Origin of the sequence: Pseudomonas sp. CROZ-RG-20F-R04-15, assembly GCF_022662375.1 — a bacterium.
GTDB lineage: Bacteria > Pseudomonadota > Gammaproteobacteria > Pseudomonadales > Pseudomonadaceae > Aquipseudomonas.
The window spans coordinates 114,380-172,050 of the sequence record NZ_JAKNQL010000011.1; the positions used below are offsets into that span (position 1 = coordinate 114,380).

Sequence of the window (57,671 nt, forward strand, 5' to 3'; positions counted from 1 at the left end):
CGGCTCGACATCCGGCCACAGTGCGGCGAAGTGATGAGAGTTACGAATCGCCAGCACGGCGATCCCGGCCTGCCGCGCCTTTTCCACCAGCAGCGGCCGGGCGGCGGCCAATGCCGGTTGAGCGAAACCGTTGCCGGCATCGACACGAACAAAACCCGAGGCAACATCTTCGACTTGCGGCACGGCCTGCCCGTTGACCCATCCGCTGGCCAGGGTCGAGACATAGCCGGGAATGCGGAAGACGCCATGGCTGTGGGCACCATCGCGTTCGGCGCCGGCACAGTTGGCGGCCAAAACTTGCGCGACTTCGGCGGAAGTGCCGTGGCGCAGAAAAATCGTTTCAAGCAGTTGCGTCAGCGCTTCGAGAGACAACGAGGACGAGACAGCAGAAGACACATGATCGTGAGGCGCAGACATCTGAAGCTCCAGAATGATTATTGGAGGGAACAACAGCGTATGGACGACTTGCTCGCCGATTAACCATGGCCGGGCGGCCAGCTGTCAACCTTTCCATCGTTCGGCAATGTCAGTGGCTGCTGTCAGGCACATTTCGACTCGCTGTGTGCGGTAACTATTTACCGCCTGTGCGCTCGTTCGCGTACTTATTCTTGCGCTCCCCGGCCCTGGCGCCTCCGTTCCGAGTCCCGATAATGTCTACGCCCGTTGCCCCCCTACTGTTCCCGGAAATTCTCGATTCTCCCGGCCTGCACGCTGACCTGGCTCGCGCGCATGGCCTCAACAGCAAAGATTTCAGCTGGCTCGCGCATGTGCTGCTCGTGACTCAGACGTTGCGCAATGAACAAACCCCGCCCATGTTGGCCGAACGCATTCTGCTCAACGCCGACCGGCAATTGGCGGTGCCACTGGCCGGGAGTTTTATCCTCGGCGCCGGGCCGGATGATGGCGGTGTGTTTCTGTACACCCCCTATGACGGCCTGAAAAAATACAGCGATCAAGAGGCGCTACTCGAAGCGTTGCAGGCGCGCCTCGACGACGCTGACGAAGAAGATGATCTGTTGGCTTTCCTCAGCGTTTCGCTGCGCAAGGAACTGGTGGAAAAGCGCGGTATCAGCCTGACCCTCGAAACGATCGAAGGAGACGTGTTTGATGACCAACAAGCGGCGATCAACACGTCACAGGAATCGGCTACGCGCGACCTGCTGGATGAGCTCAAACGTCTGCCTTCGCTCACCACCCTGCTGGAAAAGATTCTCGACGAACTGCTCGAACCCCACTTCGCAGGTCTGCAACAGTCACGCACCCGCGTCAGTTTTTTCGCCGACACCGCGCCGGTCGCTGGGGATGTGCGGCAATGGGTCGATTCGCTGTCGCTGAGTGAAGCACTGTTGTTGCACTTTCGCCGCCAAGGCTGGCCGCGTGGGCAGAAAGCCGAATTCTCCAACCCGGCCCGGTCCAGCACAGAGGCTGACCAGACCGCATGGGCGGATGCGATCAAGACCGCCTCGGGGAAACTGACCATGCTGTTGTTTCGACAGCTTGAGGCTTACTGGAATGCTGCCGCTTTCGAGGGCTCCTCCAGACGCACATTCTTCAGCCGGACGTTGCTGGATCAGGTGCGTGCAGACTTACTGCTCAAGCGCGAAACCGGCATCCTCGACGCAAAGGAATTCGCCACCCTTCACAGCTTGATACGTGAGCCGGACAGCGCCGTGCGGCGTCCGACCTTCGAAACGGTTTGCCTGAGCGAAGGAACCGCCTATGTCGAGTTGGCGGGTTCGCTGATGATCAACCATGACAAGGCTTATCTCTACACCCCCACCCAAGGCGTGCAAGTACTCACCGACTACGCCGACCTCACACAAACGCTGATCGCCAAGCTCAATGCCGCCGGACATGAAGATGAGCTGTACGGGCTGATGAACCTGGAAGAGCGCAATCGCTATCTGGGATTCGCCAATGCTCAGGTGTCCGGCGCAAAAATAGCCGGCGACATCATGGCGACGCTGATGGAGGCGAACATCACCAAGCAACGCCAGAACGTTGAATTCGCCTTGCAGCTGTTTCGCCAAAGCGAGCGCCAGACTGACATTCATGCCTTTTTCGATAAGGCGCTGGATATCCGCTCGATGATTCATGAGCGCCTGCTCAAGCTGGACGTCGATGGCCGTTGGAGTACCCGTCCGTTGTTCTCCAGTGCGCCGCCCTCGTCACTGGTCCACGCTGACAAAGCCGCGCAACTGGCAGCCGTGCTGGAGCGGGCACGGGTCAGTCTCACTGACAACTTCAAGGATCAGCCGGCCACCAGCAGCGCGGAACAACGCGACTTTCTCGAAGGCATTCGATGGAAACTGGCGCAGGCGTTCGAGGATGGCGTGCGCGGTGAAGCGCACATGAGAAACCTCGGCGACTCCTGGCGAGCTGCCGAACGAAAAATAGTCGATACCGTGTTCGACGCCAAACACCCAACGCGCGTGGACCGCCAGTCACTCAACGGTTTCCGCCCGGATGCATGGAAGCTCACCCTCACGTGCGCCGGTCACAGTGACGTGGTTACGCTCGCTCATTGCCTGCTGCTGACCGAACGTGGAGGCATGGATGTAGCGCACTCGGGGCGCGCCATCCTGTGGACGCCAGCCATCGGCCTGGAATCGTTCGACGACATCGCCATCGCCCGAGAACAACTACAACGACGACTGAACGACAACAACCAGTGTCAGACACTGCTGGAAAACCTGCCGATCACCCAACAGCAACTGGATCAGCAGTACACGATGGGCACCTTTCAGTTGATTGAAGGCAATGTGTTGCACGACCGCATGCAATCGGCCATTGACCACTATCTGGCCCATTGCGAGGCGTTACGCGTTTGCATAAAGGATGAGGACATCCTCACCCGCTTTCTCGACAAGCTGAAAAACCAGGTCATCGACACCAATCTGGTTCGGGCCATCGAACTCGCCAAAACGCTCGCCAGTCATCTGGACTTCCCCGATTGGTTGCGCATGGCCCCAGTCGCGGAACAGCGCACCCAGCTTGCGCTGCTGGACGAACTGCGCCGCTGTTTTATCGATGGCAAGGATTTTCTCGACGGTGTGCCGGCATTGAGCAGTCATGTCGAGCAGACTCTGAAAACACTGCTCGACAGCAGATTTCCAAACAACGGCCTCAAGCCACAAGATATCCGCATCACGCCAAATCTGACGTTGGCTGGTCCTGCCAGCAACCTGCTCGAATTTGCTCTGCAGCACTACAATATTGTGCAGGACAGCGGTTTCAAGGTGGCCTCGAATACTGCCACGGCGTTGCCGGCACAACTCAATCAGTCCGCTGTCCGCCAACTGCTGCAATCCCTCGATATCACCACCACTTACACGCAGAAAGTGAGCGAAGCGCTGTCGGCCGACAGCGAATCTGCGCGCACCAGCAAAGAGCGGTTTTTACGTCAGTTGCCCTGGCAATTGATGCAGCATGCGCACGCGATGAAGTTGCAGCAACAGTTGTCAGAAACCGGCTACGACTACATTTGTCAGGTGCTGGACATGCCGGACGGAGTAGCGCGTGCCACCGTAGAGGGGGCTCACGCCATTGCCAGTCCACTGTCATTGATCAAGACCACGGGGGCTGACTCCGTCGATACCCTTGGGCTTTATGTCATCGGGCCAGGTGCGGGGCAGACAGGACCACAGGTGCTTTATGCCGCCTACTCCAAATACGTTTTTCGTGAATTCGAAAATGCAGCGCAGTTGATCGATGCACTGAATGCACCCGGACACTTTCAGGACTTGATCATCCGGCGCCTGCCCTCCGGCGAGCAGGCCGTGTTCAAGAATCTGCTGAAAACGACAATTGGCAAAACCAGTGAAATCAAGCTGCAAAGCACGCCCATCAGCGGCAATGTGCTGGAACATCTGCACAAGGACACGCTCAGCCTTTTTCCGCAGTTACTCGGTTGCCAACCACAGATAAACGCGCAAGCGGACTGGGAGGCGGCAAAGTTTCTATTCAGTCACGGTATCCGTCTGGTCCCGCACCTTCTGCCGGGGAAACTCGCTTCTCCGTTTTTTCTATGGAAAAGCTACGAAGATTTCAAAGCGTCCGCCGAGGACCTTCAGCAACATCATTGGGCAAATGGCTTGAAAAACTTCATCGCCGGGGCGATCTCGCTATTGAGTCTGGGTCGTCTTTCCTGGGAAGCAGAGGCAGAAACGCAAACGTCCGAATTTGCCGCCGAGGCGCAAACACCCGGCACGACGGCAGCCGAAACCGGCGCGAGCACGACAGCGAAAGCCGCTCCGCGCTGGTCGAAGGTCGACCCCGTCACGCCGTCTCGCGTTGATTTACAGCCTTTTGAAACCACCACAGCGCTGGAAAACCTAAAGCTTCAAAGCAATAAACTTGTCTATGGCAGTTCTTCGAGCACACAAAAATATGCAGCGATCGCCGGCAAGGTCTATCCCGTGATCGAGGATGAAAAAGTCTGGCACTTGCGCAATAAAGACGGCGGACAGGGACCAGCCCTGGAACAGAAAAACTCAAGGCTGGTACTGGCACGCCCCGGTCAGATCGTTCATCGCTGTCGATCGAAGCGCAACCGCCTGCAAGCTGACGTTGAACGCAGCCGTTCAGTACTGATGTATATCCAGGCCCAAGGGATGGCCCAAATCAATCGCCGCTATCCGGCCAGGGCTTTCGTGATCCGGCAGGCTGTGGCTCGGGCAAGAGAATATGCGCTGAACTGTCTGCATAACTTCGTCATACATCGCGACCACCTGGGTGGCAGTCGCCTGGAAACTGTACTCAAGGATTTTTTCGAGGTGTCCCAAGTCACGCCTGCACTGCTCGGAAAATTTGAAAAGGTGATCATCCCCATCTGCCGGGAGCTGACAGATCCAACGGATGACTTGCTCTACACAGAGCGATTTTTCGCCGGTTTGAACGTGCATTACGACAACGATACGGTGGCCTTTGTGTTCAAACAGGACCGGCGAAAGATAGTCCACCTGACCGAGTTGTTCTTTAATCCGCGCCTGGATCCCTACACTGCCTTCTTGCCCCCAAGGTTCAATGTCGACTCCCATGCTCGTGCTGTCACGCTGATCCACGAGCTGTCGCATCTGGTTTGCGACGCCGAAGATTTCGACTTCGTGGAGGCGATGAGTCCCTACCCCGACCTTATCGACATAACAACCGTTGACGGTGAAACGCTCAAAACGGGTCTGGAGCGTGAGCGTAAATCCTTGTCCCGCTCTGCTGCGCCGACACGCCTGTTTGCGGACAAGAGCAAGAATGGCGTGTGGGTCGACATGGACCACGTGCCGGAGCGGGCCAATGACTACAGAAAACTTCTCAAACTGACCAAAAGCAAAAACCTTGCAGATGCACGCAAAGCCTTTCGCAATCCAGTGTCTGCGGACGTACGCATAGAGGTGAAGTTGGCCAACGCCGACTCGATCGCGCTGCTCATCAGCGAAATGGGCAGGCGGCTGGATCCCCTTCCGGCACCGATACCTCTGCCGGCGCCAATCACTAGCCAGACAGGTGCCCTGCCAGCGTTGCCGTAACCACCGCAACAGACAAACGCCGGCATGCAGCCGGCGTTTGATTACAAGGTGCAGCCGCCTCGGTCAATCCTTCTGATCCCGCAACACGTTGCCCGAAGCGCCGTCGATGCGGAACTCGTAGACAACACCGTCAGCCTTGCGCCCTTCGCCTTTCCAGTAGCCATCGTTGTCGGCTTCGATCTCGTAGACCTCGACATAACCGGCCTTGGTCTTGACGATCTCGATGGCTTTTTCGATGGTGATCCAGCCAGCGCCCGGCCGGTCAGCCAGCGCTGCGCCTGCGCTCAGCAAGCCGGCAGTGGCAATTAGCGCTGCGATTGTCTTTTTGATCATTTTTTCACTCCATTTGTGGATAGTAGGCATTTGCATCCTGTTTTTTTGGGTGCCGGGGCGAAAAATAAGTTCCACTTTGATGGGTAAATGCCATGACGAATGTTCTCGGTAACTTCCCGACAAGGTTAGAATGTGCGAAATCAGGACGAGTCAATGACCCAAGACACCCTCTCGGAAGCCGAATACGATGCGATCACCGATGCCGCCGCGCATTGGTGCATGCGTGTGCACGCCGCCGATTGCACGGATGAAGAGCATCGCGCATTCAAGCAATGGCACGACGCCCATCCGCTACACGCTTTCGAATATGAAGCCATGCTGGAAATCTGGGACGTGGCCGAGCACTTGCCGCGCCCGGATTCGGCTACCGTCATCCCGACCCAGCTGCCAGTGCAGCAGCCTTCGCGTACGTGGCGTCAATTCGCTGTAGCCGCAGGTGTCTGTGCGCTCGCGCTACCGTTGGCGGCGTACACCGGCTGGAACCTGGGCTGGTTGCCCAACAGCTATGAACATTTTGCCGCCACCGATAATGTGCGGCAGGTGACATTGAGCGACGGCAGCCAACTCGAACTGAACCTCAATACCGATCTGACCTTCAGCAACTACAAGGACGAACGCCGCGTCACCCTGAAAAAAGGCGAGGCATTCTTTAGCGTCAGCCACGACCTGTCCCACCCGTTTGTCGTCCGCGCAGGCGAAGGCAGGATTCGCGTCACTGGCACGCGTTTCAATGTCTGGATGTATCAGGATCAAGTCCGCGTGAACCTGATCGAAGGTTCGGTGCTGGTCACCAGCGATCGCTCATTGCCCGGCGATGGCTTGCGCCTCGGCCCGTCGATGCAGGCGCGCTACAAACACGGCGACTACATGCCGCAGATCAGTCAGACCTACTCCGGTGACACGTCACTGGCCTGGCGCAACGGCAAACTGGTGCTGGATAACCTCGCGTTGAGCGAAGCCCTGCCACTGATCAATCGTTATCTGAACAATCCATTGCAGCTGGCTGACACCAGCACGGGTTCGATCCGCGTGGGTGGCATCTACAACGTCAAAGAGCTGAACAACCTGGCCAACAGCCTGCCCAAGGTATTGCCGGTTTACCTGAGCCGTAACAAGGAAGGTAACCCGGTGATCAACTCGATACCGCAACAACCGCCAAAAAGCTGAAGGCCGCGTCCTTTGCAGGAGGCGGCCTTCGGGCTCGATGCATTTATCGCTCGAATTATTGAGCGGCGACTTTCCCCGCCTTGTTCAGCGTTTCGCGAACAGTCTGCACCTGGTACTGCGGGTCAGCCTGAATCTGCTGCTCGGTAAACGGCAGCACACTCCACTGTTTCTTCGAGAACGCCTCGGTCTGGTCCCGCGAATACTTCGATGCCGGATCGCTCGACAGCGAGAACGCGAGCAGCCCTTGGGCGTGCGGGCCCTTCTCATCGAAGGTCACGACTTGCAGGTAGCTGGTGCCGCTGACCACTTCAAGTTTGCCGTCTTCACGCGGCACGCTCTGAATGGCGTTGTAGATCCCCAGAGTGCCCGGGCCGCCGTGAATCGGCGTCTGTTGCCCGCCACTGCTGACCACCTGGATATCACCCCAGCGGGTTTGCGGCTTCAGGCCCATTTTCGTGCTCAACTCGACCGACGCCAACATGGCGTCACGCAGCGCCTTGGCCACCGCTGGCTGCTCGACCGCCAATCCCCGCGGCGTGTGTTGCGCATCTTTGGGATCGAACGCCACGCGCCAGACATCCGGCGAAGCCTGCAGCGCCTGCATGATGTTCTGGAAATGCACCAGGCCCAGGCCTGAATCCAGATTGGCGCGGCCATCCCAGGCCTTGAGACTGACGCAAACCGGCTTGAGCGCCTGCGCGTCGGCACCGAGGTCAGAAGCACAGAACTTCAACAGATCGGGGACAACCTGGGTCGCCAGATAGACCTGATCGTCCATCACCATTTGCTGCAGATCCTTCACCGCCAGCGGACCTTTCTTGCTCAGCGAGCTCAAACGATCCAGCGCAAACCGTGAACGCAAGCCCAGCGGCTGGCCGTCCTGACTGATCAGCGGCGAGAAACCGGTGAGCGGTTGCGCCGGGTTGGCCAGCCACGCCGAATCGTTGGAGTGCTGGACGAAATCCTTGCGCAGCAGTTGCGGTAATTGGCTGGAGGCATAAATGCCTTTCTGCGCGGCTTGTGGATCAATGTCCCACGCGCAGGCACTGTTGGAACCGTCCAGCACGATCATTTTTGTGCCAATACGCGGATCACTGCACTTGGCCAGTTTCTCGGCGTTGACGTTCGGCACCACTGACAGGTTCATGTACAGCGTCTGGCCCTTGTCATCGACGGCCAGGGTATTGACCCAAGGAATGCCCTGAATCCTGTGCACCGAATCCTGCAGTTCCTGAAGCGTGGACGCCTGATTCATTGCATACCACTGATTCAGCACTCGATCATTGTCGAGGTTGGCATCACGCAGGCTGTAGGCGAACTGATTGTCCCAGTCGAGCTTGCCCGGCCATTGCACAATCGGCCCGAACTGCGAGCTGTAGACATCCCGCGACACCGCCACCACTTGCCCGTCAGCCTGCTTCACCTGCACGGTCACAGTCTGCTTGTTCATCGGCAGGGATTTGCCATCGAGCAGGTAGCGTGTGGCGTCTTTTGGATCGAGTAGCAAGCGATACAGGGTGAAATGCTTCGACGAATCGACCGTGTGCGTCCAGGCCAGATGCTGATTGAAGCCGATATTGATCATCGGCAGCCCCGGCAACGCGGCGCCCATGACGTCGAGCTTGCCGGGAATGGTCAGGTGCATCTGATAAAAGCGCATGCCGCCGACCCAAGGAAAATGCGGGTTCGCCAGCAACATCCCGCGCCCATTGAACGAGCGCTCACTGCCCACAGCGACAGCGTTACTGCCACGATCAAGAGCAAAACGCTGCTGACGCGTATCGGCCAGCCGATAAGCCTGCACGTCGTGTTCGATCCCGGCCGTCGCTTGCGGCGGAGTGGCGCCGGCCAAAGCCTCGGCAAACTGCCCGACGCCACCCTCGACCAGCAGACGACGGGTCAACTTCATCAGATCTTGCGGAGCAATCTCCCGCACCCATTCGCCCTGACACTGTTGCGGCAAGCCCTGCTGGCGGCGCTCGGCCAGATAACGGTTGTAACCGGCGGTATAGCCTTCGACCAGATCACGCACCTGCACAGGTTGCGCCTGCCAGAATGCCTTGACCGCTTCGGGGGTGTTGAGCCAGGTAAAAAACACATCGCTGACACGGTTCTCGCGCTGTTCGACGGTGAATTGATCCGGACCGAAGTAACGTGAACGCTGGCCGTTGACCGTGACGATCTCGTTGGCCAGCAGACACAAGTTGTCCTGCGCATAGGCATAACCGATACCGAAACCGAGCCCGCGCTCGTCTTGCGCGCGAATATGCGGCACGCCAAAAGCGGTGCGACGAATATCGGCACTGACATCAGTGGCCGGGCTGAACGCATGAGCAGAACAACTCAGGCCAAGAAACACGCCCGCCAAGGTCAGTCCGGTTAACTGTCTGAAAATAATCACACTCGCTCCTGATCGACATGCCAAACAGCGGACCTGGCGCTAACGCCGATCCGCCCTGGAAACACCCACGCGTCCACGCGCAATGAGCCTGTCGAAGAAACGAAGCCAGAGCAAAAAATTTAGGACCACCACGCAATCCCCCAAAAACGCAGAATCAAAAGCCCCTCACCCTAGCCCTCTCCCAGGGGAGAGGGGACTGACCAAGGTGTTTTGCAGAGATGCGTCGACGTGAAATACCAAGCTGAATTCAAGCCCAGCAACAATCCAGATCAAAAGCCAAACACACCTTGCTTCTCACCACTCAACAGGATGAGCGTTAGCTCGGCTGCAGCTCTTGATCTTGATTCACAGGCCGCGTCGGCAGGCTGAGTGGAGGGATTGACCCGGGGGTGGGAGCGTAGCGACCGTTTGGCGCAGCCAAACACAGCGAGAGGAGGTGCAGCGAAGCAAACCGTAGGCGCTGCGCCCGGATCGATCCCGGAGCGAAGGAACCCCGAGCCCCAGCGAGCGGGCCGAACGCTGCGGCAAGCCTTTTTGGGTACTTTTTCGGCGTCTGGAAAAAGTGCCTCGCCGTAAGGGCGAAACCGCCAGCAGCCCCCCCCCGAAGCACCGGATATACACCCAAAACCCCAAGAGCATGGCCGGCCCAAAGGCCGCCAAGCCCAACGCAACTTCAAGCCACAATCACAAGGAAAAGACAAATCCCCGACAAATTTTCTACATTTTTTCTTTCATGATTTGTCGTGCTGATACGTCTTGTCTTAGAGAGCGCAAAAAAACCACCCCGATCAGGCTCTGAAAAGGAGTAATCGCATGTACAACTCGCAACTACCAACGGACGGTAGCCAGGCACCCAAAGGAGTCTCCATGAGCCCCCACGCGAGCGATTTCGGGCAACGCGTCGAGCGTCACGGCAACGAACGCATCCGGCTGCTGCTGAAAAGTTTCGGCCTGCGCACCAGCCTGATTCGTCTGAAAGTCATCGACGCCCTGCTGGTCGCCGCACAAAGCGAGCGACGTCTGGGCGTGCGCGGTGTCCACAGCCAATTGCTCGATCTGGATATTCCGCTGTCCTTCCTCAGTGTGCGCGAAGTGCTCAAACGGCTGTGCGCCGAAGGTGTAATCACCTTCAATGACGACAAGAGCTACAGCCTGCACCCACAGGCTGCGGCAGTCCTCAACAACGATTGAAGCGTGCGGCAAACGCCGTCAAGGCTTGACCTTGCGGCGCATTACGCCATTGATCACCACCACGATCACTGCCACACCGATGGCGACGAACTGAAACGTCTTCTCCGAAATCATTCCGGCGTTTTGCAGCCAGGACAGGCCGAGCATGATCGCCAGCACCGACACGGCGATCAGAATCGAATAAATCAAACGTTGCTTGTGGGTCATTGCGGCTTCCTGAAACGTTGAAATGTATCTGCTTTGTATCCGATTGCATGCCATGCACTTACCGTTCTCCGGGGATGCCGCGTGGCAATCGGGGTCTCATGTTACAGCCGATGAAGAGTTTTGGCTTCATGACGGCGTAACCATGAGGAACTTTCAAAATGCTGCGTCGAATCACCTGGCTGATTCCCGTTCTGGCCCTGCTGACCCTGAGTGGCTGCATCATCTTCCCCCACGGCGGCTGGCATGACGATCACCACCGTTACTACCAGGGCGGCCCTGGCTACTACCAACATCGATAGAACAGGATTGTTCGCCCTGCCCGCTGGCCGATAAGCAGACTGCGGCAGGAAATCAACAAGTCCGATCAACTTCAAACAAAGCCCGCCCCGTCGCGGGCTTTTCTGTTTTCGTCGTCTGAGTTCACCACACCGCAATAACTCACACGGATACGGCCGGCAGTAACCAGCAAACAAGTTGCAAGCATTTGAAATCTAATGTCGCAGCAAAAAAATAGGTCACACAAGCCTCTGCAACTAGTCTCTGGCAACTTTCCTTCCACTCACTAACAGGGACGTTTATGCAGAGAACACTGATAAAAATCGGGCCGCGACAAGTGCTCGGATTCTGTTTAGCGCTAAGCGCTTTTGAACTTCTGACGTATATGGCCAGCGACTTGATCATGCCGGCCATGCTCAGCGTTACAACTGATCTTCAGGCCGATGTGCGACATGTTCCCAACGCCTTCAATCTTTATCTGCTTGGCGGTATCTGCCTGCAATGGCTGATCGGGCCATTGTCCGATCAATGGGGCCGACGGCGGGTATTGCTGAGCGGTTGCGCATTGTTTGCTATGGCCTGCGCTGCCGCGTTTGTCAGTCAGAGTATTGAGACTTTCAATCTACTGAGACTGCTGCAAGGCATGGGCTTGGGCTTTGTTGTCGCGGTCAGTTACCCGGCCCTTCAAGAGGTATTCTGCGAGGCCGATGCGGTGCGCTTGATGGCGCTGCTCGGCAACATCGCCCTGCTGTCACCGCTGGTGGGGCCGCTGCTGGGCATTCTGTTGTTGCAATGGTTGTCCTGGCGCGAACTGTTTTTGGGCCTGGGCCTGGTAGCGTCGCTGGTCTGGCTGGGACTGTTCGTCTACATGCCGGAAACGGTCGGGGTGACGCGCCGCGACGGGCATCTGCAACCCGCGGTACGTTTTTCCTGGCGCCAGACCTGCGAGCGCTACCGCGTCTTGTTCGGCAATGGCCGATTCCTCGCTGCCAGCCTCGCGCTCGGCCTGATGAGCTTGCCATTGATTGCCTGGATCGGCCTGTCACCGTTGCTGCTGATGCAGTTGCTCGGGCTGTCGCCTGTTGAATACGGCGTGTGGCAGATTCCGGTTTTTTCTGCCGTGATCGCCGGCAACCTGATCCTCGACCGGTTGCTCGTCACTCACTCTTTGCGCCAACTGATCCGCCTGGCGCTCTGGCCTTTTTGTCTGGGGTTGTTGGCGCTGATCGTCAGCGCGCTGTCCGGCGCAGGCCTGGGCCTGGTGGTCGCCAGCCTGGCGTTGTACGCGGTCGGTCTAGGCATGAGCAACGCCGCACTCTATCGGCTGGCGTTATTTACCAGCGATGACAGCAAAGGCCTGGTCTCGGCCATGGTCGGCATGATTTCGATTGCCGTGATGGGCCTTGGCGGCTTGCTGATTGCCACCTTCGGCGGTGGCGCACGCCTCGAACTCTTCGCGCTCTTCGCCGCCTTCAGCGGCCTGATGAGCCTGCCGTTGGTGCAGGGATTGTTACAAGGCACACACGCCGACTCCCCCGCCGCTCAATAAAGGAATATTGAATGAATCTGTTCCCCGCCAGCGATGCGCTCTGCGCGTTGCCACACCCCTATTGCCCGGATTCGGTGCCTGCGGGCCTGTTCGATCGGGCCATGACCGAGATCAGTCGATACCATTGCCAGCACACTCCCGGTTACGCCCATTGGCTGAATGCCAACGGTCTCGACGTGGCAGCGCTCGACAGCCTGGATGACTGGTCGCGGCTGCCACCGATTCTGGCCAATTTTTTCAAACAGCAACTGTTGCTCAGTCCGACCGGGGAAAACGCCCTGGAACTGACATCGTCCGGCACCAGCGGCCAGAAAAGTCGCATGCGTTACGACTCACGCAGCCTGTCGGGCGCGCAGTTCATGGTCGAACGGATCTTTAGCCATTACGGCTGGAACTGCGCCGATACGCCGTGCAACTACCTGCTGCTGAGCTATGAGCCGCAGGGCGCCATCACATTGGGGACGGCATATACCGACCAGTTCCTCTGCCGGTTTGCCCCGGTCAATCGCGTCGCCTACGCCTTGCGCTGTACCGGTGACAGCCACCAGTTCGATCTGTTCGGGGTCATCGCGGCCCTGCAATCGTTCGCCGAAGAAGGCTTGCCGGTACGCATTTTCGGCTTCCCGGCATTCCTTTGGCAGGCCTTGCAGCATATGCAGACTAACGGCGTGCCTGAGCTGCAACTGCCAGACGATTCACTGGTGTTTTTCGGCGGCGGCTGGAAAACCCGCAGCAGCGAGGAAATCCCCAGACTGCAACTGTATGAGCGCATCTCCCGGCAACTCGGTATCCCGACATCGCGCTGTCGCGACGGTTACGGTGCGGTCGAGCACGCGGTGCCTTACATCGAATGTGCCCACCATCATTTCCATGTTCCGGTTTACGCCAAAGCGTACGTGCGCAATCCGCAGGACTTCTCCGTGCAGCCCTACGGCCAGCAAGGCTTGCTGGGATTCGTCTCACCCTACATTTCATCCAGCCCGGCGCACGCGGTAGTGATGAGTGATCTGGCAACGCTGCACCCCGGCTCGAGTTGTGGCTGTGGCCTTGCCTGTGACTGGTTCGAACTGCATGGACGCGCGGGAACCACTGCCGGCAGAAGCTGCGCGATGGCCGCATCGGAATTACTGGGGAGCAACTGACATGTACCTGATCAACGGAGAACTGCACGCGGACGTCGACCTCGACAACGCACTGGCACTGCTTCATCAGGCCTTGCCGCAACACCTGAACACGCCGCTGGACAGCGCCACCGTGCTGACCGCAACCGCCAACTTTGCCCGACATCTGCGCAGCGCCGAGCTGCCGCTGGATGACACGCAACGCCAGGCGCTGATCGACTTCTGCCAGCCTCACGCGCTGCAAACCAAACTCAAACGAGAATTGGGCGATCAAGCCGAAACCCTGCGGCGTCTCGATTATCGCCAATCGCAGTTTGAACGCTGGAGCCCGCTGGGTCTGGTGGTCCATGTCACACCGGCAAACGCGCCGCTGCTGGCGTGCTGCGCGATGATCGAAAGCCTCTTGGCCGGCAACATCAACTGGCTGCGCCCCAGCCGCAGCGACCACGGTTTGACCGCCCGCGTGTTGCACGCACTGGTGCAATGCGACCCCAGCGGGCAGTTGCGCTACCACGTGGCCGTGCTGCCGCTGGCGACGGAGCAGATCGGCCGCTTGTGCAAAATGGCCAATGGCGTATCGGCGTGGGGTGGCGAAGCGGCGCTGCAAGCGATCCGTCAACAGCTGCCACCCGGTTGTCGCTGGATCGACTGGGGGCACCGCATCAGTTTTGCCTATCTGACGCCAGACGCAGCTTCGCCGCAGGCACTGGAAGCGATCGTCGATGAGGTTTGTCGACTGGATCAACAGGCCTGCTCCAGCCCGCAGTGGTTATTGGTCGACAGCGATGACCCGATCGTTCTTGAGGACATCGGTTGCGCATTGGCCAAAGCATTCGAGCGACGTGCCGGGCACTGGCCGGCGCTGGTCCCGACGGTTCAGGAAGCCAGCGAAATCAGCAGCCACAGCATGATGACGCGTTTGAGCGGGAGTTTTTCCGGGGTCACCGCGCAGGTCTGGAGTGCGCCGGGCTGGCGCGTTGTCTGGACCCACAATGCGTTGCTCGCGCCCTCGCCGCTGTTTCGCACGCTGCTGCTCAAACCGCTGCCGCGCGAGCGTCTGGCGCAAACCCTGCAGCCCTGGCGCAACGTGTTGCAGAGCTGTGCGCTGGTGTGCAGCGAAGCACAGATCGCCGCACTGTCGCTCACACTGATTGCGGCGGGCGTCAGCCGAATCACCCCGATCGAGGCGATCCATGACGGCTATGACGGCGAACCCCACGACGGCGTTTACGCGCTGCAACGCCTGAGCCGACGGGTGTCGGTCAGCGTCGCGCCGACGCAACTGCCCCGCCACATGAACCTTGATCGGACACCTTGTGCGCTGCCCCCGAGCAACTTGCCGATCACCGACAAACAAGCGTTTATCGCTCGGCCGACGACAGCGGCGGCGCAGCTGTTTTTCCGCTCCGGCGGCAGCAGCGGCACCCCGGCGTTGTCGGGATTCAGTTACCACGATTTTCAACGACAAATGCAGGCGACGGCCGACGGGTTGTTCGCGGCGGGCCTCGATCCGGGCCGCGACAAGGTGATGAACCTGTTCTTCAGTGGCGGTTTGTACGGTGGCTTTTTCAGTTTTGCCAAAGTCCTCGAACTGCTGGGCGCCACCCATCTGCCCATGGGCGCCCCCGCCGATGATGACTACAGCGATATTGCGCAAGTGATCATCGAGCAACGTGTGACTGTATTGATCGGCATGCCCAGCACCCTGCATCGGTTGTTCCTCAACGAACAACAGCGTCTGAGCCGCTATGGTGCGATTGAAAAAGTGTTTCTCGGCGGTGAGCACATCAGCGATCAGTGTCGCGAGCTATTGCAACGCTGCGGCGTCTCCAGCATTCGCTCGGCGGTGTACGGCAGTGTCGATGCGGGGCCATTCGGGCATGCCTGCGCCGCCACCGGCGATGGTGTGTTTCATCTTATGGACGCCATCCAGCATCTGGAAATCGTTGCACTGGAGGAGGACGTCGCGGTCGTCGGCAATGAAATCGGCCGCTTACTGTTCACCTCGAAAGCACGCGAAGGTCAGCAGGTGCAACGTTATGAAGTCGGCGACACCGGTCGATGGCTGCCCGGCGCCTGCGCGTGCGGGCTGAGTTCGCCGCGCTTCGAGCTGCTGCAACGGCACGGCCGACTGCTGCGCATCGGCACTGATTTCATTTGCCTGAACGAACTCGCCGCGCACCTGCAAGCACCATTTCAGTTGCACCTCGATCACGCCCCTGATGGCCTGGAGCGCTTGCTGATTCGCAGCCCCGGCGAGCCTGCCGACATCCTCGAGCAACTGCAGAACTACTCGACGCTGGCCGTTCTGCAGCGCACCGGGCTGCTCACGGTTGAAGCGCAAACCTGCGAGCCGCAGCAGTTCTGCAAAAACAGACACAGCGGAAAAATCCCGTCAGTCATCGACGCGCGCCGTTAAGAGCACTATCGCCCACGGCGGCCATTATCCAGGACAACATCATGAACACGACACTTGAGTTAAACGCGCTGGTCGCTTTTGCCCGCGAACATTCAAAGTATTACGCCAGCCATTTGCATCACGTTACCGCGCAGGTCAGCACACTGGATCAACTTCCGGTCATCGATCCGCAACACTACTGGGCGACCAGCCAGAACTTCGATCAATGGCCGGTACTGACATCAACGGTTGAGCGCGCACTGGTGTTCAAGACCGGCGGAACATCCAGCGCCGGTAAACTTTCGGTATTTACCCGCGAAGAATGGCAGACACTTGTAAAAGACTTTGGCAGTCATCTGGGCCAACAACTGAATCCGGGAGACCGGGTGGCAAATCTGTTCTATGTTGGCGATCTGTATGCCAGTTTCATTTTTATCCACGACGCACTGGCGCAGGAAACAGCGGGTGTCACCGAATACCCGTTTACCGGTGATGTCGACCCTTTTGTGCTGGCTGATTCCATCCATCAGCACCGGATCAACGTGCTGGCCGGTGTGCCCGCGCAATTGCTGGCATTCGCCGGCGTGCTGGAGCGCCAGGCGCAAACACTGGTTGAAGTCGAGACCGTGCTGTATGGCGGCGAAAGTCTGTTCGCCGGGCAATTGCAGTTATTGCAGCGGGTGTTTCCCAACGCTCGGATCGCCTCCATCGGCTACGCCAGTGTCGACGCTGGCTTCATCGGCGCCACGAGCCGCGATTGCGCCTTGGGTGAACACCGGATGCTGGCCAGCCACAGCCTGCTGGAAATCGTCGACGAACATACCGGTGAAGTGATCGAAGAATGCGACCGCAGCGGGCGACTGCTGATCACCAACCTCACCCGTCGGCTGATGCCGTTGATTCGCTACCCCGTGGGCGATCTCGCCTGCTGGCGAGAACCAGCCACGGCAGCCATGCGCAAGTTTGCCCTGCTGGGCCGCAGCGCCAGCAGTCAGCGCGTGCGGGTGAGCAGCCTGACCCTGCTGGTTGAAGACATCGCCCGGATCGTCCAGCGCACCACCGCCAGCGACGACTGGCAACTGGTCATCAGCCAATCGGCCAACGTCGATATCTTGCGTGTGAAGTGGGTGCCCGACGGGCTCACGGCCGAAAACGCTGATGCCGGCACAACGCTGCACCGAGAATTGATCGAGCATTACCCGCTGATGACGCAACTGTGCGTTGAAGGCCAACTTGAATTACAGGTTGGCCGTTGCACAACCGATGAACTCGCTCGACATCCGCGCTCCGGCAAGCGACAACGAATCGTCGACCTGCGCATCTACAACACCCAACGCCCGGAGCAACGCCCATGGACGACGTGACGCTGCGCAGCTATCGACGCACCGACGCCGGGGCTGTCAGCCGTCTGTTCCGGGAAATCTATGGTGATCACTACGTGCAGCCACACGTGTATTTGCCGTTGATGATCAACCAGAACCATGGCGATGGCAGCTGGCATTCACTGGTGGCGGAGTCCGGCAAAAAAATCCTCGGTCACGCCACGTTATGCAGAAACCCCGGATCGCCCACCGCGGAACTGGCATTGAGCGTGGTCCATCCGTCGACCCGCGGGCAGAACATCGCCACGCAGTTGGGCACTCGGCTACTGATCCATGCGCAAGCGCTCGGCTGCCAAGGCGTGACCATCAAACAAGTGACGCAACACCCCTACACACAACGCATGGCTGACCGGCTCGGCTTCTGCAGCAGCGGCTTGCTGCTCGACTATGTTCCCTCGCCGTTTGGCGAACTGCTGCCGGAGTCCATCGTCATCGGCTATACGCCGATTGATGGCTACCGCCGCCCGCTCCCGACACTGCCATGGCCGCAAAGCTGTGGCAATTTCATGGAGCATTTGTGCGAGGTATACGGGACACAGGACAAGGAGACTCCCTGGGTAGGGCCGCCGATCCATGTCGAACCCTCTACCGGGCGCTATGACGTGATGCTGAAAAAACTCGACAGCAGCCTGCTCAAGCAGCTTCGACAACTGCCAGCACACTGGATGATTTCAATAAGGCTAAGACTTGCAGCGGGGTTTGCCAGCGCCGTGGAAGACCTGTCGGCAATGGGGTTCATCTTTACCGGGATTGCCCCGAATGATCGCTGCGCGGGTTGGCTGGCGTTGTTTCATCGGGGCTATCGCCCGCGTTCGCTGGAGTTACATTGCCCGCACATGCAGCGTCTGCATGATCAGGCGCAACAGCACAGCGCCGCGCGCGCCAGCCCGACATCACCACACTCTTGAGTAAAAACCGGCCTGTCGACCTGGCCCGTTCAAATCTTGAGCGGGCTACGGTGCAAGGCTTTATGCCTTGGCCTTGACGCCCTGATCCAGCGGCTTCGGCGCGTTGCCATCACCATAGGTCTTCAGGTTCTGCAGGACATAGATGGCTTTCTTGAACTCGGGAATCAGACTTTTGCCGTAGGCGTTACCATTAAGACCGTTAGTCTGGATGGCATCGAGTTGGGTGGCAAAATACTCCAGTGCGTTGAATTTGGCATCGATATCTTTCGTCACTCCAAAACGGTCGAACTTGTCCCCGGCGTTCTTCAACGTAAAGGAAGTGATTTCGGAGATAAGCCCGCGGCTACGGAGAAGTTCGCTCAGATTGCCCAATTGCTTGACCGAGACGTTCGCCGGATCGAAACCCTTGATTGCCTTGCGCAGGCCCTGCTTATCCATTTCGGCGGTATTCAGCGCGGTGGGATTGTTACCGACCAGGGTGAGCATCTGTTGCACTTTGACGCTCTGGGACACTTGTTTCTTTGCACCGGTGTCGCGTACCAGAATTCCTGCCTTGGCTTCCCAGCCGCCGACAATACCGATCGTCATGAAAAGACTCCCTGCGAAATGACCTGAAAATATCCGTGATGAACGGCATTAATGGGCGCGAGTATCGGCGGGCGAACTGATGGCACCAAGCTGTTTCTGCACTTTTTTACAATTCTTGTACATTCTCGATACAAAGGCCCAATGCCCTATAAAGCCTGTCCGAGAGCTGTCATGACAATGAAATGAAAATCGCGTTTTCACACGTGCGCATACGCTGATCCGTTTCTTTGTATCGGACTTGATACCGACCAGTCATCGGCACCTGCACTTTTTAGGACGTGAGTACCTAAAGCTTCCCGGCACAGCGACGATACGCTGTGGATACCCGCATTGTTTTACCCCTGCCCCCTAATAAGAAACGCTGCTCAAGGACCGGTCTCCATGCCCGCATTCCGTACTATTTCGGCTCGCTACACGCTGTTTCTGGTTCTGTTCATCCTGTTGTTGTCGGTGTTGACCGTGGTCGGCATCAGCCAATTGGTCGCCCCCAAACTGCGTCAAACCGAAGAACAGGTGGTCCTCAACCGAATCGCCGAAGTCGCCGAGCAGATTCAGGGCGAGTTGAACAAAGTGCAGGCGCAACAGCGCAGCATCACCCAGACCATCCCGCTGCTCGACAGCGCCGCCATCGACACGGTGCTGCCAGGCCTGGTCGATCAGTACGGCGAGTTGAAGGTCTTCGGCGGCGGGATCTGGCCACTGCCGGGGCAGCGAGAGGCCGGGCGCAACAAATTCAGTACGTTCTGGCACCGCGATGCTTCGGGCAAACTGGCGGTGAACACCTTTTGGAACAGCGACGCGGCGCCCAACTATTACGACCAGAGCTGGTACAAGGGCGGCATGGCCACACCGCGTGGCCAATGTGCCTGGGCGGCGGCATACAAAGATGACGCGAGTGCCGAGCCGCGCACCAACTGCGCCATGGCCATCCAGAAAAACGGCAGCGCCTGGGGCGTGTCGACCATCGACGTCACCCTCGGCTTTTTCAACGATCTGGTGGCACGCAAGGAAAAAGACCTCAACGCCGAAATGCTCATTGTCGAAGCTGACGGCAAGATCATCAGTAACAGTTCGCGCATCAGTGGCCCGATCGTGCTGAAGAACATCAGCGAACTGGCCGGCACCTCAACCTTTGCCAGCCAGGTCAAAGCCGGCCTGCAAAACCGCGATCAGGCGCAGCGCGTCGAATTCGATAACAACGGTGAGGCCAGCACCTTTTTCATGCGTCCGATTGAAGGCACGCCGTGGTTCCTCGCCACTGCCCTGCCGACGAAAATGCTCACGGCGCAACGTGATGACGTCCTCAGCACCTTGAGCCTGTTGCAGATTCCACTGGTGATCCTGCTGGTGCTGTTGCAGGTCTATGCGATTCGCCAGTTGGTGCAGCGCATGAAAGCGTTGAAAGCCAACATCGACCTGCTGTCCAGCGGCGATGCCGACCTGACCCGGCGCATCACCATTCGCGCCGAAGACGAGCTCGGTGCCATTGGCCATTCGGTGAACACCTTCATCGCCTATCTGCAAAATATGATCGGCGAAGTCACCCAGGCCACCGGGGCCATGGCGTCCAGCCTCGACAATCTGCAACGTACCTCGGCACACACCAGCCAGATCCTGCTGCGTCACGCTTCGGAAACCGACCAGACCGTTACCGCCATCACCGAAATGAGTTCGACGGCAGAAAGCGTGGCGCAGAACGCCGCTGAAACCGCCGCTTTCACCCAGCGCGCCAATGAAAACGCCGACCGTTCCCGGGTGGTGGTGGGCGAAGCGACCAACAGTGTCGTGGCGCTGATCGATGAAGTCGCCAGCGCTACACATAAAGTCGAAAACATGCAGCAGGACGCCCAGCGCATCACCGAGATTCTCGGGGTGATCGGCGCGATTGCCGGGCAGACCAACCTGCTGGCGCTCAACGCCGCCATTGAAGCAGCACGCGCCGGTGAACAGGGCCGGGGTTTTGCCGTGGTCGCCGATGAAGTCCGCGCCCTCGCCGCCCGCACCCAGGCCAGCACTTCGGAAATCAACGAAATGTTGACGCGTCTGACGCAGGGTGTGAGCTCGTCGGTCAGTGCCATGGAAAACACCCAGGCCAGCTGTCAGTCTGCCGCCGACGCCACCGCGCGGGTCAACTCCGGTCTGGATGAAATGGCCGGTTCCGTCAGTCACATCAACAGCCTTAGCACCCAGATCGCCACCGCTGCCGAGCAGCAAAGCGCGGTGACCGAAGAGATCAACCGCAGCATGGTGCAGATCCGCCACATGGTCGATGAGCTGGTGCAGAGCGGCAAAGCCAGCGAGCTCAACACCCACCAGTTGCTCGAGGCCAACAGCCGGGTGAGCGCGATCATGGGACGTTTCAAAGTCCGCTGATTCATGCAGGGATTTCTGCCAATCAGATAACCCCTGTGGGAGCGAGCCTGCTCGCGAAAGCGTCCTTTCAGTCACTGCATCCAGTGCCTGACACACTGCCTTCGCGAGCAGGCTCGCTCCCACAGGGTTCGATGGCGTTCACACCATTGCCACCTGACAACTTTGTCATCTCGCGCTCAGCAACCTGTCAGCGTTGATCTACGATCATCCTGCCAATCCCTCTTGCAACAACTGGAAACATTGCGTTGATGCCCGGCGGAAAAAACCGGTCAAAATGCCTGCTTTCCGATCGCCACCCGAGCCGAGAATCCGTTATGCGAACCCACCTGCGTCTGGCCGCCCTGAGCGTCCTGTTCATTTCCTCCCTGGCCCAGGCCGCCGATCTGATCCCGATCGAAGTCCATCGTGACGCCAATTGCGGCTGCTGCAAAAAATGGATCAGCCACCTCGAAGCCAACGGCTTCAAAGTCGAAGACCACGTTGAAAGCGACATGAGCAGCTTCAAGCAACAACATGGCGTACCGCCGCGTCTGGCCTCGTGCCACACCGCAATCATCAATGGCAAATTCGTTGAAGGCCACGTGCCCGCTGAACAAGTGCTGGCCCTGAGCAAGCGCGATGACCTGCTCGGCGTCGCCGCACCGGGTATGCCGATGGGTTCGCCGGGCATGGAGATGGACGGCATGAGCGATGCTTATCAAGTGATCGGCCTGAAAAAGGACGGCGCTGATGTGGTGGTGGCGGACTACCCGGCCCATTGATCGGCGCGGCTTACTTCGGGCTGTTCTTTGCCGCGTTCGGTGCAGCGACATTGTTGCCGCTGCAGTCCGAGGCATTATTGGTCGGTTTGATCGTCAGCGAACGCTACTGGCTGTGGGGATTGCTGGCCGCCGCAACGCTGGGCAATGTACTGGGCTCACTGACCAACTGGTGGCTGGGTTGCCGGCTCGAGCGATTTCAGGATCGACGCTGGTTTCCGATCAGCGCCGGACACATGGCCACCTCGCGCAAGCATTACGAGCGCTATGGCCACTGGTCGTTGCTGCTCAGTTGGGTGCCGATCATCGGCGATCCCCTGACGCTGATTGCCGGCGTCATGCGCGAACCGCTCGGGCGCTTTCTGTTGATTGTCACCCTGGCCAAAGGTGCACGCTATGGCGTGCTGGCCGTGCTCACGCTGGGCTGGTTCGGTTGAACGATCAGGCGCGGGGATTGCCTGTGTTTAACGTCGGCATAATCCAGCCGTTCCAGCATCGGCCGATTTCAAACGGAGTTTGACCTTATGTCTGTCACGTTTTCCCGTTGGCTCCCCTCCCTGCTCCTCTGCGCCGCCCTGCCCTTGTCTGCGCAGGCTGCCGCGCCAGCCGCAGCAACGCCCGAGGGCCCGGCTTACGGCCCGGAACTGCAAGGTTTCGAATACCCTTACACGCTTAAACACTTTACCTTCCAGTCTCAGGGCAAATCCCTGCAGATGGGTTACATGGACGTCGCCGCTCATGGCAAAGCCAATGGCCGCACCGTGGTGCTGATGCATGGCAAGAATTTTTGCGCAGCGACCTGGGACAGTTCGATCAAGGCCTTGAGCGAGGCCGGTTACCGGGTGGTCGCACCGGATCAGATCGGCTTCTGCACATCGAGCAAACCGGACAACTATCAATACAGCTTCCAGCAACTGGCGACCAACACCCAGCAGTTACTCAAGGCGCTGGGCATTCAAAAAGCCACACTGCTCGGCCATTCCACCGGCGGCATGCTCGCCACCCGTTATGCCTTGCTGTTCCCCGAGCAGGTCGAGCAACTGGCGCTGGTCAATCCGATCGGCCTGGAAGACTGGAAAGCCCTCGGCGTGCCTTACCGCACGGTAGATCAGTGGTATCAGCGCGAACTGAAAGTCAGCGCCCAAGGCATTCGTGATTACGAACGCAGCACCTACTACGATGGCCGCTGGAAACCGGAGTTCGACCGCTGGGTGGATATGCTCGCCGGCCTGAGCAAAGGCCCGGGCAAAACCCAGGTGGCCTGGAACTCGGCGCTGATCTACGACATGATTTTCACCCAGCCGGTGTACTACGAGTTCAAGGACCTGAAGATGCCGACCCTGCTGCTGATCGGCACCTCCGACACCACCGCCATCGGCAAGGACCTCGCGCCACCTGAGGTAAAAGCCAAAATCGGCCATTACGAGGTGCTTGGCAAACAAGTGGCCAAGCTGATCCCGCAGTCGACGCTGGTGGAATTTCCCGGCATGGGCCACGCGCCACAAATGGAAGAGCCGGCGCAATTCCACAAAGCCCTGCTCGGCTGGCTGAATACATCCAATCCCGTTCGTTGATGAGGTAAGGCTGATGGCGGTGCAGATTGCAATGATCGATGACTGGCAGGACGTGGCCCGCGACGTGGTCGACTGGTCAGTGCTCGATAGCCTTGGGCAAGTGACGTTCGAGCACGATTACCCGGCCGACAACGCGACACTGGCCGAGCGTCTCGGCCGCTATCAGGTGATCTGTGTGATGCGCGAGCGCACGCGGTTCGATGAAGACCTGCTCAAGCGCTTGCCCAATCTCGAATTGCTGGTCACTGGCGGCATGCGCAACGCGGCGCTGGACATGCAGGCCGCAGCAAAGCTGGGCATCAAGGTTTGCGGCACCGACAGCTACAAGCATGCTGCGCCAGAGTTGACCTGGGCGTTGATCATGGCAGCGACGCGCAATCTGGTGAATGAAGCCAACTCCCTGCGCGCAGGCCATTGGCAGCAAGGTCTGGGCGGCGATCTACATGGCAAGACCCTCGGCATTCTCGGCCTGGGCAGCATTGGCCAGCGCGTCGCGCAATTCGGCCAGGTGTTCGGCATGCGAGTGATCGCCTGGAGCGAAAATCTTACGGCCGAACGGGCGGAACAGGTCGGTGTGACTTATGTCAGCAAACAAGAGCTGTTCGAGCAGGCCGATGTGCTGTCGGTGCATCTGGTGCTCAGCGAGCGCAGTCGCGGCCTGGTCGATGCGCAGGCGCTGGGCTGGATGAAACCGACGGCCGTGCTGGTCAACACAGCCCGCGGGCCGATTGTCGATGAAGCCGCGCTGATCAAGGCGTTGCAGAAACAGCAGATCGCCGGGGCCGCGCTGGACGTGTACGAGCAGGAACCGCTGCCGGCCATGCACCCGTTTCGCACATTGGACAACGTATTGGCGACGCCGCATGTGGGGTATGTCAGTCGGCAGAACTATGAACAGTTCTTTTCGCAGATGATCGAGGATATTCAGGCTTGGTCTGCCGGGGAGCCGGTTCGCCTGTTGAACTGAGACCTTCATGAATACGGTGGTGTAGCGACCATTGCTTTCGCGAGCAGGCTCGCTCCCACAGGGGATCTTCAGTGGGCAGAAAATCTGTTCCCGGCACAGATCCAATGTGGGAGCGAGCCTGCTCGCGAGGGGGCACTCACTGTCCGCTCACCAACAAACTGCCCGCACCACAACAGTGCAAGCGCCCTCCCAGCTAGCACAATATTGTGACTACCCAGTCACCGTTTTAGCCCTTCCTCGTAAAAAAACCTGCACTTCGTCGGTGCGTTTACCCCGCCAAAGCACGGTTGCCGTTAACGGCAAACCGATTGTCGAACAATTTACCCATTTGCTCTGGCCCGCTCTAGGATCTGGCCTAGACTGGTTTTTTCGGGGTACGACCTGTCGGTCACATTGCGGAAAAAAACTCGAAACTTTTGCCCAAAGCGGCGGGTCATCTGAAAGGCAGGGCCAAAGCGACTGGTGCAATCCTTGCAACGGCTTCTACACCCATTCTGCTTGCGCGTGTTGGGTAGCGTTTGCTCACCGATGCGTGGCGCGTTTGCGCCCGGCCACAGGATGTGGCCATGGACATCACTTGTTTCAGACAAGAATCAGATCAACAAAACGGGAGTTACATATGATCAGTGCGGCATTGGATATTCAGGGAGAGCGTGCTCAGCAGTCAGTAGGCGAATCGAGCACCGTCAGTGTTCCCGGCAGCCGACAGATCAACGTCCCCGGCACCAAAACGCTGACTCCGGTAGCGAGCCAGAACCCGAACAAAAAGAAAGTGCTGTTCGTCACCTCGGAAATCGCCGATCTGGTGAAAACCGGTGGTCTGGGTGACGTCTCCGCTGCCCTGCCCCGCGCCATGGCCCATCTGCACGATGTGCGCGTGCTGATCCCCGGTTATCCGCAAGTGATGCACAGCGAGAACCCGATCCACATCATCGGCGAACTCGGTGGCCACGCAGCGCTGCCGCCGTGCAAGATCGGCCGCATGGACATGCCTGACGGTCTGGTCATCTACGTGTTGATCTGCCCGGAACTCTACGAGCGCGAAGGCTCGCCCTACGGCGCCAACAACGGTCGCGACTGGCCGGACAACCACATTCGTTTCGCCCGCCTCGGTCTGGCAGCTGCCGACATCGCCGCCAACCTCGCGCAAATTCACTGGTGCCCGGATCTGGTGCACGCCCATGACTGGCCGGCCGGTCTGGCCCCGGCTTATATGCACTGGCGCGGGCAGCGCACGCCGACCCTGTTCACCATTCACAACCTCGCTTATCAAGGCGTCACCAGCCTCGGTTCCTGCCCTGAGCTGGGAATTCCCAACCATGCCCTGCAACAGGAAGGCATGGAGTTCTACGGCAAGATGTCGTTCCTCAAGGCCGGCATGGCCTATTCGAGCCACATCACCACGGTCAGCGCGACTTATGCGCAGGAAATCACTACCCCGGATTTCGGCTGCGGCCTCGATGGTTTTCTCGCCGCCAAGACCCAGCAAGGCTTGCTCAGCGGTATCCCCAACGGCATCGACGAGAGTTGGGACGCCGCCACCGATCCGCACCTGTTCGCACCGTTTGCCATTGGTGACTGGGAAGGCAAAGCGGTCAACGCCGCCCATGTCCGCGACCTGTTCGAACTGAATGACTCCGAAGGTCCGTTGTTCGCCGTGGTCTCCCGCCTGGTCTATCAAAAAGGACTCGACCTGACGATCGCGGTATCCGAGTACATCGTTGAAAGCGGCGGCCAGATTGCGATCATCGGTCGCGGCGAACCGGAAGAAGAGCAAGCCATGCGTGAACTGGCGCTGCGCTTCCCCGGCCAGATCGGCGTGCGCATCGGTTTCAATGAAACCGATGCCCGCCGCATGTTCGCCGGCAGCGACTTCCTGCTGATGCCTTCGCGTTACGAGCCTTGCGGTTTGAGCCAGATGTACGCCCAGCGCTTCGGCTCGCTGCCGGTGGCGCGCAACACTGGCGGGCTGGCCGACACCATTGAAAACGGCGTCACCGGTTTTCTCTTCGATGAATCCACCGCCGAAAGCTATCAGGAAGCCCTGAGCCGCGCGTTCAAGGTTTTCGCTTTTCCCGAACTGCTCAATGCCATGCGTTGCCGGGCGATGGCGGCGCCGTTCAACTGGTGCAAAGCGGTTGAACCGTACGCCGAACTCTACGAACGACTGGTGGCCAAGGCACTGGGTAAAACGCACCACAAGTAACCAGGGAGGTTGGCTACGATGCCGTTACGGTCTACTGAAAACTGGCCCCACGGCGCGATAATGCTGGACGCCGAACACACACAGTTCGCGCTGTGGGCGCCGGATGCTTTTTACGTCAGTGTCGAACTGGAAAACGGCCAGTCGCTGCCAATGCTGTCTCAGGCGGACGGCTGGTTTGTGATCAAGGCCCGTTGCCCGGCGGGCACCCGCTACCGCTACAACATCGACGGCGAACTGGAGGTGCCCGACCCGGCCTCCAGAGCACAGGATGGTGATCTCGACCGCCACAGCGTGGTGGTCGATCCGCTGAGCTATCAATGGCGACACAGTGCCTGGCACGGTCGGCCGTGGAGCGAAGCGGTGATCTACGAGTTGCACGTCGGTGCGCTCGGCGGTTTCGCTGAAGTCGAACAACATCTGGCGCGCCTCGCGGGCCTGGGCATCACCGCCATCGAACTGATGCCGCTGGCGCAGTTCCCCGGCGAACGCAATTGGGGCTACGACGGTGTTTTGCCCTACGCACCGCAAGCCTCCTACGGCACGCCGGAACAACTAAAGCACTTGATCGACAGTGCCCACGGCCACGGTCTGGCGGTCATTCTTGATGTGGTCTACAACCACTTCGGTCCCGACGGCAATTACCTGCACCGTTACGCCAAAGGCTTTTTCCGCGAGGACAAACACACACCGTGGGGCGCGGCGATCGATTTTCGCCGCAGCGAAGTTCGCGAATTCTTTATCGAAAATGCGCTCATGTGGTTGCTCGAATACCGCTTCGACGGTTTGCGCCTGGATGCGGTGCATGCCATCGAAGACCCGGATTTCCTCACCGAGATGGCCCAGCGAATCCGCCAGCAGATCGACCCGACACGGCATGTCTGGCTGACCGTGGAGAACGAGCTGAACCAGTCGAGCCTGCTCGAATACGATTACGACGCGCAATGGAACGATGACGGCCATAACGCCCTGCACGTGCTGCTCACCGGCGAAACCGACGCCTATTACGCCGACTACGCCGCACAACCCACCGAACAATTGGTGCGCTGTTTGAGTCAGGGATTTGTCTTCCAGGGGCACATTACCCGCCATGGCGAGCCACGTGGCGAACCGAGCGAGCATCTGCCATCGACGGCATTCGTGCTGTTTCTGCAGAACCACGACCAGATCGGCAACCGTGCGTTCGGCGAGCGCCTGCATCATCTGGCCGATCCGCGTGCCGTGCAGGCAGCGACCGTGCTGTTGCTGCTGTCACCGATGATTCCGCTGATGTTCATGGGCGACGAGTTCGCCGCCGAGCAGCCGTTCCTGTTTTTCACCAGTCACCACGGCGAACTGGCGGAATTGGTGCGAGAAGGTCGACGCAATGAATTCGCCGCGTTTAGCGCCTTCACCGATCCGCACAAGCGCGAGCAGATTCCCGACCCGAATGCGGAAAAAACCTTCCATGCCTCACAGCCAAGGTTGATCGGTCATGGCAGCGCAAAACAGCAGGAAACCCTCGCGCTGTACCAAAAGCTCCTGCAGTTTCGCCATCAATACATCATTCCCCATCTGTCCGGCACGCAAGCGCTCGGCGCCCATATGCTCGGTCACGGCGCGGTCAGTGCGCGCTGGCGTCTGGGCAATGGCAGCGAGCTGCGAATTGACCTGAACCTCAGCGACACGCCAGTGGTCAACCCTGCACAGACCGACGCTGTGTGGCTGTTTCAACAGCCGCCCGCCGTCGTCTCGGATTCGGGCCAACTGCCCGCGTATTGCGCGCTTGTCAGCCTCACGGCCGCAACCCCTTTGCAACCTCTGGATGGAGAGCGCCTATGAGCGATGCGCAACTGGAAATTCTTGCAAGCCGCGCCGGCATCGCCGTCGACTGGATCGACGCCAATGGTCGCCAGCAAAAAGTCGCCCCGGCGGTGCTGCGCAATGTTCTGATCGGCCTCGGCCACCCTGCCAGCACGGCGCAGGAAATCGACGCCAGCCTGCTGGAACTGCAAGCGGTACAACAAGATCGCCATCTGCCGCCGCTGCTGACCAGCGACGTCGGCGTCGGCCTCGATCTGGCGCGCTATTTCGCGCCTGAGACTCCCTGCGAAATCCACCTTGAAGACGGCTCGCGCTTGAACCTCAAACTGGATAGCGAAGCGGTGTTGCCGGGGCTGATTCCGGTCGGCTATCAACAAGTGCACATTGCCGATCAGTACTTCACCCTGGCCGTGGCGCCCGAGCGCTGCTTCAGCGTCGGCGATGCGGTCGATAATCCGATCCCGCGCGCCTGGGGCCTGAGTGTGCAGCTGTATTCCCTGCGCCGCCCAGGCGATGGCGGTTTTGGCGACACCCAAGCGCTGGAAGAACTGGTTCGTGTAGCGGGTGAACGCGGTGCCGACGCACTGGCAATCAGCCCGCTGCACGCCATGTTCAGCGCCGATACCGGGCGCTACAGCCCTTATTCGCCGTCCAGTCGGCTATTCCTCAACTCTCTGTACGCCGCACCGGGCGCGATTCTCGGTGAGCGTGCTTTGCGCGATGCCATCGACGCGGCAGGTCTGGCCGAACAGTTCGCGCAACTCGAAGACTTGAAACTGATCGACTGGCCGAGCGCCGCCGACACCAAGCAAAAGCTCCTGCAAGCGTTGTATGAAGGGTTCGTTGCCGGTGACCACCCGCTGCACCCGGACTTCGCCAGTTTCCGCCATGCCGGTGGCGAAGCACTGGAAAACCATTGCCGGTTCGAAGCGATTCAGGAAATGCGCGCCGCCCGTGGCGAAAACCTCGACTGGCGCCAGTGGCCGGAACACTGGCACGACCCGCGTGGTGCTGCGCTGGAAGCGTTTGCCGAGGAATACGCCGAACGCATCGGCTATTTCGCTTTTTGCCAGTGGCTAATCCACCGTTGTCTGGAACGCGCGCAAACCGCTGCACGCAGTGCCGGCATGGGCATTGGCCTGATCGCCGATCTGGCAGTGGGTGCCGACGGCGCCGGCAGTCAGGCCTGGAGTTTTCAGGACGAATTGCTCGCCTCGCTCACCGTCGGTGCGCCGCCGGACATTCTCAATCGCTCGGGCCAGGGCTGGGGCATTTCCGCGTTTTCCCCGGAAGGCCTGATCCGCAATGGCTTCCGTGCCTTCATCGACATGCTGCGCGCCAACTTCGCCCACGCCGGCGGTTTGCGCATCGACCATGTCATGGGCCTGCAACGTTTGTGGGTGATCCCCAACGGCGCCATCCCGGCCGATGGCGCGTATCTGTATTACCCGGTCGATGACATGCTGCGCTTGCTGACCCTTGAATCCCATCGCCATCAGGCCATTGTCCTCGGCGAAGACCTCGGCACCGTGCCCGATGGCCTGCGCGAGAAACTCATCGCCCGTTCGATGCTGGGCATGCGCGTGTTGCTCTTCGAACAGGACAACACCTTTTTCAAACCGATTCTGGATTGGCCGGACAACGCACTGGCAACCACCAGCACTCACGATCTGCCGACGCTCAACGGCTGGTGGCATGGCCGTGACATCGACTGGAACGCGCGGCTGGGTTTTGTCGATGCCAACGGCGAAATCGAATGGCGCCAGCACCGCCAGCGTGAGCGCGAAGGTTTGCGCAGCGCGCTCAGCCAGGATCCGCAGAATTTTCGCGAGGAGTCCCACGAGGCCGATCAAGTGGTCGACGCCGCCGTACGCTTCCTCGGCCACACCCGCGCGCCGCTGGTGCTGTTACCGCTGGAAGATGCGCTGGGCATCAATGAACAGGCGAATCTGCCGGGCACCATCGACACCCATCCAAACTGGTCGCGGCGCTTGCCCGGCACCAGTGAGGCGCTACTCGACGGCGCCGATGCGGCGCGACGTCTGGAGTTACTGGCCTGCGCGCGTCTTCAGGCAGCCGAGCGTGACCAATGAATCAATCGCTCATCCAGCCCTTGCGCGCGACCTTGCGTCTGCAATTTCATAAAGGTTTCACCCTCGAACACGCGGTGCCCTTGGTGCCGTACTTTGCCCGGCTCGGCATCAGCCACATTTACGCCTCGCCGCTGCTCGCGGCGCGGGCCGGTTCCATGCATGGTTACGATGTGGTCGACCCGACCCAGGTCAACCCCGAGCTCGGCGGCGAAGCGGCATTACGGCGCCTGGTCGGCACCCTGCGCGAACACAACATGGGGCTGATCCTCGACATTGTCTCCAACCACATGGCCGTCGGCGGCAACGACAATCCGTGGTGGCTCGACCTGCTGGAATGGGGACGGCTGAGCCCTTACGGCGAGTTCTTCGACATTCAATGGCACTCGCCCGACCCGTTAATGGAGGGCCAGTTGTTGCTGCCATTTCTTGGCAGCGATTACGGCGTCGCGCTGCAGGAAGGCACGCTGAAACTGCGTTTCAACCCCGACACCGGCAGCTTTTACGTCGAGCACTACGATCATCACTTCCCGATCTGCCCGAACGATTACGGTGAATTGCTCAAATCCGCGGAAGCGCTGAAGCCTTTAGCCGATCGCTTCAGCACCCTCAGCTATCAAACCGATGCCCACTCGCTGGCGATTCCGTTGCAAGAAGAATTGCGGCAACTGGCGGCGGATCCGTCAATCGCTGAAGCCATTGAACACAACCTCAAGCACTTCGACTCAACCAGCGAAGAAGGCTTCCACACACTGCATGCGTTGTTGGAGCGCCAGAGCTATCGCCTTGCCAGTTGGCGCACCGCCGCAGATGACATCAACTGGCGGCGCTTTTTCGACATCAACGAGCTCGGTGGGCTGCGCGTTGAACGCCCAGCGGTGTTCGAGGCCACCCACGGCAAGATCTTCCAGTTGATCGCCGAAGGTCTGGTCGACGGTTTGCGCATCGACCACATCGACGGCCTCGCCGACCCGCGCGGCTACTGCCGCAAACTGCGCCGCCGCGTTGATCTGCTGGCACCCGGCAGGCACTTGCCGATCTACGTCGAGAAGATCCTCGGCGCCGGCGAAACCCTGCACCGCGACTGGGCGGTGGACGGCACCACCGGTTATGAATTCATGAATCAGCTATCGCTGCTGCAACACGATCCCGATGGAGAATACGTACTCGGTGATCTCTGGCAACGGCGCACCGAACGCCCGGCCGCCTTCATCGAAGAGGCACAACTGGCGCGCCAGCAGATCCTCAACGGCTCTCTCGCCAGTGACTGCGAAAGTGTCGCTCAGGCGCTGCTGCAAGTTGCCCGCGACGACCTGATGACCCGTGACCTGACGCTCGGCGCGATCCGCCGGGTGTTGCAGGCGTTGATCGTGCACTTCCCGGTGTATCGCACTTACATCAGCGCCATGGGTCGCTCGACGCAGGACGAGGTGTTTTTCCAGCAGGCCATGGACGGTGCCCGACCAACACTGAGCGAAGCCGACTGGCCGGTGCTTGATTGCGTCGCTGCCTGGCTCGGCGGCACACCCTGGCGGCACAAACCGCGCGGGCGCTCACGGAAGATTCTCAAACATGCCTGCGTGCGTTTTCAGCAACTGACTTCACCGGCGGCGGCCAAAGCCGTGGAGGACACCGCGCTGTATCGCTCGGCGGTGCTGCTGTCGCGCAATGACGTCGGCTACAACACCGAACAGTTCAGCGCGCCGGTCAGCGACTTTCATGCGGTCAATCAGCAACGGTTGAATGAATTTCCCGACAACTTGCTGGCCACCGCGACCCACGATCACAAACGCGGCGAAGACACCCGCGCACGGCTGGCCGTGCTCAGTGAACGCAGCCATTGGTACGCCGAGCAGATCGAATTGTGGCGCGCCCTCGCCCGACCGGTGCGGGTTGACGATCAACTGCCGTCAAGCGGTGATGAGCTGATTCTCTACCAAGCGTTGCTCGGCAGTTGGCCGCTGCATCTGCGCGAAGACGATCAGTCCGGGTTCGCCGATTACGCCAAGCGCATCTGGCAATGGCAGCAGAAAGCCCTGCGCGAAGCCAAGCTGCAAAGCAGTTGGAGTGCGCCCAACGAAGCCTATGAAAACGCCGCGCAGGCATTCACCGAAAAACTCCTTACCGGTGAGGAAGGCGAACTGCTGCGCGCCGCACTGAGCAAGACGGTCAACAGCATCGCCGCTGCCGGCGCCCTCAATGGTTTGGCGCAAACCTTGCTGCGCATGACCGTGCCGGGGGTGCCGGATCTGTATCAAGGCAACGAGTTCTGGGACTTCAGCCTGGTTGATCCGGACAACCGCCGGCCGGTGGATTACGCCGCTCGCGAACGAGCTTTGCAGGAGCCATTGCCACCTGTGGAGTTGCTGGCGAACTGGCGTGACGGGCGCATCAAGCAAGCCTTGATCGCCCAGGTGCTGAACCTGCGCGCCGAGCACGCCGAGCTGTTTCGGCGTGGCACCTACCAGCCCTTGGAGGTACTGGGCAATCAGGCGCACAACGTGCTCGCGTTTGCCCGCGAACATGAGGGCAAGCAGGCCATCGTGATCGTGCCGATCCGTTGCGCCACGCTGCTGGAAAACAGTGCTGTACCTCAGGTCGATGCGCTGCGCTGGGGCGATACGCGGGTGATTTTACCGTTCGCCGCCTCTGAGACAAACCTGAAGGGACTTTTTTCAAGCAGCGCAGTCACAAAAAACAGGGAGCTGAATATCAGCGACGCGCTGGGGGATGTCCCGGTCAATCTCTTTATCCAACACTTAACGTAAGCACGAGTTCAGTTCAGGAGCATTGCGATGAGTACCGACGATAAACGCATTCGCGAATTCGCCTATCAAATCTGGGAATCGGAAGGTCAGCCTGACGGTCAGGAAGCGCGCCACTGGGAGATGGCGCGCAAACTGGCTGAAGCCGAGGCGCTGGCCCCGAAGAAGCCACCGAAAGCGGCAGGCAGCAAAACCGCTGGCAAGACTGCCGAAACCAAGGCGCCGGCCGCCAAACCGAAACCTGCGGCGAAAGCCAAGCCCGCCAGCGCCGCCAAAGTGATTCCCCCGGGCGAAAAAGCCACCGAGAAAAAGCCTCGAGCGCCAAAGAAGCCTTCGGCGATCTGACGCTTACCGGAAATATGAATTGAATGACCGTGTGGCGGGTTCGCTCGCCACCGAGGGTTCACTCGCCCTGAATAAATACACAAAACCCTGTGGGAGCGAGCCTGCTCGCGAAGACGTCGGCACATCCGACATCTCTGTCAGCTGACCCACCGCTTTCGCGAGCAGGCTCGCTCCCACAGGGGAAACAGTGTTAACCGAACCATCCCGATTTTTGCAGGAGCAATCATGACCCGTCCAAAGAAAGCCGAGCCCACCGCGCACGCCGAGCCGTCGAGAATCCGTGAAGGCCTGCCCTTCCCGCTGGGTGCGACCTGGGATGGGCTGGGGGTCAACTTCGCGCTGTTTTCCGCCAACGCCACCAAAGTCGAACTGTGCATCTTCGACGATGCCGGCGAGGTCGAACTTGAACGCATCGAACTGCCGGAATACACCGACGAGATCTACCACGGCTACCTGCCCGACGCGCACCCGGGGCTGATCTACGGCTACCGCGTCTACGGCCCGTATGATCCGGCCAACGGTCACCGTTTCAACCACAACAAATTGCTCATCGACCCCTACGCCAAACAACTGGTCGGCCAACTGAAATGGTCGGAAGCGCTGTTCGGCTACACCATCGGCCACCCCGACGCCGATCTCAGTTTCGATGAACGTGACAGCGCGCCGTTCGTGCCCAAATGCAAGGTCATCGACCCGGCGCACACCTGGGGCAATGACCACCGCGTCAGCGTGCCGTGGGACAAGACCATCATTTACGAAACCCACGTGCGCGGCATCAGCATGCGTCACCCGTCGGTGCCGGAAAACGTGCGCGGCACCTTTGCCGGTTTGATGAATGACGATGTGCTCAAACACATTCGCAATGTCGGCGTGTCGTCGGTCGAGCTGTTGCCGATCCATGCCTTCGTCAACGATCAGCATCTGCTGCAAAAGGGCATGACCAATTACTGGGGTTACAACAGCATCGCGTTCTTCGCCCCGGACCCGCGTTATCTGGCCAGCGGCAAGATCGCCGAGTTCAAGGAAATGGTCGCGCATCTGCACGAAGCCAATCTCGAAGTGATCCTCGACGTGGTCTACAACCACACCGCCGAGGGCAACGAGCAAGGCCCGACCCTGTCGATGCGCGGCATCGACAACGCGTCCTACTACCGGCTGATGCCCGACGACAAGCGCTTCTATATCAACGATTCCGGCACCGGCAACACGCTGGATCTGAGCCACCCGTGCGTGCTGCAAATGGTCACCGACTCGCTGCGTTACTGGGCCAGCGAAATGCACGTCGACGGCTTCCGTTTCGATCTGGCGACCATTCTCGGCCGCTACCACGACGGTTTCGACGAGCGTCACAGCTTCCTTGTCGCCTGCCGCCAGGACCCGGTGTTGCGTCAGGTAAAAATGATTGCCGAGCCGTGGGACTGTGGTCCCGGTGGCTATCAGGTGGGGAATTTCCCGCCGGGCTGGGTCGAGTGGAACGACAAGTTCCGCGACACCGTGCGTGCCTTCTGGAAAGGCGACGATGGCCAGGTCGCCGATTTCGCCAGTCGCATGACCGCCTCGGGCGAGATGTTCAACCAGCGTGGGCGGCGTCCGTATTCCTCGGTGAACTTCATCACCGCCCACGACGGCTTCACCCTCAACGATCTGGTCTCGTACAACGACAAGCACAACGAAGCCAACGACGAGAACAATCAGGACGGCAGCAACAACAACCTGTCGTGGAACCACGGCGTCGAAGGCCCGACTGACGATCCCGAGATCAACGCCCTGCGCCACCGGCAGATGCGCAATTTCTTCGCCACGCTGCTGCTTTCCCAGGGCACGCCGATGATCGTTGCCGGTGACGAATTTGCCCGCACTCAGGACGGCAACAACAACGCCTATTGCCAGGACAGCGAGATCGGCTGGGTCAACTGGGACCTGAGCGAAGACGGCAAGGCACTGCTGAAATTCGTCAAACGTCTGATCAAGTTGCGCCTGGCCTATCCGATCCTGCGTCGCGGACGCTTTCTGGTCGGCGAGTACAACGAGGACATCGGCGTCAAGGACGTCACCTGGCTGGCTCCGGACGCCACCGAGATGACCACCGAGCATTGGCACGATGCGCACAACCGTTGCCTGGGCATGCTGCTCGATGGTCGCGCGCAGGAAACCGGGATTCGCCGTAAAGGCGCGGATGCGACGCTGCTGCTGGTGGTCAATGCGCACCATGACATCGTCAATTTCACCTTGCCGGAAGTGCCTGACGGCGGTTTCTGGACCTGTATGATCGACACCAATCAGCCGTCGATTCGCGGTCAGGAACGCTTCGAGTTCGGTCACCAATACTCGGTCACCGGGCGCTCGTTGCTGCTGTTCGAACTGCAACGTGATGAAGAAGACTGATATGGATCTGCATCGTTATCTCGGCCGCTGCCCAGCGGATTATCCGCACACCGTAGCGCTCGGCAATTGCCTGCGGGCGCTGGTCGAAGCCGGGCTGGATCGTTTGCCGTTACCGGGCAGTGGCCGCACGCTGGAACGTTTTCAGTGTCTGGCGGAGGTCGCTGGGCATGACCTCGGTTTGTGCAAACTGTTTGAAGGTCATACCGACGCACTGGCGATCATCGAACAACTGGGCGGCACGCCGACGCCGGGCAGCACCTGGGGCATGTGGGCCGCTGAACCGCCGCAGGCACGGGTCAAGGTCAGTCCGGCCGGGCACATGGTCGCGCTGCACGGGCGCAAGGCGTGGTGCTCCGGTGCTGCGGTGCTCAGCCATGCCTTGCTGACTGCGTGGGACGCCGATGATCAGCAACAACTGGTGGCGGTCGCCCTCGACCAACCGGGTGTGACCATCACCGAACAGGGCTGGCAAGCCGTGGGCATGAGCGCGACTGGCAGCGTTGAAGTGCTGTTCGACGGTGCTGAAGCGCAAGCCATCGGCAACCCCGGCGACTATCTGCAACGCCCCGGTTTCTGGCAGGGCGGTATCGGCATTGCGGCATGCTGGTACGGCGCCGCGCGGCAAATAGCCGAAGCATTGCGCACGCAGTGTGGGCAACGTCCGGAACCGCATGCGTTGGCGCATCTCGGCGCGGTCGACAGCGCTTTGCAGGCCGCCGCCGATGTATTGCGCTTCAGCGCCTTGCACATCGATGCGCATCCCGAGGACAACGCCGAACTGTTGGCCCGGCGTGCTCGCGCGGTGGTCGAACAGTCGGCCGAACAGGTGATGCGTGAAGTCGGTCGCGCCCTCGGCGCCGGGCCGTTTTGCAAGGATCGGCACTTTGCCCGGCTCAGCGCCGATCTGCCGGTGTTCTTGCGCCAGAGTCATGCCGAACGGGATCTGGCCGCGCTAGGGCAATTGGTGGCCGGGCACTCTATGGAGGCATGGGCACTATGAAAACCAATCCGATTGTCGGTCAGGGCACGAGCCTGCATCAGTGGCAGGCCTCGCGGCATCTGGCGGAGCTGGACAGCATCGACATCCTCAGTCTGGTGCCACCGGGCGCACGGGCAGTCATTATCGCGCCGCACCCGGACGACGAAGTGCTCGGTTGTGGCGGCTTGCTGCAATTGCTCGCCGCCGCTGGCAGGTCTCTGCAATTGATTTCGGTGACCGACGGCAGCGCCAGCCACCCCGGTTCCAGTCGTTGGCCAGTAGCACGGTTGAGCGTGGTTCGCCCACAGGAATCCGCCGAAGCGCTGCGCCGTCTCGGTCTGCCGATGCATCGCGTGAAGTGGCTGCGCGGCGGCTTCACTGACACTCAGGTCGCAGCGCAGGAAGCGCAGTTGGTCGAGTTCATCGAGCGTCATCTGCGACCCGACGACGTGCTCTTCACCACGTGGAGCGAGGACGGTCATTGCGACCACGAAGCCGTTGGCCACGCCAGTGCTGAAGCGGCGCGTCGGGTTGGCGCGACCTGTCATGAACTGCCGGTGTGGACGTGGCACTGGGCAACGCCGGAAGACGCCTTTGTACCGTGGCAACGGGCGCGCAAGATTCTCCTGACGCCAGCGCAAGTGGCGCGCAAACGCCACGCGGTGCACGCCTTTGCCAGTCAACTGGAAGGCGATCCCGACGCAGGACTCGGCCCGGTGCTGGCGCCTTATGTGCTCGATCGCCTGCTGCAACCCTTTGAAGTGGTGTTTCTATGAGTGTCGAGGATCGGTATTTCGACGGCCTGTTTGCCGGCAGCGACGACCCGTGGGCGTTCCGCGAGCGCTGGTACGAGCAGCGCAAACGCGCGATCACCCTCGCCGCCCTGCCGCGTCCGCATTATCGGGCGATCTTCGAACCCGGCTGCGCCAACGGCGAGTTGAGCGCCGAACTGGCCGCCCGTTGCGATCGTTTGCTGTGCTGCGACACCGCCAGTGCGGCGGTGACCCTGGCGCGCACGCGTTTGAGCCTGTTCGAACACGCCGAAGTGCGGCAAAACCGTCTTCCCGGCGACTGGCCGGAGGAAAAATTCGACCTGATTGTATTTAGCGAGATCGGCTACTACCTTGATGGCGAAGATCTGACAGAGGTGATCCGTCGGGCCAGTGATTGCCTGACTGCCGACGGTCAGTTCCTCGCCTGTCACTGGCGTCCACCGATCGACGATTGCCCGCTGAATGCGCGGCAGGTTCACGACCTGATCCACGAAAAACTGCATCTGCCACGCCTGGTTTTGCATCAGGAAGCGGACTTTATCCTTGAGATATGGAGCCGCGAACCGCGCTCGGTAGCGGCGCTGGAGGGGTTGCGATGATCGGCATTCTGATCCCGGCACACAACGAAGAAGACCTGCTCGACGAATGCCTGAACGCGGCCCTGCGCGCCAGCCGGCATGGCTTGCTGGCCGGCGAGCGCGTTGAAGTGCTGGTGGTGCTCGACAGTTGCACCGACCGCTCGGCGCAGATTGTCAGCAACTATCCGGTGCTGAGCCTGCACATCGACGCCCGCAATGTCGGCCAGGCCCGCGCGGCTGGCGCACAGCTGTTGCTCGAGCGTGGCGCGCGCTGGATCTCCTGTTCGGACGCCGACAGCCGCGTCGCCGATGACTGGCTGGTGGCACAGCTGGGCTTGGGTGCCGACGCGGTATGCGGTACCGTCACGGTCGAGCACTGGCACGAGTCGTTCGATGCAGCGGCGCAAATCCGCTACCACCGGCATTACCGGGCCTGTGATGGCCATCGGCATATCCACGGTGCGAATCTGGGCATCAGCGCCGACGCCTACCGCTGGGCCGGAGGCTTTAAACCGCTGGCCTGCGACGAAGATGTGCAGTTGGTGCGAGAACTGGAACTGGACGGTGCCAACATCGCCTGGAGCCATCGTCCGCAAGTGCTGACCAGCGCTCGCTTCGACAGCCGAGCGCGCGGTGGCTTTGGTGACTATCTGCGAAATCTGGCACAGATAGAGCAAAAAAGAGCGGATCAGATTGATCTGTGACGCGACGAACTTCACTTCATGAGCAATACTCTGCTGCGCGGCAATCCAGGGTTCGGAGCGTCGCGGGGCAATCAACCAGCCTTCACGGGTCGGTAGCGTCGGGCAATCACTGTCACGCGCACGACTGAGGGCGAGTCAACACAAGGACGTCATATCATGAAACCGTTAACCCTCAGCGACAGCAGTTCGTCGACGCAAATCTGGAACAGCGCCGCGCAACTGGACAACATCCCCGTCATCAATACCCGCAGTCTGGTACCCGACGGTGCCCGCGCCGTGGTCATCGCACCGCATCCGGGCGATGAAGTGGTGACCTGCGGCGGTCTGCTGCAATTGCTTTCAAGTCTGGGTCATCCGCTGCAATTGCTCTCCATCACCGATGGCAGTGCCAGCCATCCGGGTTCGCGGCAGTGGTCGGAAAAACGTCTGAGCGTGTTCCGTCCGCAAGAGAGCGTCGAAGCCCTGCGCCGTCTCGGTCTGCCGATGCACAGCCTGAAATGGGTGCGCGGCGGCTTCACCGACAACGCCCTGTGCGATCAGCAGGACCAGGTCAGCGAATTCATCAGCCGCTACCTGCGCCCCGGCGACGTGGTGTTCAGCACCTGGCGCGGCGATGGCAACGACGACCATGAAGCGGTGGGCCGGGCCAGCGCGCAAGCGGCGGAACAGGCCGGCGCGACCTTCCATGATGTACCGGTCTGGGCCTGGCACTGGCCCGAGCGCGACCAGCAACTGATCCCTTGGGAACGCGCGCGCAAACTGCGCCTCGACACCTGGACCGTAGCGCGCAAGAGCCACGCTACCCACGCCTATGCCAGCCAGCTCAACGGCGAACCGGCGATCGGCATAGCGCCGATGCTGCCACCGGTGCTTCTCGAAAGAATGCGTTTGCCCTACGAAATCGTGTTTGTCTGACGCCGTTTCGGGTGGGAGCGAGCCTGCTCGCGAAAGCGGTGGTTCTACCAACTCATGTATTGGATTTGCCGACGCCTTCGCGAGCAGGCTCGCTCCCACAGGTATTGTGATCAAACATGATTTGCAAGGAACTGCCGCCCCTCCCCATCAGTCGCATGAATAAGCGGCCCGCAATCCAAAGGAGTGAACGTGTCCAGCGATCCCGAGCGTCATGTCGTCGACGCGCCCGTCATCCATCGTCTCAGGGTGCTGACGGTCAACACCCACAAGGGCTTCACCGCGCTCAACCGGCGCTTTATCCTGCCGGAACTGCGTGAAGCGGTGCGCAGCACTTCGGCTGACCTGGTGTTTCTGCAGGAGGTGGTGGGTGAACACGAGCGACATTCGAGTCGTTACAACGAATGGCCGCAAACCTCGCAATACGAATTTCTCGCCGACAGCATGTGGAGCGATTTCGCCTATGGGCGCAACGCCGTCTACCCCGACGGCCACCACGGCAATGCGCTGCTGTCGAAATACCCGATCCGTGAGTACCGTAACCTTGATGTCTCGATCACCGGCCCTGAACGTCGCGGCCTGCTGCACTGCGTGCTCGACGTGCCGGGGCACGCCGAGGTCCACGCGATCTGTGTGCACCTGAGCCTGCTGGAAAGTCATCGGCAATTGCAGTTGCAGCTGCTGTGTCAGTTGCTCGAATCCCTACCCGACGACGCCCCGGTAATCATCGCCGGCGACTTCAACGACTGGCAGCTTCAGGGCAATGTCGCCCTCGCCCGTCGCGACTATCTGCACGAAGCCTTCGAGCGTCATCACGGGCGCCCGGCCAAGACTTACCCGGCGCGTTTTCCGCTGCTGCGGCTGGACCGGATCTACCTGCGCAATGCCAGCAGCCATGACCCACAGATCCTCGGCAACAAGCCGTGGACTCATCTGTCGGATCATTTGCCGCTGGCGGTGGAAGTGCATCTGTAAGCGCGATTCTGACAAGACCGTCCGTCAGTCCTGCTTGAACCGTGAGCAAATTCATCTACACCTAAAAAAGCTCAAGGAGTAGCGCATTCAATCCGTTAGGCCATGGATTTGATGTAGGGCATCAACTGTAGATGATGCCCAATTCATGGCACACCCAAGGATGAATTCCCCGAATTTGCCGTAGGGAATGACCATGCCGCGCTACTCCACACCTCTGCGGTCACTACCGCACGTCTTGCTCCTGCCTGCTTCTCTGCTGATGTTAACCAGCCACCCCGCTTCTGCGGCCTGCAACCTGGTGCCCGGACCAGGCAATGACAACTTCACCTGTGACAGCGGCACAAGTGGTCCACTGACGGATCTCGCCGGCAACAACAGCCTGACCTTCCCCGCCAACGGCACAGGCCAGATCAATGGCAGCGTGACCTTTGGCGCGGGTGCCGACCGGGTCGAGATCAATTCCGGCGTCATCACCGGCGCGGTCAGTCAGGGCAACGGCGTCGATGATTTCGTCATGAATGGCGGTTCAATCGGTTCGCTGGCCCAAGGCGACAGCCGCGATACGTTCCTGATGACCGGTGGCACCATCGTCGGCGCCTTCGAGGACGGCGATGTCGCGCGCATGACCGGTGGCACGATCGGCCGGGTCGACATGAAACTCGACAACAACATTTTCGACATGTCCGGCGGGCAGATCCTCGGCAATCTGGTAACCGGGTTCGGCACCGATACGATCATCGTTTCCGGCGGCCGCATCGGCGGCAACATCAGTGTCAGCGGCGGTAACGACAGCATCACCGTCAGTGGTGGGGAAATCGTCGGCGAGATTCGCGCCAGCGTCGGTGATGACCGTTTCCTGTGGGACGGCGGCGGCATTATCCGCTCGGCGATCCTGATGGACGTCGGCAATGACACGGCTACCCTGCGCAATCTTGGCGACAGCATTCTCACGCTGACGCCCAGCGTGGACGGCGGCGTCGGCACCGATACGTTGACACTGGACAACACGCGCACCGCCCTGCCTGCGCGCTTGATCAATTGGGAAACGGTCAACCTGAGCAATGCCTCGCAGCTTGATCTGGGTTCGTCCAGCCTGGTGCTGGGTGACGCGGGAACCGGCACGGGCGCGTTGAACATCGACGCCAGCAGCACCCTGTTTTCCACTCAGGGCAGCGTTGTGCCAGCGCTGACGGGACAAAGCGTGACGCTCAACAACGCCGGGATCATCGACCTGACACAAGGCAACAGCCGCACCAACGACACACTGACCGTGCAAGGCAACTACGTCGGTAATCGTGGTCAGTTACTGCTGCAAAGCACCGTGGCTGGTGACGATTCAGCAAGCGACAGACTGATCGTCAACAACGGCGGCCTGGAGGGTTCGACGGTCATCAGTGTCAGCAACGTCGGCGGTCTGGGCGCACTGACTCAGGTAAATGGCATTGAACTGGTGCAGGCACAAGGCAGCGCTGTCAGCAGCAACACGGCATTTACTCTCAGCGGCCCGGTGTCGACCGGCGCTTACGATTACTACCTGTTCAAGGGTGGCGTCACCGCCGGCACCGAGAACAACTGGTATCTGCGCTCAGCCGTTGTCGCACCGCAATTGATGAGCGTGCCCAATCCCGATCCGGCATTACCGCCGCTGCTGGTTCCGGTCGTGGCCACGCCCGTTGCAGCGGCCATCACCCCGCTCGACGGCGAGTCCGGTGAAGCGCTGTCCATTGCCTCGCTGCCGGTGTTACCTGCCGCCGTGGCCGGCGCCGCGCCAATTCCTCTGTATCGCCCGGAAGTACCGACCTGGTCGGTGTTGCCGCCCGCTGCCGCGCAACTGACGCTGAATGCACTGGGCACGTTTCATGATCGTCAGGGCGATCAGCGCCTGCTCAGCGAAACCGGCGCATTTGGCGCCGGTTGGGGCCGGGTCTACGGCAAGAATCTCGAGCAGACCTGGGCCGGTACGGTGACTCCGCGTCTGGACGGCTCGCTTAATGGCTTTCAGGTCGGCAATGATCTGTACAGCTCGCAGACTTCCGGCGGTCAGAACCAGCGCGTGGGGTTCTTCGTCGGCCACAGCCGTTTGCAGGGTGATGTCGACGGTTTCAACGAGGGCTTCCAGCACAACAGCGCCGGCAAGATCAAACTCGAAGGCGACAGCTATGGCCTGTACTGGACGCTGACCGACCCTTACGGCTGGTACGTCGACACCGTGGTGATGGGCACCCGTTTTGACGGCGACAACCATTCCGATCGTGGCGTCAAACTGGACAATCGCGGGCACGCGCTGACCTTGTCGGCCGAAGCCGGTTATCCATTGCCGATCAGTGACACGTGGGTGATCGAGCCGCAGGCGCAGGTCATCCACCAGAAAATCTCCCTCGACAGCCAGGACGATGGCATTTCACGCGTCTCGTTCGATTCCGACGGTGCCTGGACCGGTCGCCTCGGTGCCCGCCTCAAGGGCCGTTATCAAGTCAGCGGGCTGCCGGTGGAACCGTACTTGCGCGCCAATCTATGGCATACGTTTTCCGCTACTGACTCGGTGACATTCGGCGCCAGCGATGTCATCAGCACCGAACAGAAATCCTCGACAGCAGACATTGGCTTGGGCGTCGTGTTGACCCTCGACCGCGCCGTCAGTGTGTACGCCAGTACCGATTACAGCAGCAATATTGACAGCACTGACGTGCGCGGCGTGGTCGGCAACCTGGGTGTGCGCATTAGCTGGTAGACCTTCCGTCGGCAATCAAACCTCTCTACCTCTGAGCTTTTCCTGCGTTTTTCCATGCAAACAACCACTTAGTTATGTGCAGAAAAACAAACGCTTGCAAAGCCCGTTTTGCCACTACCGCTCATCGTTCAATTTCTTGACGGGCACGCTCGACTCTTCTTATCTCAACCTTAACTACCCCCGGAATCACAACCCGGGACGAACCTTCGGACACTCGCGAAAACGAGCGACCAGGGTTTGTCCCGCTCCATTCGGTCGCCCCTCGTTCGGGGTAGGAGAGACGCCACACAGAGAGAATGCATGCGCCTGCAAGGTAGACCTCCATGAAAACGCCCATCACCCCACACGAGATCAAAATCACTTTTTGCACAGTGTCGAGTTCTATCTTGCTGTGCTCATCCATGGAGGCGCAGGCCGGTCCTGCGGCGGATGAAACCACCCCGTGGTATCGCGCGGACGTGCCGGTCATGACACTGCCCGTCACCGTCATTACCCCCGGCCCGCAACGCTTGAGCCCACGCCCGGACTTGCAGGGGGCGAACCTGATCACCGAAGACCTCGCCCCGTCAGCCTGGAATGAGTTGTACGGCAGAAGTGCGCGTCAGGCACAAACCGATGTGCTGTCGTCGGGTTACGCAACACCCGGCAGCGGCGACTTCAAAGGACCAGCCGTGCTGACTCTGCAAAGTGGCAGCCATACCCAGACCATCGGCCTGATCGGCGGCCTCAACCAGATTCAAGCCAATGCCAATGGCCTGCTCACCAGCCGCGCCTTGGCAGACCCGAACAGCGACACCCTTAATCTGCAAGGCCAAAGCCTTGGCGCCTACTACAGCCTGAGCGGAGCTCAGGGCTGGCACGTGGATTTATCCGCCAGTGGCGGCCGGGTCAGCGGTTTCAGTCGCAACGAACAGGGCGCACGACAAGCCACCGAGGGCAGCGCACTGACGCTGTCAGTAGAAGGCGGTTATCCGATTGGCCTGAGCGAAAACTGGGTGGTCGAACCGCAGGCGCAACTGATCAATCAACGCATCACCCTCGACACACCCTACGCCGGTTCGGGCAATGCCTCCTCCACCGATCTGACAGCCTGGAGCGGCCGCGTCGGTGCACGTTTGAAAGGCAGTTACGATTTGAATGGCCTGCCGGTCGAACCCTATGTGCGCACCAACCTCTGGCACACGGTGTACACCGGCAATACCGTGACACTGGATCAGGTCGACAAGATCAGCAGCAGCCGCAAGTCATCCACTGTTGAGTTGGGCTTGGGCCTGGTGGCGCGGGTGACGCCGGCGGTGAGTCTGTATGTCAGTGCCGATTACAGCAGTGATGTCGATGACAATGATTTGAACGGGATCATTGGCAGCCTTGGGGTGCGGATGCGTTGGTGAGCGGTGAGCGGTGAGCCGGATTTTGAAGGTGTCTGAACCGGCGCCTTCGCGAGCAGGCTCGCTCCCACATTTGGAATGTATTCCCCCTGTGGGAGCGAGCCTGCTCGCGAATGCAGCGACGCGGTCTCGGATCAGCCCTCCGGTTTGAGGATCAACACCGCCAACGGCGGCAGGTTCAGCTCCAGCGACAACGACTGGCCATGGCTCGGCACCTCTTCGGTCTCCGCCCCGCCACCATTGCCATAGTTGGACCCGGCATAAATCCCCGCGTCACTGTTGAGCAACTCAGTCCAGCGCCCGGCAAACGGCACACCGACGCGATACGCCTGACGCGGCACCGGCGTGAAGTTGGCCACCACCAGCACCGGTTTGCCGTCCTTGCTCCAGCGTAGCCAGGCATAAACGCTGTTGATCGCATCGTCGCCGATCAACCATTGAAAGCCCTGCGGCGCGTCGTCCTGATCGTGCAGCGCCGGCTCGTCGCGATACAGCCGATTGAGGTCGCCCACCAGCTTCTGTACGCCTTTGTGCTCGGAGTACTGCAGCAGATACCAATCGAGCTGTTGATCGTGATTCCACTCGCGCCATTGACCAAATTCGCAGCCCATGAACAACAGTTTCTTGCCCGGATGGGTCCACATGAAACTCAGATAGGCGCGCAGGTTGGCGAATTTCTGCCAGCGGTCGCCGGGCATCTTGTCGATCAGCGAATGCTTGCCGTGCACCACTTCGTCGTGGGAGATCGGCAGGATGAACCGCTCGGACCAGGCGTAGACCAGGCCAAAACTCAGTTCGTTGTGGTGATGCGCGCGATACACCGGATCCTGCTGGATGTAATGCAGCGAATCGTGCATCCAGCCCATGTTCCATTTGTAGGCGAAACCCAATCCGCCCTGCTGCGTACTTTGGCTGACGCCGGGCCATGCCGTGGATTCCTCGGCGATGACCAGCGCACCCGGCGCTTCCAGTTCAACCACATCGTTCAAGTGCCGCAGGAAGTCGATGGCTTCCAGATTTTCCCGACCACCATGACGGTTCGGCACCCATTCACCGGCCTTGCGCGAATAGTCGCGATAAAGCATCGAGGCCACCGCATCAACGCGCAAACCGTCGACATGGAAATGTTTCAACCAGTGCAGCCCCGACGCCAGCATGTAACCGTGCACTTCGGTACGACCCAGGTTGTAGATCAGCGTGTCCCAATCCTGATGGAAGCCTTCCAGCGGATTGCCATACTCGTACAGCGCGGTGCCGTCGAACTGCGCCAGACCATGGGTATCGGTGGGGAAATGCGCTGGTACCCAGTCGAGGATCACACCGATCTCCGCCCGGTGGCAGGCGTCGACGAATTCGGCGAACTGCGCCGGGGAACCATAGCGCGCGCTCGGCGCGAACTGCGAAAGCAATTGATAACCCCAAGAGCCACCAAACGGGTGCTCCATGATCGGCATCAGTTCGATATGGGTGAACCCCAGTTCCTTGACGTACGGGATCAACCTTTCAGCAAGTTCCGGCCAGGTGTACTGGCGCGCCACTTCGCCCAGATCGTCCAGCTCGCATTGCCAGGAACCGGCATGCAGTTCGTAGATCGACAGCGGCGCCGAGTGTTTCTGCCGGTCGCGTCGGCTGCTCATCCAGTCCTGATCCTGCCAGTCGATTTGCAGCGGTTCGGCGACTTTCGACGCGGTGTCCGGCGGCAGGCTGGTGGCCAGTGCCATCGGGTCGGCCTTGAGCGGCAGAATGCCGTGGGCACCAAGAATCTCGTATTTGTACAACTCGCCCGCTTGCAGGCGCGGAATGAACAACTCCCAGACCCCGGACGGATGACGCAAGCGCATGGGATGACGGCGGCCGTCCCAGACGTTGAAATCACCGACCACCGACACGCGCCGGGCATTCGGCGCCCACACGGCGAAACGCACGCCGTCGACACCATCCACGGTTTTCAGTTGGGCGCCGAGGCAGGCACTGAGGTCGCGATGATTGCCCTCGGCGAACAGATACAGATCCATTTCGCCGAGCAACTGGCCGAAGCTATACGGGTCTTCGGCGACTTGCTCGCCGCCGGCCCAGCGCGTGCGCAACTGATACGGTCGCGCCTGATCGAAATGGCCGACAAACAGCCCCGGCGTTTCAGTCTGCGCCAACGGACCGCGCTCTTCACCGCTGTCCTTGTCCAGCACCACGACGCTCAATGCACCGGGCAGATAAGCGCGAATGAACTGCCCGCCAGCGCCATCGCCGTGCGGGCCAAGAATGGAAAAAGGGTCCTGATGTTCAGCGCGGACCAAGGCATCGATATCTTTCGCCGAGGGCAGCAGTGCTTCTTTGACCTGACCCTGTTCCTTGTTCGAGAAACTCATGACTACTCTCCACCAAGATCGGAAAAGGGTTTAAGCCCCGTCAATAACCCATACAAGCCGTGCAATGGCACGGGCAGCCACGTGGGGCGATTTTCGGCTTCATAGGCCACTTCATAGGCCGCCTTCTCCAGGCCGAACAACGCCAAAGCGGCGTCGGCACCTTCAGGATCTTGCCAGGCATGCTCAAGACTAGCTGCCGCCCGGCGATATGCCTGCACAAATGCCTCACGGGCCTCACGCAGATAGCGCTCGGCGACCAGACGCCGCGCGGTTTCAGACTCGGCACTGTGGTCAACGTTGTGCACGTTGATGGTCATCGCCGCCGCATAATCGAAGGAGCGCAGCACGCCGCTGACATCCTTGTACGGGCTGTGTTTGCCACGGCGCTCGCTCAATGGACGCGCCGGTTCGCCCTCGAAGTCGATCAGATAGGCATCGCCCTTGATCACCAGCACCTGGCCCAGATGCAGGTCGCCGTGGACGCGGATACGCAAGCCACCCGTGGCTTTTTTCGCCAGTTCCTGCAGATGCGCAAGAATGGTTTTCTTCTCGTCGATCAGGCGTTTGACCAGCTTCTGATCCGCCGCATCGAGTTCACCTTGATGCTGGTTGAGCAACTTCAAGGCATGCTCGACTTGCGCGACAACATCCTTGCCCGTGGCCTGCATGTCTTTGGCCGTCGACACCTGCGGCGCGAAGTCGGCATTGTCGGTTGGCGCGGCGAGCACCTGATGCATTTCGCCCAGACGCTGGCCGAGCATGCCGGCAAAATCCTTCAGCTCACCGAGGGCGTTGTAATGCTGTTCCTGTTCGGACATGGCATCGGCGAGTTCATCACGCAGCGCCCGTTCGAGGTTGTTCTGCGTCCATTCCCAGGCGTCGCCCTGATTGCTCAAATAACCCTGGGCGATCATCAGCAGGTTGTCTTCGCCCTTGGCGTCTCGGCGAATCACTGAACCGAGCAGCGGAGAGATATTGGCAAATCCGGCCTCGGTCAGGTAAGCGCTCATCTCCAGTTCCGGGTGTACGCCAGAAGCGACTTTACGTATCAGCTTGAGCACCAGGCTGTTGCCGATCACCACTGAGCTGTTCGATTGCTCGGCGGACAGATAGCGCACGTCCGACTCGGCACCGAGGCCGAGTTTTTCCAGCTGCGACGTCGGCGCAAATCGGATTTCGCCCTCGGCCGACTCCAGCACCGTGTTGTTCTGCATGCCTTGCAGCACCGCACGAATAAACGCCTCAAGGCTGAACGCGTCGGTGATCAAACCGACCTGTCGCACCCGTCTTACACGGGACAAGGCCAATTGCTGCGGCAACGCCGGGCCGACCTGATCTTCGGCAATGAAGCCAAATGGCAGTTGATAGCGACTGGTCTGCCCAGCGCTGGTGACTTCGATTTCGCTGAGCAACACCGGGTGCTGTGCATCGCCAAAGCGCACGCCATAAGCGAGATGGACTTTTTCGATGGCCGCGTCCTTGCCGGCGAACCAGCGGCGGTTCTGCAGCCAGCTCGGCAGAATGCTCTGCTCCAGCGTCGTGCGGGACGGCGCTTCGAGCAGTTCTTCCATGCGTTTTTTCAGCACCAGCGTGGTGAAGTCCGGCAGGCTTTGCGCCGGTTCGACATGCCAGCTCGGCATCTGGTTTTCTGCGGCCAGACCGAACCAGTAGAAACCATACGGCGCCAGGGTCAGGAGGAAATTCAACTGACCGATCGGCGGGAAGGCGTTTCCGCCAAGCATCTCCACCGGCACCATGCCGACGTAGGCCGACAGGTCCAGCTCCACCGCTTGCGCACTGCGCGAGACGTTGGCCACGCAGAGGATGATTTCGTGTTTGCCGTCGGCATCGGTGAATTCGCGGGTGTAGGCCAGCACGCGGCGGTTGTTCGGGGACAGCATCTTCAAGGTGCCACGGCCGAAGGCCTTGGACTGCTTGCGCACCGCCAGCAGACGTCGGGTCCAGTTCAGCAACGAATGCGGGTCGCCGGACTGGGTTTCGACGTTGACCGACAAGTAGCCATATTGCGGATCCATGATCGGCGGCAGCACCAGGCTAGCCGGGTCGGCGCGGGAGAAGCCGCCGTTGCGGTCGATCGACCACTGCATCGGCGTACGCACGCCATCGCGGTCGCCGAGGTAGATGTTGTCGCCCATGCCGATTTCATCGCCGTAATACAAGGTCGGCGTGCCGGGCATCGACAGCAACAGGCTGTTGAGCAATTCGATGCGTCGACGGTCGCGTTCCATCAATGGCGCCAAACGTCGACGAATGCCGAGATTGATCCGCGCACGGCGGTCAGCGGCGTAGTAATTCCATAGATAGTCACGTTCTTTATCGGTGACCATCTCCAGAGTCAGTTCATCGTGGTTGCGCAGGAAAATCGCCCATTGACAGTTGGCGGGGATTTCCGGGGTCTGACGCAAAATGTCAGTGATCGGGAAACGATCTTCCTGAGCCAGCGCCATGTACATGCGCGGCATCAACGGGAAGTGGAACGCCATGTGACATTCGTCGCCGTTGAGGCCAGCCGCATCGGTATCGCCGAAATACAGCTGAGTGTCTTCCGGCCATTGGTTGGCCTCGGCGAGCAACATGCGGTCGGGGTAATTGGCGTCGATCTCGGCGCGGATTTGCTTGAGGACGTCGTGGGTCTCGGGCAGGTTTTCGTTGTTGGTGCCGTCGCGCTCGATCAGGTATGGAATGGCGTCGAGACGCAAACCGTCGATGCCCATGTCCAGCCAGTAGCGCATCACCGAGAGCACGGCTTTCATCACTTGCGGGTTGTCGAAGTTCAGATCGGGCTGGTGCGAATAGAACCGGTGCCAGAAGTACTGGCCGGCGACCGGGTCCCAGGTCCAGTTGGATTTTTCCGTGTCGAGGAAAATGATCCGCGTGCCGTCGTATTTCTGATCGTCATCCGACCACACGTAGAAGTCCCGCGCCGCCGAGCCGGGTTTGGCCTTGCGCGCACGCTGGAACCACGGGTGCTGGTCGGAGGTGTGGTTGATGACCAGCTCGGTGATCACCCGCAAGCCGCGTTTGTGCGCCTCGGCGATAAAGCGCTTGGCGTCGGCCATGGTCCCGTAATCGCTGTGCACGCCACGGTATTCGGCGATGTCATAGCCGTCGTCGCGACGTGGCGAGGGGTAGAACGGCAACAGCCAGATGGTATTGACGCCGAGGTCGGCGATGTAATCGAGTTTGGCGATCAGGCCGGGAAAGTCGCCGATCCCGTCGTTGTTGGAGTCGAAAAACGATTTGACGTGAACTTGATAGATCACCGCGTCCTTGTACCAGAGCGGGTCTTTGATGAAGGTGGCTGCCTTGGGTTTCTTCGCCATGTGAAACTCCTGCTGAATGCTTTAAAAGCGCCCCACGATGATCGTTCCCTCGCTCTGCGTGGGAATGCCGCCATGGACGCTCTGCGTCAGTTTCTGGGACGCGGAGCGTCCCGGGATGCATTCCCACGCAGAGCGTGGGAACGATCATTACGTAGCGGTGATTCGCCAAATGCCAAACGGCTGATACGCCGGGTCGATGCGCATGAACTGATATTTGCGATGCCAGTCCCAGCGATGGCCGTTCATCAAGTCTTCGCCGTGGGTCGTCGCATCGTCGGGCAGACCCATTTCCCACAACGGCAGCTCAAAATTCGCCTCCTGCACGTTATGCGGATCGAGGCTGACCGCGACCAGAATGAAGTTGCTGCCGTCGAAACTGCGCTTGCCGAAATACAGAATGTTGTCGTTCCAAGCGTTGTAGACCTTCAGGCCCAGGTGCGTATGCAGCGCCGGGTTCTGCCGGCGGATACGGTTGAGCTGGGCGATCTCGGCAATGATGTTGCCGGGCGCGGTGAAGTCGCGGACGCGAATCTCGTATTTCTCTGAGTCGAGATATTCCTCTTTGCCCGGCACTGGGGCCGACTCGCACAGCTCGAACCCCGAGTACATGCCCCACAGGCCCGAGCCCATGGTCGCCAGCGCCGCACGAATCAGAAAACCCGGACGCCCGGATTCATGCAGGAATGCCGGGTTGATGTCTGGCGTGTTGACGAAGAAGTTCGGCCGGTAGCATTCGCGCCACGGCGATTCGTTCAATTCGGTGAAATACGTCGCCAGCTCAGCCTTGGTGTTGCGCCAGGTGAAATAGGTGTAGCTCTGCGTGTAACCGACCTTGCCCAGCCGCGCCATCATCGCTGGCGTAGTGAAGGCCTCGGCGAGGAAAATCACTTCGGGGTACAGCGCCCGCACATCGGCGATCAGCCATTGCCAGAACGGCAGTGGTTTGGTGTGCGGATTGTCGACGCGGAAAATCTTCACGCCCTCCTCGACCCAGCCGATGACGATGTCGCGCAACTCGATCCACAGGCTCGGAATCGCATCCGGCGCATAGAAGTCGACGTTGACGATGTCCTGATATTTCTTCGGCGGATTTTCCGCGTATTTGATCGTGCCGTCCGGGCGCCAGTTGAACCAGCCCGGATGCTGCTTGAGCCACGGGTGATCCTGGGAACACTGGATGGCGAAATCGAGGGCGATTTCCAGACCGTGATCGGCAGCAGCGGCGACCAGTCGGCGGAAGTCTTCGCGGGTGCCGAGTTGCGAGTGAATCGCCTCGTGTCCGCCCTCCTCGCTGCCAATCGCGTAAGGGCTGCCGGGATCATCCGGGCCGGCGGTCAGAGAATTATTGCGGCCCTTGCGGTGGGCGCGACCGATCGGATGGATCGGCGTGAAATACAGCACGTCGAAACCCATGTCCTGAATCATCGGCAGGCGCGAATGCACGTCATTAAAAGTGCCATGGCGATGGGGATCGTCGGTCATCGAGCGCGGAAACAGTTCGTACCAACTAGCGAATTCAGCCAGTTCGCGTTCGACGTCCATCGGGAACTCAGGACTGACGCTCAAGTACGCGCGGTGATCGGCCTCGGCCATCAGTTGCGCACTGCGCGAGTGCAGAAACAGCGCAACTTGCTCGGTTTCGAGCAGGCCGGACAATTCATGGTGCAAGGCAGCCAGTTGCTCACTGAGCTGGCCTTCGCTGCGTTCGGCGGCCTGTTGCACCATCGTCCGGCCTTCCTGCAGCTCCAGCGAGACAGGGACGGCGGCGTTGTGCTTTTTCTCCAGTTCATACTGAAAACTGGCGAAGTGGTCGATCCACGCTTCGATGCAATACAGGTAGCGGCCCTGATGTTCAGGGCGGAACTGGCCTTGCCAGCCATTATTGCCCTGATCGGTCATGACTTCGCTTTGCCAGGTTTCCTCACCTTCCTCGCGCCAGCGGATGCGCACGGCGAGTTTGTCGTGACCGTCGGCAAACACTTTGCTGGTGACCACCACTTCACGACCGGCAATCGACTTCACGGCGAACTGCCCGCCATCCAGCGTCGGCATGATGTTTTCGATGGCAATGCGCGGCAGCAGCAACGCCTGCGACAGCGGCATGTGCGGGTTGTAGCTTAATTCAGAAGTTTTTTCAGACGTCATTGAGCATCTCTCCTTAACGCCCCAAGGACGCTCTTGTGCCGGGTCAGTGTTCGCAACGCAGCGCCTGCCCCGGAATGAACTCACTTAGGTTCCGAGCAACCGCCGCCGGGAAAAGTTCAGATGAAATTGCCGTGTCAGAAAAGCGGATCGAATTGCGCGCAGGGTGGTCAATCCACTTAAGCACTTCTCACGCCATGTGCCACACGGAGGTCAACAGATGAACATCCCGATTCCGGCGGAAACGCCCGATCCGAACATCGACAAACCCACCCTGCCCGAGACCGAGCCGCAACCGATTCCCGAGCAGGAACCACCCGGCACCACGCCACCGCCTAAAGAGGAACCGCCGAGCACGATGCCCCCGGTCATCGTCTAACTGATCGTTCCCACGCGCAGCAAAGGAATGCAGCCCGGGACGCTCCGCGTCCCATAGCGGACGCGGAGCGTCCATTGAGCCATTCCCACGCAGAGCGTGGGAACGATCATCCGGCACCGGAATGATCAGTGGTCGTCAGTCTTATCCTCTTCCTTTTCGAAAAGCTTCACGATCCGCGGCATCACGCTAAAAATTGCCAGTGCGAGAAAGGTGCTGAGCAACGCCGTAGCCTCTTTGCCCAACCCGGCGGCCACACCAATGGCCGCCGTCATCCACAGCCCGGCAGCCGTGGTCAGGCCTTTAACATGGCCTTCATCGCCTTCCTTGTTTTTCAGAATAGTCCCGGCACCGAGAAAGCCGATCCCGGCAATCACCCCCTGCACCACCCGGCTCATCGCATCGGACTCGGCGCCGGACGTCTGCGGCACCAGCACAAACAACGCTGCCCCCAGCGCTACCAGCATGTGCGTGCGCACCCCGGCCGCCTTGCCCTTGTGCTCGCGCTCGAAGCCGAGAATTCCGCCGAGTACCGCCGCCATCAGCAGGCGCACGGTGATGCGCGTCAATTGCGAAGCATCTCCGACGTCGGCGAATTCCGCTTGCAGGGTTTGCCACACTTCATGCCACCACGCGTTCATCGTGCAGTCCTTGTTGTTATTGGCTGGATAGACGATGGACAACGGCGACCATTAATCGGTTGCGCAGAACGATCCGCGAACCTTGCGTCCTAATCTTGCAGACCTACCTGAAAAAGGACTGCTCCTATGCCTCTTCGAGTCGATGAATCCAACCCCGAGCAAAAAGTGTGTTTTTTCACCGTTGAACATGGCGAGGAAATTCGCATTTGCGACACCCTGGAAGTCATGACGGATAGCGAAAAATCCATGTCGTTCGTGGACATAGAAGGCCGGCGCGTTTACATCACCGAAGCAGAAGCCGACAAATTGACCGTCGCAGGTGCCAAGGACGGACGCAAACACCTGAAAGCCGACGAGAGTGATTCGGTGATTTGACTGACCTTGATCAACACCGCGCGCAAACGTCTGCGATAGGCGTTTGCGCCCACGTCTGCGGGCTGCTTCAAGTTGTCGCAGGCGCTGCGCGAAATCTCATCTGATCCGCTTTTTATTGAAATACCTGAGTCTGTTATGCAAACAGATCGACGCTCATAGTGCTCCGGCCTGATGGAGGCTGATGAGCGAATGACCATGAGCGAACAAATCCCCGTCCGAACCGTAGAAGCAACGCCCACTATAAAGAGTGTGCCCGCACGCCCAATGAAGGCGACGGCCAAATCCAGCGACAACCAGATCCACACCCGCAGCTTCACCGGCCTGTTCCGCACCCTGCGCATGAGCGGCGCGGGATTTCTGTTTGTGCTGTTTTTCGGCACCGTGTGGCTGAATTGGGGCGGTCGTCAGGCGGTGCTTTGGGATCTTTCCGAAAGCAAATTCCACATCTTTGGCGCGACATTCTGGCCGCAGGATTTCATTCTGCTTTCGGCGCTGCTGATCATCGCCGCGTTCGGCCTGTTCGCCATCACCGTGTTTGCCGGTCGGGTCTGGTGCGGCTACACCTGCCCGCAGAGTTCGTGGACGTGGATCTTCATGTGGTGCGAAAAGATCACCGAAGGCGAGCGCAACCAGCGCATCAAACTGCAAGCCGCACCCTGGAGCCTGAACAAACTGGCGCGCCGTGCGGCCAAGCACACTTTGTGGCTGGCAATCAGCGTAATGACCGGCCTGACCTTCGTCGGTTATTTCACCCCGATCCGGCCATTGGCTGAAGAGTTGCTGACCCTGCAAATCGGCGGTGTCAGCCTGTTCTGGGTGCTGTTCTTCGCTGCGGCCACCTACATCAACGCCGGCTGGTTGCGTGAAGCGGTGTGCATGCACATGTGCCCGTATGCGCGGTTCCAGAGCGTGATGTTCGACAAGGACACCCTGGCGATTGCCTACGACGTGGCCCGTGGCGAGAATCGGGGCCCGCGTAAACGCGACGTGAAGCCGGTAGAAGCCGGTCTGGGTGATTGCATCGACTGCCAGTTGTGCGTGCAGGTCTGCCCGACTGGCATCGACATCCGAGACGGCTTGCAGATGGAGTGCATCGGTTGCGCCGCGTGCATCGACGCCTGCGATTCGATCATGGACAAGATGAACTACCCGCGCGGCTTGATCCGCTACAGTTCCGAGCGCGAATTGCAGGGTGGCAAAACCCATCTGCTGCGCCCGCGCCTGATTGGCTACACCGTGGTGCTGGTGGCAATGATCGGCGCGTTGGCACTGGCGCTGGTCGAGCGGCCAATGGTGTCGCTGGACGTGACCAAGGATCGCGGGCTGTTCCGCGAGAACGGTCAGGGCCAGATCGAAAACATCTATAGCCTCAAAGTCATCAACAAGACCCAGCAGCGTCAGGATTACCACCTGAGCTTGGTCGACGGCGATGGCTTCCAGTTGCAAGGCAAGAATGAGTTGAGCCTGGCGCCGGGGGAAATTGTCGATGTGCCGGTGTCGGTGGCGATGACCACAGAACGCCCGGCCAGCAGTTCGCAGACCCTGAGCTTCAAGATTGCCGACAGCGATGAGCCTGAGGTTTATAGCGTGGCGAAAAGCAGGTTTGTGGCGCCGATGAATCGCTGAGCCGTTAGAATCTTTTCCCCTCACCCCAGCCCTCTCCCAGGGGTAGAGGGGGCCGACCGAGGTGTCTGTCGCTAGATATCGACCTGACAGACCGAGTCGATTATGGATTCAGCAAAGCACTTTCCGGCCGAATCGATTATGGATTCAGAAAAGCACTTTCAGGTCGGTGTAGTTCACAAGCATCCCCCAATCAGTCCCCTCTCCCTCTGGGAGAGGGCTAGGGTGAGGGGCAATTTCCCTGACACCCATCAATCAACCAGCACCAAGGCTCCTCGATGAAACGCTACGAAAAATTCGCCGACGACATCGCTGAACTGATCCGCTCCGGCGTCCTTGGCCCCGGCCAGCGCGTGCCTTCGGTGCGCTACGCCAGCCAGACCTATGGCGTCAGCCCGTCCACGGTGTTCCAAGCCTATTACCTGCTCGAACGCCGTGGCCTCATCCGCGCCCGGCCGCGTTCCGGCTACTTCGTCAACACCCACGCGCCGAGCCCGTTTTCCGAGCCGGTGATCAGCAGCCACGTTAACGACTCCACCGAAGTCGACGTCAGCGAACTGGTGTTCTCGGTCCTCGATTCGATCAAGGACCCCAGCACCGTCCCCTTCGGCTCGGCATTCCCCAGCCCGACCCTGTTTCCGTTGCAACGCCTGTCGCGCTCGCTGGCCAGCGCCGCCCGCGAGATGGACCCGCGCATGGTCGTCACCGACATGTCGCCGGGCAACCCGCAACTGCGCCGGCAGATCGCCCTGCGCTACATGGTCGGCGGCCTGATGCTGCCGATGGAAGAACTGCTGATCACCAACGGCGCTCTCGAAGCGCTGAACCTGTGCCTGCAAGCCGTAACCGAACCCGGCGATCTGGTGGCGATCGAAGCCCCGGCGTTTTACGCCAGCCTGCAAGTGCTGGAACGGCTGAAACTCAAAGCCGTGGAAATCCCCGTGCACCCGCGCGACGGCATCGACCTCGGCGTGCTTGCGCAAACTCTGGAGCGCCATCCGATCAAGGCCTGCTGGTGCATGACCAGTTTCCAGAACCCGATGGGCGCAACCATGCCCGAAGCGAAGAAGCAGGAACTGGTCGAACTGCTGCGCCGCCATCAAGTGCCGCTGATCGAAGACGACGTCTACGCCGAACTCTATTACGGCCAACAGGCCCCGAAACCGGCCAAGGCCTTCGACACCGAAGGTCTGGTGATGCATTGCGGCTCCTTTGCCAAGAGCCTCGCGCCCGGGTATCGCATCGGCTGGGTCGCCGCCGGCCGCTACGCACAGAAAATCGAACGACTGAAACTGATGACTTCGCTGTGCGCCTCGATGCCAGCGCAGGCAGCGATTGCCGACTATCTGCAGCACGGCGGCTACGATCGGCATCTGCGCAAACTGCGTTACGCCCTGGAAGAACAGCAGAGCGCGATGCTCGCCGCGATTGCCCGTTATTTCCCGGCGCAGACGCGGG

Annotated in this window: 41 protein-coding genes (2 of these 41 running past the window's edge); 32 read left to right on the forward strand and 9 right to left on the reverse strand. The window is 60.0% G+C overall.

The features are described from left to right. Positions 1–417: the 5' end (the start) of an Ldh family oxidoreductase gene (locus L8H52_RS17850; RefSeq protein ID WP_242208043.1), read on the reverse strand. It extends 624 nt beyond the left edge of the window; the window shows 417 of its 1,041 coding nt (coding positions 1–417); the start codon lies at positions 415–417; its stop codon lies off the left edge, out of view. Between the two features lie 20 nt (positions 418–437). On the opposite strand from L8H52_RS17850, the gene L8H52_RS17855 reads away from it, so the two are divergent. Then, positions 438–5,522 carry a DUF6543 domain-containing protein gene (locus tag L8H52_RS17855; RefSeq protein ID WP_242270257.1) on the forward strand — a complete coding sequence of 1,695 codons (5,085 nt, stop codon included), beginning with the start codon at positions 438–440 and terminating at the stop codon, positions 5,520–5,522. 63 nt (positions 5,523–5,585) lie between these two features. Here the strand turns inward: L8H52_RS17855 and L8H52_RS17860 are convergent, their stop codons facing one another. Next, positions 5,586–5,855, reverse strand: coding sequence for a PepSY domain-containing protein (locus L8H52_RS17860; RefSeq protein ID WP_242208041.1), 270 nt, complete (start codon positions 5,853–5,855; stop codon positions 5,586–5,588). A gap of 153 nt (positions 5,856–6,008) precedes the next feature. On the opposite strand from L8H52_RS17860, the gene L8H52_RS17865 reads away from it, so the two are divergent. After that, positions 6,009–7,022, forward strand: coding sequence for a FecR family protein (locus L8H52_RS17865; RefSeq protein WP_242208040.1), 1,014 nt, complete (start codon positions 6,009–6,011; stop codon positions 7,020–7,022). 55 nt (positions 7,023–7,077) lie between these two features. On the opposite strand, the gene L8H52_RS17870 is transcribed toward L8H52_RS17865, so the two are convergent. Further along, entirely contained in the window at positions 7,078–9,423 is a 2,346-nt protein-coding gene (locus L8H52_RS17870; protein ID WP_242208039.1) for an acylase, read from the reverse strand. Between the two features lie 813 nt (positions 9,424–10,236). On the opposite strand from L8H52_RS17870, the gene L8H52_RS17875 reads away from it, so the two are divergent. Next, on the forward strand, positions 10,237–10,614 hold the full coding sequence (locus L8H52_RS17875; RefSeq protein ID WP_127927942.1) for a fe2+ zn2+ uptake regulation protein: 378 nt from the start codon (positions 10,237–10,239) through the stop codon (positions 10,612–10,614). Positions 10,615–10,632: 18 nt separating this feature from the next. Here the strand turns inward: L8H52_RS17875 and L8H52_RS17880 are convergent, their stop codons facing one another. Further along, positions 10,633–10,821, reverse strand: coding sequence for a hypothetical protein (locus L8H52_RS17880; RefSeq protein ID WP_038363103.1), 189 nt, complete (start codon positions 10,819–10,821; stop codon positions 10,633–10,635). Positions 10,822–10,979: 158 nt separating this feature from the next. Between L8H52_RS17880 and L8H52_RS17885 the strand changes: the two genes are divergently transcribed. From L8H52_RS17885 to L8H52_RS17910, 6 genes are all read left to right on the forward strand, one after another. Then, the gene (locus L8H52_RS17885; protein ID WP_007918111.1) at positions 10,980–11,120 is read left to right on the forward strand and encodes a hypothetical protein; all 141 of its coding nucleotides are present in this window, start codon (positions 10,980–10,982) and stop codon (positions 11,118–11,120) included. A 278-nt stretch (positions 11,121–11,398) separates the two neighbouring features. Continuing rightward, the gene (locus L8H52_RS17890) at positions 11,399–12,646 is read left to right on the forward strand and encodes an MFS transporter (RefSeq protein ID WP_242208038.1); all 1,248 of its coding nucleotides are present in this window, start codon (positions 11,399–11,401) and stop codon (positions 12,644–12,646) included. An 11-nt stretch (positions 12,647–12,657) separates the two neighbouring features. Next, complete coding sequence (locus L8H52_RS17895) at positions 12,658–13,788, forward strand: acyl-protein synthase (protein WP_242208037.1); 1,131 nt, start codon at positions 12,658–12,660, stop codon at positions 13,786–13,788. A 1-nt stretch (position 13,789) separates the two neighbouring features. Continuing rightward, a complete protein-coding gene (locus L8H52_RS17900; protein WP_242208036.1) occupies positions 13,790–16,186 on the forward strand; it encodes an acyl-CoA reductase in 2,397 nt (798 codons plus the stop codon). 41 nt (positions 16,187–16,227) lie between these two features. Continuing rightward, positions 16,228–17,529, forward strand: a complete 1,302-nt coding sequence (locus L8H52_RS17905) for an AMP-binding protein (RefSeq protein ID WP_242208035.1) — start codon at positions 16,228–16,230, stop codon at positions 17,527–17,529. Continuing rightward, positions 17,517–18,455 (forward strand): GNAT family N-acetyltransferase, encoded by a 939-nt coding sequence (locus tag L8H52_RS17910; RefSeq protein ID WP_242208034.1) that lies wholly within the window; start codon positions 17,517–17,519, stop codon positions 18,453–18,455. The genes L8H52_RS17905 and L8H52_RS17910 overlap by 13 nt, the downstream gene beginning before the upstream one ends. A 60-nt stretch (positions 18,456–18,515) precedes the next feature. Here the strand turns inward: L8H52_RS17910 and L8H52_RS17915 are convergent, their stop codons facing one another. Further along, positions 18,516–19,043: a hypothetical protein gene (locus L8H52_RS17915; protein WP_242208033.1), complete on the reverse strand. Its 528-nt coding sequence runs from the start codon at positions 19,041–19,043 to the stop codon at positions 18,516–18,518. A 381-nt stretch (positions 19,044–19,424) separates the two neighbouring features. Here L8H52_RS17915 and L8H52_RS17920 point away from each other — a divergent pair, with 381 nt between their 5' ends. The 19 genes from L8H52_RS17920 (at position 19,425) to L8H52_RS18010 (ending at position 45,349) form a co-directional block, all read left to right on the forward strand. Beyond that, positions 19,425–21,416 (forward strand): methyl-accepting chemotaxis protein, encoded by a 1,992-nt coding sequence (locus L8H52_RS17920; protein ID WP_242208032.1) that lies wholly within the window; start codon positions 19,425–19,427, stop codon positions 21,414–21,416. A gap of 314 nt (positions 21,417–21,730) precedes the next feature. Beyond that, entirely contained in the window at positions 21,731–22,177 is a 447-nt protein-coding gene (locus L8H52_RS17925) for a DUF411 domain-containing protein (protein ID WP_242208031.1), read from the forward strand. Further along, on the forward strand, positions 22,177–22,611 hold the full coding sequence (locus L8H52_RS17930) for a YqaA family protein (protein ID WP_242208132.1): 435 nt from the start codon (positions 22,177–22,179) through the stop codon (positions 22,609–22,611). Before L8H52_RS17925 ends, L8H52_RS17930 begins: the two co-directional genes overlap by 1 nt. 87 nt (positions 22,612–22,698) lie before the next feature. Further along, on the forward strand, positions 22,699–23,748 hold the full coding sequence (locus L8H52_RS17935) for an alpha/beta hydrolase (protein ID WP_242208030.1): 1,050 nt from the start codon (positions 22,699–22,701) through the stop codon (positions 23,746–23,748). 13 nt (positions 23,749–23,761) lie between these two features. Further along, a complete protein-coding gene (locus tag L8H52_RS17940; protein ID WP_242208029.1) occupies positions 23,762–24,715 on the forward strand; it encodes a D-2-hydroxyacid dehydrogenase family protein in 954 nt (317 codons plus the stop codon). A gap of 619 nt (positions 24,716–25,334) precedes the next feature. Further along, positions 25,335–26,921: a glycogen synthase GlgA gene (gene glgA, locus L8H52_RS17945; protein ID WP_242208028.1), complete on the forward strand. Its 1,587-nt coding sequence runs from the start codon at positions 25,335–25,337 to the stop codon at positions 26,919–26,921. An 18-nt stretch (positions 26,922–26,939) separates the two neighbouring features. Further along, positions 26,940–28,739, forward strand: coding sequence for a malto-oligosyltrehalose trehalohydrolase (treZ, locus tag L8H52_RS17950; RefSeq protein WP_242208027.1), 1,800 nt, complete (start codon positions 26,940–26,942; stop codon positions 28,737–28,739). Continuing rightward, positions 28,736–30,814: a 4-alpha-glucanotransferase gene (malQ, locus tag L8H52_RS17955; RefSeq protein ID WP_242208026.1), complete on the forward strand. Its 2,079-nt coding sequence runs from the start codon at positions 28,736–28,738 to the stop codon at positions 30,812–30,814. The genes treZ and malQ overlap by 4 nt, the downstream gene beginning before the upstream one ends. Then, complete coding sequence (locus L8H52_RS17960) at positions 30,811–33,579, forward strand: malto-oligosyltrehalose synthase (protein WP_242208025.1); 2,769 nt, start codon at positions 30,811–30,813, stop codon at positions 33,577–33,579. Before malQ ends, L8H52_RS17960 begins: the two co-directional genes overlap by 4 nt. A gap of 27 nt (positions 33,580–33,606) precedes the next feature. Further along, the gene (locus L8H52_RS17965; RefSeq protein WP_242208024.1) at positions 33,607–33,921 is read left to right on the forward strand and encodes a DUF2934 domain-containing protein; all 315 of its coding nucleotides are present in this window, start codon (positions 33,607–33,609) and stop codon (positions 33,919–33,921) included. A gap of 225 nt (positions 33,922–34,146) precedes the next feature. After that, positions 34,147–36,306, forward strand: coding sequence for a glycogen debranching protein GlgX (glgX, locus tag L8H52_RS17970; RefSeq protein ID WP_242208023.1), 2,160 nt, complete (start codon positions 34,147–34,149; stop codon positions 36,304–36,306). Between the two features lies 1 nt (position 36,307). After that, positions 36,308–37,306: an acyl-CoA dehydrogenase family protein gene (locus tag L8H52_RS17975; protein WP_242208022.1), complete on the forward strand. Its 999-nt coding sequence runs from the start codon at positions 36,308–36,310 to the stop codon at positions 37,304–37,306. Beyond that, positions 37,303–38,061 (forward strand): PIG-L family deacetylase, encoded by a 759-nt coding sequence (locus tag L8H52_RS17980; RefSeq protein WP_242208021.1) that lies wholly within the window; start codon positions 37,303–37,305, stop codon positions 38,059–38,061. Before L8H52_RS17975 ends, L8H52_RS17980 begins: the two co-directional genes overlap by 4 nt. Further along, positions 38,058–38,657 carry an SAM-dependent methyltransferase gene (locus tag L8H52_RS17985; protein ID WP_242208020.1) on the forward strand — a complete coding sequence of 200 codons (600 nt, stop codon included), beginning with the start codon at positions 38,058–38,060 and terminating at the stop codon, positions 38,655–38,657. Before L8H52_RS17980 ends, L8H52_RS17985 begins: the two co-directional genes overlap by 4 nt. Next, entirely contained in the window at positions 38,654–39,340 is a 687-nt protein-coding gene (locus tag L8H52_RS17990; protein WP_242208019.1) for a glycosyltransferase, read from the forward strand. Before L8H52_RS17985 ends, L8H52_RS17990 begins: the two co-directional genes overlap by 4 nt. Positions 39,341–39,496: 156 nt before the next feature. Then, on the forward strand, positions 39,497–40,255 hold the full coding sequence (locus tag L8H52_RS17995; RefSeq protein WP_242208018.1) for a PIG-L family deacetylase: 759 nt from the start codon (positions 39,497–39,499) through the stop codon (positions 40,253–40,255). A gap of 189 nt (positions 40,256–40,444) precedes the next feature. After that, positions 40,445–41,227: an endonuclease/exonuclease/phosphatase family protein gene (locus tag L8H52_RS18000; protein WP_122661320.1), complete on the forward strand. Its 783-nt coding sequence runs from the start codon at positions 40,445–40,447 to the stop codon at positions 41,225–41,227. Between the two features lie 259 nt (positions 41,228–41,486). Next, positions 41,487–43,958, forward strand: coding sequence for an autotransporter outer membrane beta-barrel domain-containing protein (locus L8H52_RS18005; RefSeq protein ID WP_242208017.1), 2,472 nt, complete (start codon positions 41,487–41,489; stop codon positions 43,956–43,958). Positions 43,959–44,281: 323 nt separating this feature from the next. Beyond that, a complete protein-coding gene (locus tag L8H52_RS18010) occupies positions 44,282–45,349 on the forward strand; it encodes an autotransporter outer membrane beta-barrel domain-containing protein (protein ID WP_242208016.1) in 1,068 nt (355 codons plus the stop codon). A 131-nt stretch (positions 45,350–45,480) separates the two neighbouring features. Here the strand turns inward: L8H52_RS18010 and glgB are convergent, their stop codons facing one another. The 3 genes from glgB to L8H52_RS18025 all read right to left on the reverse strand — a co-directional run bounded on the left by glgB (position 45,481) and on the right by L8H52_RS18025 (position 53,201). After that, positions 45,481–47,712 (reverse strand): 1,4-alpha-glucan branching protein GlgB, encoded by a 2,232-nt coding sequence (glgB, locus tag L8H52_RS18015; protein WP_242208015.1) that lies wholly within the window; start codon positions 47,710–47,712, stop codon positions 45,481–45,483. A 2-nt stretch (positions 47,713–47,714) separates the two neighbouring features. Then, positions 47,715–51,056 carry a maltose alpha-D-glucosyltransferase gene (gene treS, locus L8H52_RS18020; RefSeq protein ID WP_242208014.1) on the reverse strand — a complete coding sequence of 1,114 codons (3,342 nt, stop codon included), beginning with the start codon at positions 51,054–51,056 and terminating at the stop codon, positions 47,715–47,717. 147 nt (positions 51,057–51,203) lie between these two features. After that, complete coding sequence (locus L8H52_RS18025; RefSeq protein WP_242208013.1) at positions 51,204–53,201, reverse strand: alpha-1,4-glucan--maltose-1-phosphate maltosyltransferase; 1,998 nt, start codon at positions 53,199–53,201, stop codon at positions 51,204–51,206. A 217-nt stretch (positions 53,202–53,418) separates the two neighbouring features. Between L8H52_RS18025 and L8H52_RS18030 the strand changes: the two genes are divergently transcribed. Then, complete coding sequence (locus L8H52_RS18030; RefSeq protein WP_016985118.1) at positions 53,419–53,577, forward strand: hypothetical protein; 159 nt, start codon at positions 53,419–53,421, stop codon at positions 53,575–53,577. Positions 53,578–53,702: 125 nt separating this feature from the next. On the opposite strand, the gene L8H52_RS18035 is transcribed toward L8H52_RS18030, so the two are convergent. Then, complete coding sequence (locus L8H52_RS18035) at positions 53,703–54,215, reverse strand: MgtC/SapB family protein (protein ID WP_242208012.1); 513 nt, start codon at positions 54,213–54,215, stop codon at positions 53,703–53,705. Positions 54,216–54,341: 126 nt separating this feature from the next. On the opposite strand from L8H52_RS18035, the gene L8H52_RS18040 reads away from it, so the two are divergent. The 3 genes from L8H52_RS18040 to mapR all read left to right on the forward strand — a co-directional run. After that, positions 54,342–54,590, forward strand: a complete 249-nt coding sequence (locus L8H52_RS18040; RefSeq protein WP_242208011.1) for a DUF3203 family protein — start codon at positions 54,342–54,344, stop codon at positions 54,588–54,590. Positions 54,591–54,785: 195 nt separating this feature from the next. Then, positions 54,786–56,216 (forward strand): cytochrome c oxidase accessory protein CcoG, encoded by a 1,431-nt coding sequence (gene ccoG / locus L8H52_RS18045; RefSeq protein WP_242208010.1) that lies wholly within the window; start codon positions 54,786–54,788, stop codon positions 56,214–56,216. A 275-nt stretch (positions 56,217–56,491) separates the two neighbouring features. Next, a protein-coding gene (gene mapR, locus L8H52_RS18050) for a GntR family transcriptional regulator MpaR (protein ID WP_007919188.1) crosses the window boundary here: on the forward strand, positions 56,492–57,671 show its 5' portion. 230 nt of this gene lie beyond the right edge of the window; 1,180 of the gene's 1,410 nt are visible here — the first part of the coding sequence; it begins with the start codon at positions 56,492–56,494; the stop codon falls past the right edge of the window.

Coding starts and splice junctions, on each gene's coding strand:
- L8H52_RS18005 (WP_242208017.1), top strand. CDS start 41,487: ATGTTAACCAGCCACCCCGCTTCTGCGGCCTGCAACCTGGTGCCCGGA.
- glgX (WP_242208023.1), top strand. CDS start 34,147: ATGACCCGTCCAAAGAAAGCCGAGCCCACCGCGCACGCCGAGCCGTCG.
- L8H52_RS17935 (WP_242208030.1), top strand. CDS start 22,699: ATGTCTGTCACGTTTTCCCGTTGGCTCCCCTCCCTGCTCCTCTGCGCC.
- L8H52_RS17960 (WP_242208025.1), top strand. CDS start 30,811: ATGAATCAATCGCTCATCCAGCCCTTGCGCGCGACCTTGCGTCTGCAA.
- L8H52_RS17910 (WP_242208034.1), top strand. CDS start 17,517: ATGGACGACGTGACGCTGCGCAGCTATCGACGCACCGACGCCGGGGCT.
- treS (WP_242208014.1), bottom strand. CDS start 51,056: ATGGCGAAGAAACCCAAGGCAGCCACCTTCATCAAAGACCCGCTCTGG.
- L8H52_RS17875 (WP_127927942.1), top strand. CDS start 10,237: ATGTACAACTCGCAACTACCAACGGACGGTAGCCAGGCACCCAAAGGA.
- L8H52_RS17985 (WP_242208020.1), top strand. CDS start 38,058: ATGAGTGTCGAGGATCGGTATTTCGACGGCCTGTTTGCCGGCAGCGAC.
- L8H52_RS17940 (WP_242208029.1), top strand. CDS start 23,762: ATGGCGGTGCAGATTGCAATGATCGATGACTGGCAGGACGTGGCCCGC.
- L8H52_RS17990 (WP_242208019.1), top strand. CDS start 38,654: ATGATCGGCATTCTGATCCCGGCACACAACGAAGAAGACCTGCTCGAC.
- L8H52_RS17925 (WP_242208031.1), top strand. CDS start 21,731: ATGCGAACCCACCTGCGTCTGGCCGCCCTGAGCGTCCTGTTCATTTCC.
- L8H52_RS17895 (WP_242208037.1), top strand. CDS start 12,658: ATGAATCTGTTCCCCGCCAGCGATGCGCTCTGCGCGTTGCCACACCCC.
- L8H52_RS17905 (WP_242208035.1), top strand. CDS start 16,228: ATGAACACGACACTTGAGTTAAACGCGCTGGTCGCTTTTGCCCGCGAA.
- L8H52_RS17865 (WP_242208040.1), top strand. CDS start 6,009: ATGACCCAAGACACCCTCTCGGAAGCCGAATACGATGCGATCACCGAT.
- treZ (WP_242208027.1), top strand. CDS start 26,940: ATGCCGTTACGGTCTACTGAAAACTGGCCCCACGGCGCGATAATGCTG.
- L8H52_RS17965 (WP_242208024.1), top strand. CDS start 33,607: ATGAGTACCGACGATAAACGCATTCGCGAATTCGCCTATCAAATCTGG.
- L8H52_RS17890 (WP_242208038.1), top strand. CDS start 11,399: ATGCAGAGAACACTGATAAAAATCGGGCCGCGACAAGTGCTCGGATTC.
- L8H52_RS17880 (WP_038363103.1), bottom strand. CDS start 10,821: ATGACCCACAAGCAACGTTTGATTTATTCGATTCTGATCGCCGTGTCG.
- L8H52_RS18040 (WP_242208011.1), top strand. CDS start 54,342: ATGCCTCTTCGAGTCGATGAATCCAACCCCGAGCAAAAAGTGTGTTTT.
- L8H52_RS17860 (WP_242208041.1), bottom strand. CDS start 5,855: ATGATCAAAAAGACAATCGCAGCGCTAATTGCCACTGCCGGCTTGCTG.
- L8H52_RS18030 (WP_016985118.1), top strand. CDS start 53,419: ATGAACATCCCGATTCCGGCGGAAACGCCCGATCCGAACATCGACAAA.
- L8H52_RS17900 (WP_242208036.1), top strand. CDS start 13,790: ATGTACCTGATCAACGGAGAACTGCACGCGGACGTCGACCTCGACAAC.
- L8H52_RS17915 (WP_242208033.1), bottom strand. CDS start 19,043: ATGACGATCGGTATTGTCGGCGGCTGGGAAGCCAAGGCAGGAATTCTG.
- L8H52_RS17980 (WP_242208021.1), top strand. CDS start 37,303: ATGAAAACCAATCCGATTGTCGGTCAGGGCACGAGCCTGCATCAGTGG.
- L8H52_RS17995 (WP_242208018.1), top strand. CDS start 39,497: ATGAAACCGTTAACCCTCAGCGACAGCAGTTCGTCGACGCAAATCTGG.
- ccoG (WP_242208010.1), top strand. CDS start 54,786: ATGAGCGAACAAATCCCCGTCCGAACCGTAGAAGCAACGCCCACTATA.
- L8H52_RS18010 (WP_242208016.1), top strand. CDS start 44,282: ATGAAAACGCCCATCACCCCACACGAGATCAAAATCACTTTTTGCACA.
- L8H52_RS17920 (WP_242208032.1), top strand. CDS start 19,425: ATGCCCGCATTCCGTACTATTTCGGCTCGCTACACGCTGTTTCTGGTT.
- glgB (WP_242208015.1), bottom strand. CDS start 47,712: ATGAGTTTCTCGAACAAGGAACAGGGTCAGGTCAAAGAAGCACTGCTG.
- malQ (WP_242208026.1), top strand. CDS start 28,736: ATGAGCGATGCGCAACTGGAAATTCTTGCAAGCCGCGCCGGCATCGCC.
- L8H52_RS17885 (WP_007918111.1), top strand. CDS start 10,980: ATGCTGCGTCGAATCACCTGGCTGATTCCCGTTCTGGCCCTGCTGACC.
- glgA (WP_242208028.1), top strand. CDS start 25,335: ATGATCAGTGCGGCATTGGATATTCAGGGAGAGCGTGCTCAGCAGTCA.
- L8H52_RS17975 (WP_242208022.1), top strand. CDS start 36,308: ATGGATCTGCATCGTTATCTCGGCCGCTGCCCAGCGGATTATCCGCAC.
- L8H52_RS18035 (WP_242208012.1), bottom strand. CDS start 54,215: ATGAACGCGTGGTGGCATGAAGTGTGGCAAACCCTGCAAGCGGAATTC.
- L8H52_RS18025 (WP_242208013.1), bottom strand. CDS start 53,201: ATGACGTCTGAAAAAACTTCTGAATTAAGCTACAACCCGCACATGCCG.